Source organism: Nocardia sp. NPDC019219, assembly GCF_040632645.1.
In the GTDB taxonomy this organism is placed as follows: Bacteria; Actinomycetota; Actinomycetes; order Mycobacteriales; family Mycobacteriaceae; genus Nocardia; species Nocardia sputorum.
Genome location: NZ_JBEYCG010000010.1, coordinates 115,068 through 172,738 on the forward strand (window position 1 = coordinate 115,068; position 57,671 = coordinate 172,738).

The following is a 57,671-nucleotide window of genomic DNA, read 5'->3' on the forward strand; positions in this document are numbered from 1 at the left end:
TGCCGGTGCCCGCGCCGGTGATCACGACCACGCGGTCACGGACGTCCAGGTGGCTCTCGGCAGGCGGGGACAGCAACTGCCGCAGCAGGTCGGCGACCACGGCGCTCACCCGGCCCGCAGCCGGTAGGACTCCGGGTCGAAACGGCTTGTCCGACGGCGGTATTCGAAACTCCAGTTCGGGTACAGACCCGCGTTGCCGCCGTCGGCGGTCTGGTAATAGCTGCGGCACCCGCCGGTCAGCCAGGCGGTGTCGCGGCTGCGTTCGGTCACCTCGTCGAGGAAGGCTCGCTGCGCCTCCTCGCGCACATCGATCCGCTGGATGTTCTGCGCACGCATGGTGGTCACGGCATCGACGATATAGCGCACCTGCGCCTCGATCATATAGATGGCGGACTGATTGCCCGCCGCTCCGAACGGCCCCAGGGTGCAGAAGAAGTTCGGGAAGCCCGCCATGGCCGCGCCGAGGTAACTGCTCGGCCGCTGCCGGTACACGTCGCCGATCGACCGGCCGCCGATCCCGTACACGCGGTCGAAAACGGCGGGCGGAACGCCGAATCCGGTGCCCCAGATGATCGTGTCCACGGGATGCTCCGCACCGTCGGCCGTGACGATCGAGCGGGCGCGGATTTCCCGGATGCCGGCGGTCACCACCTCGACGTTCGGTCGGGTCAGCGCCGGATAGTAGGCGTCGGAGAAGATCGCCCGCTTGCAGCCGATCACGTAATCCGGGGTGAGTTTGCGGCGCAGCTCCGGATCACGGACCTGGCGCAGCAGCTGCAATCTGCCCAGCGCCTCGTACGGATGCCGGAATCGCTTGTCCACGAAGCCGACCAGGCCGAACCCTTCGATGCCGGTGTAGTACAGGCCACGGATGGCCTTGCCGAGCGCGGGCACCCGGCGCAGCAGCGCGCGCTCCGCGGGCAGCGTGGGCCGATCCAGCCGCGACACGATCCACGGCGCCGAACGCTGAAATACGGTCAGCGCGCCCACGATCGGCTGGATCTCGGGGATGAACTGCACGGCGGAGGCGCCCGTGCCGATCACCGCGACGCGCTCGCCGGTGAGATCGTGCTCGTGCTCCCAGTGCAGCGAATGGAATTGCGTCCCCTCGAAGGTCTCCGCACCCGGCAGCCGCGGAATCCGAGCCTCGCTGAACGGGCCCACGGCGGAGACCAGCACATCCGCGGTCAGGTCACCGCGGCCGGTGCGCAGCCGCCACAGCGTGGCCGCGTCGTCCCAGCGCGCCTCGTGCAGTTCGACGCCGAATCGCATGTGCCGCACCACGTCGTGGCGCGTCGCGACCGACCGGAGGTAGGCGAGGATCTCCGGCTGCGTGCCGTAGGTGCGCGACCAGTTCGGGTTGGGCGCGAAGGAGTACGAATACAGGTGCGAGGGCACGTCGCAGGCGCACCCCGGATAAGTGTTCGCCCGCCAGGTGCCGCCGAGATCGTCCGCCCGCTCGAGAAGCACGAAATCCTCGATGCCCGCTTCGCGCAGCGCGACCGCCAGGCCGATCCCGGCAATCCCGGCCCCGATCACCGCGATCGGGACATGTTCCGGGTTCGCAGCCACTGCCATGTCTTCCTCCCACCCGCGGGCGCCGTTGCCCGCCGAGTTCACAGATCCAGTTCGAGCTCGCCGTCGCGCGCCCGGGAGACGCAGGTCAACATCGCCTCCGCGCGCTCGGACTCGAGCAGCGACCGGTCGCGGTGTTCCACCGCCCCCGCGAGCACCCGCGTCTTACAGGTGCCGCAGAAGCCCTGCTGACAGGAGTAGGCGACGCCGGGCAGCACCCGGCGGATCGCGCTGAGCGCGGACTCGTCGGCGGCGACCTCCACGTCGAAACCGCTGCGATGCAAACGGATCCGGAACGGTTCCCCGTCTCGCACCGGCAGCGGCGAGAAGCGCTCGGTGTGCAGCGAGGCCGTCGGATCGTGCAGGGCGAGCACCGCACGCGCGGCCTCGGCCAGCGGCGGCGGCCCGCAAACGTATACCGCGGCGCCGGGCGGGGTCTGCTCGAAGATCATCCGCGCGTCGGGTACGCCGAACTCGTCGTCGGGGCGAACCACGACGTCGCCACCGGTGTAGCGGGCCAGGTCGTACAGGAACGGCATGCGCGATCTGGCCCGGCCCAGGTACATCAACCGCCAGGGCACGCCCGCGCGCTCGGCCGCGGCGACCATCGGCAGGATCGGGGTGATGCCGATGCCACCCGCGACGAACAGGTAGCACGGCGCCTCGACGAACGGGAAGGCGTTGCGCGGACCGCGCACGACCAGCCGGTCACCGACCCGCAGGTCCCGGTGGATCTCCACGGAGCCGCCCTCGCCGTCGGCGATGAGGCGCACCGCGATGCGGTAGAACCCGCGGTCGGCGGGGTCGTTGGTGAGCGAGTACTGCCGCTGCCGACCGGAGGGCAGGACGACGTCCAGGTGCGCGCCCGGCGTCCACGCGGGTAGCGGACCGCCATCCGGGTGGCGCAGCCACAAGCTCAGCACATCGTCGGCCTCGTAGCCGATCCGATCGACCGTGACCTCGAATTCGTAGCCGGTGCGACGGACCGGACTGGGCCGCGAGAGCAATGGCGCGGCGTCGCTCGCGGCGAACAGGCGTTTGTAGGCGTCGGCCGCCGAGCCGATCAGCCGCAGCGCGCCGCCGGGCTGGAACCGTTCCCCGACGGCGGTCACGCGCCCGCCGCCCGTGCCGCGGGCGACTGCGCGAGGTAACGCAGCGCGTTGTCCATCGGGCCCAGTTGCGAGGGATGGAAGCCCGGCCGCAGGTATCGCGGGATCTCGGTGAAGAACGTCGTGAAGCTGGGCACCACACCGCGCACCGACGCGCCGGCCAGTTGCAGCGGCCAGAATCGGCCTTTGTGCTTCGACGGGTCCTTGTGGAAGAGGTAACCGCCGGAGATGACGAACAGGACCAGCAGTCCCGCGCTCGCCACCAGCGCTTGGCGCGCCTTGCGCGCGTATCCGCCGTCGACGTGCATGTAGGCGTCGTAGACGACGCTGCGATGCTCGACCTCCTCGGCGCCGTGCCAGCGGATCAGGTCGAGCATCGCTGGATGCATGCCCTTGGCTTCGAGCTTGTCGTTGGTCAGCAGCCACTCGCCGATGACCGCGGTGTAGTGCTCCATGCCGGCGAACAACGCCAGCCGCTCGCACAGCCACTCGCGTTTGGCCCGGCCGGTGAGTCCGTGGTCGCCGAGGATCCGGTCGACAAGCCAGGTGACACGGTCGACCATGGGGCCGACCTCCAGGCCGAGCCGCTCCAACTGCTCGCGAGCCTTCTCGTGTGAACTGGCATGCATGGATTCCTGGCCGATGAAGCCGCGGACCTCCTCGCGTAACCGCTCGTCATCGATCAGGGGGAGCGCCTCGGCCAGGGCCTGCGCCATCGCGCGCTCACCCTCGGGCAGCACCAGGTGCATCACGTTGATGATGTGGGTGGCCATCGGCTCGCCGGGGATGTAGTGCATCGGCACCGTGGCGAAATCGAATTCCACGGCCCGCGCGTTGATGGCGTGTGTCTGGTCGGCATATACGGCAGAACCCATCTCGCACCCCTCGTGATCGATCGGCGTCTTCGCAATGTATTGGTGACATCAGATGCTGTCAACATCACATGATGTCAATTCGGGCGCTATGAGAGGATGACGCCATGGACGAAGGCGACGGGTCGATTCCCGGCATGCGCCGCTGGCGCGGGCAGTCCCCCGCCGACCGCGTCGCCGCACGCCGGGAACAGCTGATCGAGGCGTGCACGGAGCTGATGGCGACCGTCGGCGCGGCCGAGACGTCCATGCGCGGCGTCTGCAGGCAGGCCGGGCTCACCGAGCGTTATTTCTACGAGAGTTTCGCCAACCTGGACGCGCTGCTGACGACCGTGCTGGACACCGTCGTCCTCGGCGCGCGCGACCGGTTGCTCGACGAGCTGCCCATCGCGCCCATCGAACGCGACGCGATGTTCCGCCACATGGTCGGCGTCTTCACCGACTACCTGCTGGCGGACCGCCGCCGCGGCCGCATCATGTTCATCGAATCCCAGGCCACCCCGGTGCTGATGCCGCGCGCCAACGAACTCATCGGCTTGTTCACCGCGCCCATCGCCCTGACCATCAGCGCGGGCGACTACACCGAGCCGGTGCCCGACGAGCACGACTACGCGCTCAACGCCAGCGCCATCTTCGGCGCGCTCGCCTATCTCTACCGCCCGTGGCTCGACGGCGAAATCCCGGTCTCCCGAGCGCGTTTCGACGCTCACGCCGCCGATGTCATCGAGCGGATCGCCACGGCGCGCTCGTCGCTGATCACCGAAGCCTGACGCCGTACCCGGCCGGCGGGATGCCGAAGCACGCCTTCCGATGACTCACGTTCTGTCACAACATCGTTCAGCCTCCGTCCGACCAGCCGACGGCGCGGCGCTCGGCACCGGTACGACTCCCCGTACACAGTGAACTCACTCACACCCGGCGAGAGAGTCATCCCGCCGGGCACTCAGAAAGAACCACCATTCGGCAATAACCGATCGATTGCCCCGATCGGAGCAACGCCTTCCCACACCCGCGGCGCCGCACCGGGCCGCGAAGACGAAATGCCCCGACAGGCCGAAACGGCAGATCACATCGCAATACTGCGAACGCCATAGCCAGCCGGTCACCAGTTAGTGATACCTCACGAAACAGGTACCTCCGTCAGTGATTTCCGTCTCAGACGGAGCCTTCGGAGGGGATATAGCCATTTGTTGTTACTGTCGGGTAGTGTTCATTGCACCGACGATCAGAGTCGATCCGGAACCGTATATCTCCACGATTTCAGGAGCGCTCGTGTCTCCCCATTCTCGCTTCGAATCCATCGGCGCCTATCTTCCTTCGAAAGTTGTCACCACCGCGGAATTGCTTTCCGGGCTGAAAGAGCCGCCTTCGTTCGATCTGGAGAAAATCACCGGCGTCCGTGAGCGCCGGGTACGCGACACCAGGCCGGAAAGTCACGAGGATTCCTTCATCCTCGCCACCAAGGCGGTCGAGGACTGTCTCTCCAGGTCACGGTATGCGCCAGAGGATATCGACGTGGTCATATCCGCCTCCATCACGCGCAGCAAGCATGCGACCAGGATGTACCTGGAGCCGTCGTTCGCCGGATCGATAAGCCGTCTTATCGGTGCCAAGAACGCCATTACGTTCGATATCGCCAATGCCTGCGCCGGAATGCTCACCGGAACCTACATCCTAGATCGTATGATCCGGTCCGGCGCCGTTCGAAACGGCCTCGTGGTCAGCGGCGAGGCCATTACTCCGATCGCCGAGACAGCGGTCGCCGAGATTTCCCAAAAATACGATCCGCAATTCGCCTCGCTGACTGTCGGCGATTCCGGATGCGCGATCGTGCTGGATCAGGCGGTCGATGAAAACGACGTGATCCACTACATCGAGATGATGACCGCCGCGGAATACGCGCAGCTGTGCCTGGGCATGCCCAGCAGTAAGACACAGGGCATCGCGATGTACACCGACAACCGCAAGATGCACAACGAGGACCGCTTCCTGCTCGGGACCAACACCCAGCGGAAACTCCTCGAGGCGCAGGGCAAGACCTTCGCCGACGAGCAGTTCGACTACGTCATCCACCATCAGTTCGGCGCCGCCGCGATCCCGTGGATGAACGCGATCGCCGAGCGCGAGTTCGGCAGCCCGATGCCGCCGGACCTGCGGGTCATCGAGAAGTACGGAAACACTTCCACCACTTCGCATTTCATCGTGCTGCACGATCAGCTCGGCGAGCAGAACATCCCCGCGGGCTCGAAGTTGCTGCTGGTGCCCGCGGCCTCCGGCATCGTCACCGGGTTCCTGTCCACCACCATCTCGTCTCTGAAGGTCTGAGGTCGGTCATGAGCGTCCGCATCAAGTCCACCGGCATCAGCCGGGGCGGCGACACCAACAGCATCGTCGAGCACAGCGCCCGCGCGGCCAAGCGCAGCCTCGAACGTGCCGGGATCCGGCCCGAGCAGGTCGGCCTGCTGATCAACGCGGGCATCTTCCGGGATTCGAACACCGTCGAACCGGCGGTGTCCGCGCTGATCCAGAAAGCAGCGGGCATCGGCCTCGAATACGCCAAGGACGACCCGCGCACCTTCTCGTTCGACCTGTTGAACGGGGCGGTCAGCGTGCTCAACGCGGTCCAGGTGGCCACGTCGGTCCTGGCGACCGGTAGCGCCGAACACGTGCTCATCGTCTCCGGTGACACCCATCCGTCGCTGCTGCGCTCCGTCGGCGACGCCGAATTCCCGTATGCCACCTGCGGCGCGGCGCTGCTGCTGGAGCACACCGACGAGCCCACCGGCTTCGGCTCCGTGCACACCGTCGCCGGCGAGGGCACACCCGCCGTCGAGGCATACGTCGACGTCTCCACCATGGGCAAGACGGGCCGCGGCGCGATGACCGTGGAGCGGGAACCCGGCTTCCAGGACCGTCTGCTCGAGGTGGCCGTGGACGCGGCGCGCCGAGCGCTCGCCGAGTCCGACCACGGCTCGCTGGACGAGATCGCGCTGATCGCGTCGACGCCGAGCCCGCAGTTCCCGGGGCGGCTGGCCGCCGCGCTCGGCATCGACCAGGGTTCGGTCCGCGTCCCGGATCTGCGCGACGGCGACCCGCACACCGCGGCGCTCACCGCCGCCTACGATCTGGCGCTCGCCGACGATGCCTTCGCCGAGTTCCGACAAGTGCTGTTCGTCGCGGCGGGCGCCGGTCCTTCGGCGGCGGCGGTGCTCTACCGGTTGCCCGTGCTCGCCGGGGCGCCTGCGTGACAACGGGAACATCCTGGCAGGCCATCGATCGGTTCCGTGCGGTCGTCCGCACCGACCCCACCCGGGTGGCCGTGCGCTACGCGGACGGGGTCGGCCCCGATGGCCTGCCGGCCTACCGGCAGCTGACCTATCGCGAATTGGACGCGTGGTCGGACACGATCGCCCAGCGGCTCGCCGCGTCGGGAGTGGGCACCGGGACGCGCACCATCGTGCTGGTGCTGCCGAGTCCCGAACTGTACGCGATCATGTTCGGGCTGCTGAAGCTCGGCGCGGTGGCCGTGGTGATCGACCCCGGCATGGGCGTGCGAAAGATGTTGCGCTGCCTGCGCGCCGTGGACGCCGAGGCGTTCATCGGCATCCCGCAGGCGCACGCGCTGCGGGTGCTGTTCCGGCGCGGGTTCCGCACCGTGCGCACCGCGGTCACGGTCGGCAGGCGCTGGTTCTGGCGCGGCGAGTCGCTGCGGGAGTGGGGCCGCACGCCCACCGGCCCGATCCCCTCGGGCCGACCGGTCACCGAGGACGATCTGTTGTTCATCGCGTTCACCACCGGCAGCACCGGGCCGGCCAAGGCCGTGCGGCTGACGCACGGCAACTTGGCGGCGATGGTGGAGCAGGTGCACGTGGCGCGGGGTGAGGTGGCGCCGGAGGTCTCGTTGATCACTCTGCCGCTGGTCGGCGTGCTGGATCTGCTGCTCGGCTCGCGCTGCGTGCTGCCGCCGCTGATCCCGAGCAAGGTCGGGGCGACCGATCCCACGCACGTGGTCGACGCGATCCAGCGGTTCGGCGTGCGGACCATGTTCGCCTCCCCCGCCGTGCTGATTCCGCTGCTCGAGCATCTGCGCGTCCGCCCGGCCGCGTTGGACTCGCTCGACAGCGTCTATTCCGGTGGTGCTCCGGTGCCGGACTGGTGCATCGCCGGACTGCGTGAAGTGCTCGGTGCGGACGCGAAGGTCGTCGCGGGCTACGGATCCACCGAGGCGCTGCCGATGTCCACCATCGAGTCCAGGGAACTGCTGGACGGATTGGTCGAACGGGCGCATCGCGGCGCGGGAACCTGTCTCGGCAGGCCCTCCCACCGAGTGCAGGCCCGTATCGTCGCCATCACCGACGACGCCATCCCGACGTGGGCGCGGGCCGAAGAACTCGCGGGCGGGCTGGAGGATACGCGCGGCATCGGCGAACTGGTGGTCGCGGGGCCGAACGTCAGCCCCGGGTACTACTGGCCGCCGCACGCGAACGCGCTGGGCAAGATCGTCGACGGCGACCGGATCTGGCACCGCACCGGCGATCTCGCGTGGATCGACGAGCACGGGCGGATCTGGTTCTGCGGACGCAAGAGCCAGCGGGTGGTCACGGCGCACGGACCGATGTTCACCGTCCAGGTCGAGCAGATCTGCAACACCGTCGCGGGCGTGGCGCGCACGGCGCTGGTGGGCATCGGGACGCGGGGATCGCAACGGCCGGTGCTGTGCGTCGAACTGAAGCCCGGCGCGGACGCCGAGGTCGTCGAGGTGACGTTGCGCGCCCACGCGGCGCGATTCGACCTCACCCGGACGATCACCGACTTCCTGGTCCACCCGGCGTTCCCGGTGGACATCCGGCACAACGCCAAGATCGGCCGCGAACAGCTCACGGTGTGGGCGGCCGAACGGCTTCGAACGGACAACCGACGATGAAAACGACTGTACTGCGGGCGGTTCCCGTCCTGGGCTGGCTGTATCTGGCCTGCGGCGCGCTCGCCGCGGCGACCGGCCGTATCCCGCACAGCCGGATCCTGCGCACCGTCTGGTGGATCGACGCGTTCCTCAGCGTCGTCGTGCACGCGGCCCAGATCCCAGCGGCCCTGCGCGCCGCCGAAGGATCCGGCCGTGGCCGGCTGGAGACGGCGGTCCTGACGCAGATTTTCGGCCTGACCTGGTGGCGGACCCGGCCCGGCAAGGAGGAAGGACAATGAGCAAAGTTCTGGTGACCGGCGCGTCCGGATTTCTCGGCGGCGCGCTGGTGCGCAGGCTGGTACGCGACGGCGAGCACGATGTGTCGATTCTGGTGCGCCGCAGCAGCAATCTGGCCGATCTCGGCTCGGACCTCGACAAGATCCAGCTGGTCTACGGCGATCTGACCGATCCCGCCTCGCTCGAGCGAGCCACCCGCGGGGTCGACATCATCTTCCACAGCGCGGCCCGCGTGGACGAGCGCGGCACCCGCGAACAATTCTGGAACGAGAACGTCCGCGCCACCGAACGGCTGCTCGAAGCCGCCCGGCGCGGCGGGGCCTCGCGGTTCGTGTTCATCTCCAGCCCGAGCGCGCTGATGGACTACTACGGCGGCGACCAGCTCGACGTCGACGAATCGGTGCCGTATCCCCGGCGCTACCTCAACCTGTACTCGGAGACCAAAGCCGCGGCCGAGCGGGCGGTCCTGGCCGCCGACACCGACGGCTTCCGCACCTGCGCGCTGCGCCCCCGCGCGATCTGGGGCGCGGGCGACCGCTCCGGTCCCATCGTGCGGATGCTCGGCCGGGCCGGCGCGGGAACGCTGCCGGACCTGTCGTTCGGCCGCACCGTGTACGCCTCGCTGTGCCACGTCGACAACATCGTCGAGGCCTGTGTGCTGGCGGCCGCGTCGGACGCGGTGGGCGGTAAGGCGTATTTCATCGCGGACGCCGAGAAGACCGACGTCTGGGGATTTCTCGGCCAGGTGGCGGTCCGGCTGGGATACCGGCCGCCGACCAGGAAACCCAACCCCAAGGTGATCGACGCGGCGGTGCGCGTCATCGAGACGATCTGGCGGGTCCCGGCCGTCGCGACGCGCTGGTCGCCGCCGCTGTCGCGCTACGCCGTCGCTCTGCTGACCCGCAGCGCCACCTACGACACCAGCGCCGCCGCACGCGATTTCGGCTATCGGCCGGTCGTCGATCGCGACAGCGGACTGACCGCCTTCCTCGCCTGGCTGGACAGCCAGGGCGGCGCTGTCGAACTCACCCGCGATCTGCGCTGAGCACCTCATCGGTACCGGAGACCAGCATGAGCAACGCCCCTGTCTTCCGCCGGAAGATCACGCCCACCGAACGCCTCTATTTCGCCACGCGGCGGGTGACCCCCCCGTTCGTGATGCACCTCGCCGTCCACGGCGACGGCAGCCTGGACCCGGCGGCGCTGCAAGCCGCCGTCGACGCCGCCTCGGCGGCCTGCCCAGGGTCCCGCCTGGTGCGCGACGGGCGCGACTGGGTGGACAGCGGTCTGGCCGCCACGGTGCGCGTCGTGCCGGGCTGGACGCTGAACTACGCCGCACTGGAGCAGGACGCGGTGCTCAACAGCCCGATCGGTCCCACGCCGGATCGCACCACCGAGGTCCTGCTGCTGACCGGTGCGCAGACCACCGTGCTGTTCCGCGCCTTCCACGGCGTGATGGACGGCATGGGCCTGCGAATGTGGGTGGACGATGTGTTCCGCGCCCTGCGCGGACGAACGCCACTCGGTGCGCCCGACCCGGTCGCCGACGCCGAACTGGTCGCGCGCGTCGGCGCCGCAGGGAAACCGACCCTGGTCCTGCCGACGTTCGCGGCGCCGACCGGCCGCGGCCGCCAGGATCCGGCGGCCCCGCGCTGGCTGCTGCGCCACCGCACGATCGAGGCGACCGGCAAGGGCATCGTCGCGCGGGTGGCCGCGGTGCTGGCCGCGGAGTCGGATACGCGCTCCCGCTTCATGATTCCGGTCGACCTGCGCAGGCACGGTCCCGGCCTGCGCTCTACCGCGAACCTGGCGCTGCCCCTGTTTCTCGACGTGGCGCCCGGCGAAGACTGGGAGACGGTCCGGGAGCGGGTGCGCACCGGCCTACGGGAGAAGCGGGAACTGAACGAGCTCGACAACGGCAAGCTGTCGCAGTTCCCGGACGCCGTCGTCCGCGCCGTGCTGCACGGCGCCAACTGGCTCGGGGCCCGGCTGAACCGCAACATGGTCTCGGCCACCGTCTCTCATCTGGGCGCCTTCGATCTCGCCGAGATGGCCGTGCCCGGCTGGACGCCGACGACCATGCGGGTGCTGCCGCAGCACAGCGGCGCGATGCCGCTGCTGTTCGCCATGGTCGAGTCACGCGGGAAGCTGGAGCTGACCGTCTCCTGCCGTAACGGCGCGGGCATCGAGCCCCGGCTGGAGGCGCTGCTGGACAAGATCACCGCGCGGCTCGAAGCCGAACTCGCGCCGCACCGGGCGGCCGTCGGATGACCGGCCTCGCCCGGGTCGTCCTCGCCCGGCCGCGGATGGTGCTGGCGCTGGTGACCGGGGTGATGCTGCTGTCCGGTCTACTGGGCATCGGAGCGTCGGACAAGGTCACGGCTGCCGGGTTCATCGATCCCGGCAGCGAGTCCGCGCGCGTGGATCAGCTCGTGAGCGACCATTTCGGCCCGCAGAATCCCGACGTGGTCGTGCGGTACACCGCGCCGGAGGGGCAGGCGCTCGACGACCTCGGCCCCCGCGTACAGGAAGCGCTGGCGCGGATCGATCCGGCGATGCTGCAACGGCCGATCGAGACCTACTGGAACGCCGGGTTCGCGCGCAAGCAATTCCTGCGCTCGGCCGACAACCGGCACGCCCTGGCCGTGGTCTATATCGCCGGTGACGCCAACCGGCGCGTCGCCGCGTATCCGGACATCGAACCGCTGCTTCGTGTTCCGGGTGTGCCCACGGACCTGTCCGGCTACAGCGCGGTCTCCACGGAGATCAACGCGCAGTCCCAGCACGATCTGGTGCGGGCGGAAGGGCTCTCGCTGCCGCTGACGCTGCTCATCCTGGTGCTGGTGTTCGGCGGTCTGATCGCCGCGTCGTTCCCGGTCGTGGTCGGCGGCCTCACCGTGCTCGGCGCGCTGGGCGCCATCCGTGTGCTCGCCGAGCTGACCGAGGTGAGCACGTTCGCGATGAACATCGCGTCCCTGCTCGGCCTCGGGATGGCCATCGACTACGGGTTGTTCCTGGTCACCCGATTCCGCGAGGAGGTCGCCGGCGGGCACGACGTACGCTCCGCGATCAGCCGCACCTACGCGACCGCCGGGCGCACCATCGCGTTCTCCGCACTGCTGCTGGTCTGCGCGTTCGCGGGGACGTTCGTCTTCCCGCAGGCGGTGCTGCGCTCGCTCGGCATCGGCGCGATCACGGCGGTCGCGCTGGCCGCAGGCCTCTCGCTCACCGTGCTGCCCGCACTGCTCGCGTTGTTCGGCGCGCGCATCGGGACCGCGCGCGCGATCGATCGCACCGACCGGTTCTGGGGCGGCCTGGTCGATCGCGTGCTGCGGCGGCCGGGGTTGGTGACCGTGGTCGTCGGCGCCGTCCTGCTGGTCTTCGCGGCGCCGCTGGCCGGGCTGCGGCTGGGCGACATCGACCACCACGCCTTGCCCCCGGACAACCCCATGCGCGTCACCATCGAAGAGCTCACCGCGCAGTTCCCCGCGGCAGGCAGCGGCGTCACCGCCGTGCTGCACGGCTCGGACGGGCCGCCGCAGTCGGCCGCGGTGGACGCGGCCGGGACGGCGCTGGGCACGGTCGACGGCGTCCGGCAGGTCGTCCAGGTGGGTCGCGCCGAGGACTTCGTCGTCTTCCACGCGTTCCTGCGCGACACCGACCGCACCGAAGCGGCGAGCGCCTCGGTACGCGGCATGCGCGAGCTGACTCCGCCGGACGGCACCGTGCTGTGGATCGGCGGCGACACCGCGGCCACCGTGGACAGCGTGCGCTCGATCGTCGCCGGGATGCCGTGGATGATCCTCGTCATGGTCGGCGCGACGATGGTGCTGCTGACCGTGGCGTTCCGCTCGATCGTGCTGCCGCTCAAGGCCGTCGGCCTGGCATTCCTCAGCTTGGCCGCCACGTTCGGCGTGCTCACCTGGATCTTCTGCGGCGGGCATCTGTCCGGCCTGCTCGGTGTGAGCACCGGACCCATCACCGCGGGCATGCTGGTGCTGATCATCGCGGTGGTCTTCGGCCTGTCCACCGACTACGAGGTGTTCCTGCTGTCGCGCATGGTCGAAGCGCACGACGCGGGCGCCGACACCGCCGCGTCGGTGCGCGCGGGCACGGTCAAGACCGCCCGGGTGATCACCGCCGCCGCCACTCTTCTGGTGATCGTCACCGGCGCGTTCACCTTGTCGCCGCTGACCCCCATGCGCTTCCTCGGCCTGGGCATGATCATCGCGCTCGTGGTGGACGCCACCCTCGTCCGCATGCTTCTGGTCCCCGCGCTGGTGCAGCTGATGGGCCCGGCCAACTGGTGGTCACCACGCCACCGACGCGTCGTCCCGGCCACCGTCGACCGGATCCGGGAGCGCACGGCGACCACACGCTGACGCGATGGACAGCGACCTTCGGACTCACCGGGCCGCACAGCCGCGCATCGCCCGGCATCGTCACCAACGGTGGCGCCGGAGGCGGCCGGGGTGCCCGGTATTGCACCTCGAAGGCCACAGCATCAGCTTCGGTTGGCCTGGCACCCAGATCAGCTGTCCGAGCCGCCCGGCCGACGTGGACGCGAGCTGTGCGGCTCCCTACCCGCTTCGGCCGACCGTGCGTTCCGTTCGACGCGACAACCTAAGCGACCAGTTCCATCACCCCACGCGGATCCCATGGCATCGGCCCGGTCGGGAAGCTGAGCCGGACCAGCCGATGCGGCGCAGCCGTGTCGAAGTGCGCCACCGCGGGTGGTAGGAATCCGCCGATCACCTTCTCCACCATGATGTTCAGTCCGGACAACCGCGGCCGCAGCCGGACCTGCCAGCTGCTGATGCGCCCGGCCGGAACGTCGACGACGGTGCGCTGCTCCACCTTGGCCCCGAGCGGGAAGTGCACCGAGAAGGCCAGCCACAGGTCGACGCACTCCTCGGCGCCCTCGGCGAAGTCCAGGCCGCGCAGCAGCGTCAGGCCACCGGCCAGCGGCATCACGTTGGCCGGGAAAGGCGCTATCCCACCGCCGAATTGGAGGTGGACGGTGCCGAGGAAGTCGGCCTCCTCGCGAGAGACCACCGTGGTGCCCGAGCGTGTCTCGGCGCGGTAGCGCTCGGCCCGCAGCCGGTCCCCGCAGCGCTGGAACCGCTGCTCGATGGTCATGGCGAAAGTCCCGTGCCCCAGGCTTGCCTCGAGCGTCGAGCGGTAACCGTCGCCGTCGTGGGCGACCACGCTGACCAGGTCGATCTTCGGTGGCCGATCGGCGATGGTGACGGTGTAGACGGACTTCTCTCCGTCCGGGATCCCCGGGTCACGAAAAGCGGTGTCCACCAATCCTCCTCTACTGTGTGGCCTCGGCCGCCGCCGCGAACACCGCTGCCAGCGTGGCCACGTAGCGTTCGACGGAGTCGTGCGCCACCGGCGTGTCCGGGTAGATGACGCTCAGCGTGGTCTCCGACGCGAGCCGGTTGATCCAGATCAGCACCTGCTCGGACGCGGCCCGATTGGCGTACAGCCCGCACGACGCCAGGTCGAAGACCTCGTTGCCGAGCAGCTCCCTTGCGTCCACGTACGAGATCATCGGGGTGGACCAGCCCGGCTCCAGGTCGAGATCGGAGTCGGCGGGCAGCAGTTCCACCACGCGCTGGAACGAGGTCGGGGCCAGGCGCAGCCCGTTCTCGTAGGCGCGCTGCGCCAGCGACGCCGCTCGGGCGAAGGTGGTCGTGGGGCCGATCGGGAAGGCCACCGGCAGCAGCGTGACATACCAGCCGACCGACGCGCGTTCCGCGGCGGTGCTGCGGGTGCTGACGGGCGTCATGCCGAAGTAGTAGTCGCTGTCGATGAGCTCGCGCTCGGTCAGCGCCGCCGCGGCGAAGATGCCACCCACGAACTCCGCTCCGCCGGCACGGCAGGCCCGCTCGAAACGCAGCGCGGTGTGCTCGTCGAACAGGGTGACGGTGCGGTGCGCGCTGCGGTTGTACACGTCGGTGCGTCTGCCCAGATTCAATGGGAAGGACGGCAGTTCCCCGTCGTTCCCGCGGATGAGCTCGAGCCACTTCCGCACGCCCGGCGAGGCGAGCGTCATGCGGCCGGTGTACTCCCGTTCGGCGGTGCAGTAGTCGAGGTAGCTGGCGGCGGGGGCGAGCATGCCGACGTCTTCCCACACCTCCCGCAGATACAGCAGCGCGAGGTCGAATCCGGACAGATACTGGCCGAATCCGTCGGTGTGCAGGTGATCGACCGCGAGGTAGACCGTGGTCGAATCCTCGCGTTCGATCGCCCCGAAAGTGAAGCAGTCCCAGTCGAACGGCCCCGGCGTCGTCTTCTGGACATGGTCGCGGATGGCCCTGGCCTCGTCGACGCGGCCGTAGTCGACCGGCACGAAATCGACGTCCTCCGCGGGCACGAGGTGACGCTCGATCGCGCCCGTGGCGTCGACCCGGAACCAGGTCCGGAAGGTGTCGTGACGCAGGAGGAACGCGTTGACCGCCCGCGTCATCGCGTCCAGATCGAGGTTGCCGGTCGGGATCTCCGCGGTCACCAGGCACAGACCCGAGTACCGGAAGTCCGCCGCGGCGTGCCGATCGGCGAGCCGGAGATACTGTTCCTGCTGATGTGAGGGCGGGGCCGGGTGCACCGGCGCCCGCCGGGCGCGCGCCACCGACTCCGGTGACGCCACCCAGCTGATCAGGCGTCCCGGCCCCGGCTCCCATTCATCGATCAGCCCGAAACGGACCACGGTGATACCTCGTTTCGATGACGGCGGTCGCTCACGGCCTGGCCTCGGCCGCCGCCAGCGCCAGAGCCGGTTCGGCCGCGGCGCCGTTCGCGGGCGCAGGCTCGGCCGTCGGCAAGGTCGGCTCGGGAACCGCCTGCGACTGACCGGAATCCGCCGCCAGGATCAGCTCGGCCACCTTCGGGCCGGCCTGCTCCAGACTGAACGAGCGGCCCATCTGCAGCGACATCAGGTCGATGCCGAGGGTCTTGGTGACCCGCGCACCGAGTTCCACCGCCATCAACGAGTCCAAGCCGAGTTCGGGCACCGGAACGGTCATGTCGATGGAGTCGACCGGCACACCCATCACGACGGCGAGCTCCTCGGCCATCTTGCGGGCGACGAAGGCCCCGCGCTTGCTCTCCTCGATCGCGGCCACCTCGGCTCGCAGGCGGGCCAGTTCGGAGGTGTCCTTGGCGGAGGCCTGCGCGAGCGCGATCGTGCGGCCGGTGCGGGTCAGCTGCGGGAAGGTGCCGGTCAGTTTGGCCCAGTCGGTCGGGATGATCGCCGCGCGCGCCACACCCAAGCGCAGCGTCTGCTCGAGATAGGCGGTGGCGTCGGCCATGTCGATCGGGTCGAAGCCCACCAGATCGAGGTACTTCAGCGCCGTCTCGTCGGCGGCCATGCCGCCGGTCGCGCCCGACAGGTGACCCCAGCCGACGCACAGCGCCCGCTCGCCCGCCCGGGACCATTCCTCGGCCAGCGACTCCACCGCCACGTTGGCCGCGCAGTAGTTGTACTGGCCGTAGATGCCGTACATCGAACCGCCGGAGGAGCACAGCACGAACATGTCCAACCGGATCCCGGCGTCGGCCACGGCTCGATGCAGAACTCGCGCGCCGTGCACCTTCGGGCGGTACACCTTCGCCAGCTCCTCGAACCGCATCGCGGCCAGTCGATTGTCGGCCACCGCACCCGCCGCGTGGAACACGCCGCGCAGCGGGTGCTCGGCGCTGTGCGACCGCGCGACGATCGCGGCGACCGCATCCGGATCGGTGACGTCGGCCAGCTCCTCGACCACCTCGACGCCGAGAGTGCGCCACGCCTCGAGCTGACGGCGCGCCTCCTCCGTGCTCGCGCCGCCGCGGCCGAGCAGGACCAGCCGCCGCGCCCCGCGCAATACCAGCCAGCGTCCGATGGCCATCCCGAACCCACCGAACCCACCGGTGACCAGATAGGTAGCGGTGCCGTCGATCTCGATCCCGGCCAGGTACGGCCGCACCGCCGGGGTGGGCGAATCCATGCGCAGCGCGATCCGGGCGAGCCCGGTCGACCGGATGGTTTCCTCGAAGGCCCTGGGCACCTCGTCGGTCTCGAACAGTTTGTAGGGCAGCGGCTGGTAGGTGCCCGCGAGCACCTTCTCGTAGACCCGCTGCAACAGGCGGGCCAGCCGCTGTGCGTCGACGGCGACCAAGCGGTCGAGATCCATCGAGAAGTACGCCAGGTTCTTGTCGAAGTTGGCCATCTCGAGCAGGCCGCCGGTGTAGATGTCGGCCTTGCCGACCTCGACGATCCGCCCGAATTCCGCGACCGCGTTGAAATTCTGGCGCAGGATCTCTCCGGGCGCGCTGCTGAGCACGACCTCGACGCCCTTGCCGCCGGTCAGCTCCAGCACGTCGTCGACGAAGTTCAGCGAACGCGAGTCGATCGCGTGGTCGGCGCCGAGGGCGAGCACGTGGGCACGGCGCTCGTCGGTGCTCGCGGTGCCGATGATGCGGGCCCCGCGATCCTTCGCGACCTGGATCGCGGCCGTGCCGACACCCCCCGCCGCGCCGTGGATCAGCACCGTCTCGCCCGGTTCCAGCCGCGCCAGGTCCAGCAGCGCGTACTCGGCCGTGCCGAAGGCGATGGTGCTGGTGCAATATCCGGGATCCGCGTCGGCGGGCAGCGGAATCGCCAGCTGGCGGTCGACCACGACGTAGCGCTGCATCATGCCCTTGGCGGCGACGGCGACCAACTCGCCCACCGCGACATCGGTGATGTCCGCGCCCACGCGCACCACCTCGCCGACGCCCTCCATCCCGGGCACGGTGCCGAAATAGGTCGGCGCGAGTTCCCGCTCACCGAGCAGGCCGATGACCTTGAGCGGATCCTTGTAGTTGAGGCCGATGATCTTCATCCGCACCTCGATCTGCCCCGGTCCCGGTTCGGGCCGCGGGCACTGCCGCCACGCCAACGCCGACAGCAGCCGGGTCCGGGGCATTTCGAGCGTGAAGTTGGCCTCCGGATCGGCCAGCGGTTCGGCGGTGTCCAGGGCGTCGAGACGCTCCTGCAGCGGCTTGGTCACCAGTGGGACCCAGCGCTTGCCGCCGCGCAGCACGACCTCGTCGAGGTTGTCGGTCCAGAACGCGCCGGGAACCGCCAATTCGCGGATCAGATCGGCCATCTCGGTATCGGGTTCCACGTCGATCAGCCGCCAGCGCAATGCCGATTGCTCGTTGAGCAGCACCCGGCGGGCACCGGCCAGCGCGGCGTGGTTGGAGTTCGGCGGGATCGGGCTGTCCGGCAGCGCGAACGCCCGCTCGGTCACCAGGGTGGCATGACACCAGCCTTCGCCGAAGACGCTCTTGGGCCCCTCGTCGGTGGCCTCCGGATGGACGAACTCGTCGAGTGCGACCGCGATCCGCTCCAGCATCCACAGATCGGCGACATCGTCCTCGACAGCCCCCGCGACCACGCAGACGTGCAGCCGGTCGGCGCCCTCGGCCTTGGCGGCCGCCAATGTGGCGGCCAGATCGGAGGCGAGTTCGCGACCCGCCACTCCGGCGACGTAGAGCCGGGAACCCGGGATGGCGGCGGCCAGCTGGCCCGCACGGCGGCAGTCGCCGCCGAGCGCGACGATCACGGTGCTCACCGAATCCTGCGGCAGCGCGGCGGGATCGAGCGGATCGCGCTGTTCCAGCGTCTCGGCGTAGTAGAAGTCGACCATCCGGTGCAGCGGATCCTGGCCCGGCGCCAGCGCACCGATCTGCAAGCCGCTCAATCGCATGACCAGGTTCTGTTCGTCGTCGAGCAGATCCACGTCGGCGCGCAGCCGGGCCCGGGGATCGCGGCGCGCGACGACGGTGATCCGCTCGGGCAGCGGTGCGACCAGCCGCACCGCCGCGACACCGACCGGCACCAGCGTGCCCTCATCGATCCGGGCGTCGGCGAACAGCAGCGCCGCCGACTGCATCGCGGCGTCGACGACCGCGGGATGGGCGAGGTGCCCGGAGTCCGCGGCGATGGCGCCGTCGACGGTGGCCACCACCGCCTCCGCGCCGACGCGCACGGAGGTCACGCGGCGGAAGGCCGGGCCGTACTGCAGCCCTGCCGCGGCCAGGCCGCTGTAGAACATCTGCGGGTCGACGTCCAGACCGACGTCCAATGCCGGGACCGTGACCTTCGTGGGCTTGTGGCTGCCGGTCAGCGTGCGGCCGAACGCGTGCACCGTCCAGGCCGTGCCCGTCGCCGAGCGCGATCGGATCAGGAAGCGGCCGCTGGCCTCTTCGACGGTCAGCGCCACCAGCGGCACGTCCGGCGCGGCCATGATCAGCGGGGCCACGAACCGAACCTGTTCCAGCGCAACGCGTTCGACACCCAGTCGGGCGGCCGTGGCGCTCAGCGCGGCATCCAGGTACGCCGCGCCCGGCATGATCTTGACGCCGTTGACGACGTGATCGGCCAGCCACGGCAGCAGTTCGGTGCCGACCTGCAGCAACCAGTCCGGCCTGCCCTCGACGTCCGGGTCGCCCAGCATGGCGTAGGTACCGGGGGTGCCGAGCCGTGCCTGCTCGAACAGCGGCAGCGCCGAATGCAGCCGGGTCCGCTGCCACGGATAACGCGGCAGCGGCACGTGCGGGGTGGCGGGAAGCGGCGCGGGGAACAGCTCGCCGAGGTCGAGCACGCCCGCGGCGTAGAGACCGATGAGGGTGCGGCGGACGCTCTCCGAGTCCGCCTGCTTGCGATCCAGTGTCGCCACCGTCGTGCCGTTGACGTCCGCGCCCAGCAACGCCTCGCGGATGTTGCCCGACAGCACCGGGTGCGGGCCGACCTCCAGGAAGACCCGGCTGTCCGCGCCGATCAGCTTCGTGATCGCGTCGGCGAACCGGACGGGCTCTCGCACGTTGGCGCACCAGTACCCGGCGTCCCAATCGGGGCCGTGCACCGCCTCGCCCGTGACCGAGGAGTACAGCGGCACGGTGGGCGCCTGCGGCTCCAGCCCGGCCAGCGCCACGCGCAGCTCATCGAGGATGGGGTCCATCAACCGGCTGTGGTAAGGCACCTCCACGCGCAGCCTGCGCGCGAAAACGCCGTCCTCGGTGAGCTTCTCGGCGATTTCGTCCAGGCGGTCGGCGTCACCGGACAACGTCAGCGAGCTCGCGCTGTTGATCGCGGCGACATCCACGCGCGGGTCGTCGCCGACGAGCTCGCGAGCCTGCTCCAGCGACATCCCGACCGCGAGCATGCCACCCGAGCCCGCGGTCGTCGCCTGCAACCGGGCCCGGTGGTAGGCCACCAGCACCGCGTCGCGCAACGACAGCATGCCGCTCACGTAAGCCGCCGACACCTCACCGACACTGTGCCCCACGACGGCCGCGGGCCGGACGCCGTATTCGGCCAGCTCCCGCACCAGCGCCACCTGGACGAGGAAGTTCGCCGGCTGCGCCACCTCGGTGCTGGTGACCCGGGACTCGTCCTCGGGCCGCAGCAGTTCCTCGATGATCGACCAGCCCGCGATCGCACGGAACTCGGCGTCGATCGCCTGCGCCGTGTCGGCGAAGACGCCTTCGCCGCCGAGCAGCTCGCGGGCCATGCCCCACCACTGCGGACCCATGCCCGAGAACACGAACACCGGTTCGGCCGTGCGCGACACGATCGTCCGCGCGGCGTCGCGGCCTTCTCCCGCGGCGAATTCGTGCAGATCCCGGACCAGGTCGGCGGTGTCGCCGACGAGCACGCCGGTGCGGAACTGGTGATGCGCCATCCGGGTCCAGGCGGCCTCGGCCAGCCGCCCCGGGTCGGCGCCCGCGGTGATCAGATCGGCGAACCGGCCGGCCAGCGCACGAGCCGCGCCGGTGCTGCGCGCCGAGATCGGCAGCACGCCGAAATGCCGTGCCTGCTGTGCCGGTGGGCGGGAGACCTGCCGGAACTCCTGCAGGATGGTGTGGGCGTTGGTGCCGCCGTAGCCGAAACCGTTGACCGCGATCGTCATCGGCTCGGCGTCCGCGGGCAGTGCCTCCGCCTCGAGCTGGACGTGCAGCCCCAGCTCGTCGAAGGGAATGTCGGGATTGGGTTTGTCCAGCCAGCCCTGCGGCGGGATGGTGCGATGGTGGATCGCCAGCGCCGACTTGATCACGCTGGCGATACCGGCCGCGGCCTCGGTATGGCCGAGTGTCGACTTGACCGAGCCGACACCGAGCGAACGCGTGCGCCCCGCAGGCGCGCCGAACACGCGGCCGAGCGCGCGCAACTCGACCGGATCGCCGACCAGCGTGCCGGTGCCGTGCGCCTCGACGTAGGTGATGGTGTCCGGCGCGAGCCCCGCCCGGCTGCACACCGAACGAGCCAGCGCCTCTTGGGATTCGGCGCTGGGCACGGTGATCGCGGTGGTGCGGCCGTCCTGGTTGGCGCCGGTCGCCTTGACCACCGCGTAGATCCGGTCACCGTCGCGGACCGCGTCGTCGAGCTTCTTCAACGCCACCATGCCCGCGCCCTCGCCGCGCCCGTAGCCGTCGGCCGAGGCGTCGAAGGACTTGCAGCGGCCGTCCGCCGCCAGGAAACCGCCCTTGCACATCAGGACGAAGGTCTCCGGTTGCAGCATCACGTTCACCCCACCCGCGAGCGCCACCTCGCAGTCGCCGTTCTCCAGCGCCTGGCAGGCGAGATGGAAGGCGACCAGCGACGACGAGCAGGCGGTGTCGACCGTGAGCGCGGGCCCGACCAGGTTCAGCGCGTACGCGATCCGGTTGGACAGCATCGTGTAGGACGCGCTGGCCGGGGTGTGCATGTCGGTGTGGAACAGGGCCGGGCCGACCACGCCGATCACCGACTGGTCCACCACGAACCCGCCGACGTAGACGCCGATCGACGAGCCCGCCGCGTGCCGCGCGATCCCGGCGTCGTCGAGCGCCTCCCAGGTCACCTCCAGCATCAGGCGCTGCTGCGGATCCAGCACGGTCGCCTCGCGAGCGGAGATGCCGAAGAAGTCCGGGTCGAACTCCCACGGGTCGATCGTCATGAAGGCGGCGCGCTTGGTGTAGCTGCGCCCCGGCGTTCGCGGTTCCGGATCGTAGTAGCGGCGGTAGTCCCAGCGATCGGCGGGCATATCGATCACACCGTCGCGTTTGTCCAGGACGAATTCCCAAAAAGTGTCGGGCGAGTCGATTCCGCCTGCGAATCTGCAGCCGATGCCGACAATTGCAATATCCGACATGCACATCCTCCGGGTCGGATCTGGTTGATCGCCATTCTTGTCCGGCGATTCACGAATTGACGCGTGCGCAGCTGGCGACCGCCCCAGCGTAACGGCGGCCACACCACCCGTCGCCGACTCAGGGAGACTTCACAATCCGGCCGTCGAGCGCTTTGTAACATTTCGAGATTCTCGATTCTCCATCGTCGAAAACTACTGAGATTGCTAGGTTTTCAGCTCGTACGTGACCCTCGCCGGCATGCGATGTCATCGATCAGGAGGCGGCATTGTTCACGCACTGGGCCGATACGCTCGTCCGGCGGCGATTCCTCGTCATCGGGCTCGTCGTGGCCGGGCTGCTCGCCCTCGGTGGGTACGGCCTCGGCCTGGGTGATCACCTCAGCGTCAGCGGATGGGACGATCCGACGTCGGAATCGGCGCGGGCGGCTCGGCTGAAGGACGAGGCGTTCGGGCGCGACCACATCGCCGACGTGCTGTTGTTGTTCCACGCCCCGGCCGGGAAGACGATCGACGATCCCGCCTTCGCCGCCACCGTCGTCGACCACTTGAACAGCCTGCCGCAACGCTTTCCGGATCGAATCGGCAAGATCAACGCCACCTACTGGCGCACCGACACCGGGCTCGAACTGCCGGACATCTTCGGCTCCCAGGACCGCGCGCACGCCTTCGCCTCCGTCGCCATCCGCGGCACCGACGACACCGAGGTGATGCGCAACTACCGAGCCGTCGCCGACGAGTTCCGGCTACCCGGGGTCGAGATGGAGGTCGCCGGCGGACAGCCGGTCGCGGCCGCCCTCAACGACACGATGGCCCACGACCAGCGGCGCATGGAGCTGTTCGCCGTCCCCGCGGTGGCGGTGCTGTTGTTCTTCCTGTTCGGCGGCGTCGTGGCGGCCGCGCTCCCGCTCGTCGTCGGGGGGCTGACCGTGCTGGGTGCCTGGGGGATCATTCGCGCCTTGACCACCGTCACCGAAGTGAATTCCTTCGTGTCGCCAGTGGTCTCGATGGTCGGCCTCGGTTTGGCCATCGACTACGGCTTGTTCCTCGTGAGCCGGTTCCGTGAGGAGCTGGCCGACGGTCACGAGGTGCCCGAGGCGGTACGGCGCGCGGTCGCGACCGCTGGGCGGACCGTCGTGTTCTCCGCGACCATCGTGGTTGTCGCCGCGGGCGCGATTCTGCTGTTCCCACAGGGGTTCCTGCGTTCGTTCGCCGTCGGCGCGATGGTGACGGTGACGCTGGCGGCGCTGATCTCGATCACAGTGCTGCCCGCCCTGCTGGCTGTGCTCGGCCGGCGCGTGGACCGGCTGGGATTCAACCGCTTCCACGCGCGCCGGGCGAGCGACCGCGAGCGGGACAATGCGTGGGGCCGCGTCGCCGGATGGGTCATGAAGAGGCCGCTGGCCGTCGCGATTCCGCTGGTGGCCGTTCTGGTGGTGCTCATCGCGCCGGTACGAGAGGTGGCCTTCGGCGGGATAACCGAACGCTTCCTGCCGCCGCAGCATCCGGCGCGCACGGCGCAACAGCACTTCGATCAGATCTTCCCGCTACGTCAGATCAACCCGATCGACCTGGTGCTGATCACCCATGACAGCGCCGCGATCGACGCGGTGGTCGCCCAGGCCGGCCGGGCCCCCGGACTCGTCGCGCCGTTTCCCCGCGCGGTGCAGGGACCGGCGCATCCGAACGTCTTCACCACCTCGACCGTGCTGCGTGACGCGCACGACGCCGACGCGACCATCGACTATCTGCGCTCCATGCCCGTGCCGAAGAGCACGACCGTGCTGATCGGCGGTCAACCCGCGAAGCAACGCGACAGCGTCGACGCGCTGCTGCGCCGCATGCCGCTGATGATCGCGCTCGTCTTCCTCGTCACCACCGTGCTGATGGTGCTGGCCTTCGGCTCGGTGGTGCTGCCGCTCAAGGCCGCTCTGCTGAACCTGCTCGGGCTCGGCTCCACCCTCGGCATCCTCACCTGGATCTTCGTCGAGGGCCACGGCGCGGGACTGCTGGAATTCACCCCGCAACCGATCATGGCGCTGGTGCTGGTGCTGATCGTCGCCGTGATCTACGGCTTGTCCACCGACTACGAGGTATTCCTGCTCGCCCGCATCGTGGAGGCGCGCCGGGCGGGCGCGACGACCACCGAGGCGGTCCGTGTCGGCATAGCCCGCACCGGATGGATCATCACCGCCGCCGCCCTCATTCTGTTGGTGGTGACCGGAGCGTTCGCCCTGTCGGATCTGGTCATGATGCAATACATCGCCTACGGCATGGTCGCGGCGCTGTTCATCGACGCGACGATCTTGCGCATGCTGCTGGTGCCCGCGACCATGCGGCTGCTCGGCGACGCCTGCTGGTGGGCGCCGTCCTGGCTGCGGCGCGGCGCGCGTCGTCGCACCGAGGCCGAGGATTCCCACCCCGAAGTCGTCTCCGGACGCTCCCAGGTCCGGTAGGCAGGGGCCACGAACTCACGCATCTCCCCGCACAGCAGCCAGGAGCCGTCGCCCGACGACCGACTGCAACGGCGTCGAACCCCCGCCAGTCCCTCTTTCGGCGACTCATGGCCGTGCGGCTGAATCCTTCTCTGGTGAGCGTGCGCGATCACTGCGGGGCAGTCTTCGGGATGCCTCGGTGCCATCCGGACCACGGTTGCCGTTGGACTGCGGTGCCCGAGCCCCCGGTTGCCGCGGAATCCGGCCTCGTATGCGAGGACCGTCGGCGCTGGAACGCGTCGTCGAAGGGGGCCGGAGCGGTCAGCTCGCGGTCGACCGACTCCACGGGCTCGTCGCGGTCCGCGCGCGGTCCGGCAGCGCCAGCGTCAGGGCGGCGAGGCCGAGGGCGGCGGCGGCGATGGCCGAGAGCATGATCATGCTGCCCGACAACGTGTGCGCGCGGAAGAACAGCGCGCTGAGCACCGCCAGCCCGACCGAATTGCCGATCTGTTCGATCGTGGGCAGCACCCCCGACGCCTCCCCCATGGCGCGATCGTCCAGGTCCGCCAGCATCAGCGGCTGCAGCGGCACCCCGAACACCCCGACCCCGAAACCCGCGAGGAACACCGGTCCGGCCACCAGCGGCAGGTTCACCGCGCCGGAGCCCACGTACAGGTAGCCCACGCCGACCACGACGCAGCCCGCGAAGACGGCGATACCGGCGGCCGGTGCGCGAATTCCCCACCGGCTGACGAGCACCGGTGACAGCACCGCCCCCGCCCCGGCGCCCAAGGCGAACGGCGTCATCGCGACACCGGTACGCAGCGCGGAGAACCGCAGCACGTCCTGCAGCAGGATCGAAACGGTGAAAACGAACGCGGTGAACAGGCCGAAGAAGACCGTCACCAGCACCGATCCGACCGCGAATCCGCGATCGGAGAACAGGTCCAGCCGCACCAGCGCCCGGCCGCCGCGGCGGCGCGTGGCGCGTTCGCGGGCCACGAACACCGCGCCCAGCACCATCGCGGCCGCGATGTATGCCCCGTGCAGCGGCCGCCAGCCCGCCTGTTGACTGTCCGACAGCGCGAACAGCAGCAGGAACAGCGCCGCGGTGGCCACCACGGCTCCGCGCATATCCAGCGGGTCCCGATCCGTCGCCGGGCCCAGCCGCAGGTAACCGGCGGCCAGTGCGATGGCCACCATGCCCAGCGGCAGGTTCATCAGGAAGATCGCGTGCCAGCCGAGCCCGAACGGATCCAGGGTGATCAGCCCGCCGCCCAGGATCGGCCCGAGCATCCCGGCGAAACCGGCTGTCGCGCCGTACACGGCGAAGGCGTATTGATGGTGCTCGCGCCGGAAACTCGCGGTGATGATGGCGATGGTCTGCGCGGCCATCCCCGCGCCCGCCACACCCTGGACGATCCTGGCGATCACCAATTCCATTGCGGTGGACGACACTCCACACCACACCGAGGCCGCCGTGAAGGCCGCCGCCGACCACAGGAACATCCGGCGGCGGCCGGCGATCGCGCCGACGCGAGCCGCGGTGAGCAGCACGCAGGCGAACGCCAGCGAGTAACCGGCCACCACCCACAGTTGCTCCGAACGCGACGCCCCCAGTTCCGCGGTGACCACCGGAAGCGCGGTATTGACGATCGTCACATCGATCATCTGCATGAAGACCGAAATCAGGCATGCCCCGAACGATCCCAGGGCGACCGCTGCCTCTTTGCGGGTCATCGAACCACTCTTTCGATCATCGGCTGTGAATCGTTCCGCTCCTTGTGCGCACAGGCCCGAAAGCAGGTGCCGTTCTGCCTGCGATCAACGGTCGACGCTCGCATATCCGCCTCGACGTGACGCGGCGGACGAAATCGCTCGGAGTTGTTCATCGCGGCCGAATTCACCTCGCGTTTCGATTACCGGCCGGATCCGGCCGAATTCCACTATCGGAGGCGTCTGCCACCGCGACGGCCTGTTCGCGGGAAATATTCGGCCAGCTCGCCTCCCAGCCCCGGACAGGAGGGCTCGAATTCGCAGTAGATAACATCGCATATCCGATGCGCCAGCTTTTCGAGCCGTCTTGTGCCCGATGACAATTCGGTTCGCCAACCATTGCCGGGATTCCCAAACCGGGCGTGCGAGCGTCGCCGTCCGAGGCAGCGCTAGGCGCGTCGAGCGCGAGGCGCCCTTGCGCAAGGCCGTCTATGCCGCGATCGAGTGTGCCAGGCTGCCAGCCGGCCCCTTCCCTCAGACCGGTCGTGTCCGGGCCTGGTCAACCTGGCGGCCCCGCCGACAACAGCGGGCCCGCCTCTCGCCCTACCGGCGCCGCGGCCATCCGCTGCGCCCGTCGTGCACGGTCCGCGCGAACTGTCGTCGCCGCAGGCCGGACGTGCGAGAAAGGCGGGTCCGAACAATTTTCGCCGCGACCGATGAATCCTCGCGAAGGCCGCCGTCCTATCAGGTGAACGCGCTACCGAACAGCGCAACCGACCCTGGAGGAACCAACAATGACCACCATCGCCGCCGCGCCCACCACCACCGTCCGCCCCGGCAAAGTCCGCAACCGCGTCCTGTGGGGACTGCAGATCTTCCTGGCCCTCTTCTTCATCATCGCCTCGGGCATGCCGAAGGTACTCGACATGGTCCCAGAGGAGAACATGGCGGCGATGCGCGAGGCCGGTATCGGCTCACCCTGGTTCATGTACTTCGTCGGCATCTGCGAGATCGCCGGCGGCATCGGCCTGCTCGTGCGCCGCCTGAGCGGCCCGGCCGCGATCGGCCTGTCCATCCTCACCCTGCTGGCCGCCGCTACCAACCTCTTCCTGACCGATATGCCCGCCTACGCACCCTTCCCACTGGTGCTGTCGGGGATCTTCGCCTGGATCGCCTACGAGCGCCGCGACTCCCTCTTCGCCCTGCGCTCCTTGCTCACCCGGTGACAACACACCAGACACCGAAAACGATCGGCGGGCTCCGGCCCGCCGATCGTTTCGGCGTTGCGCGGCAAGGGCGTTCAGGGTCGGTTCGCCCTCGCCGGCAACACCTTCGCTCGCCCACCGGGGCGCGCCACCAGCGTGCCGCCCGGACACATTCCTCCAAAACAGGCGACGCCCCGATCCCCCGAAGCCATCGTGGCTATTACAGGATTGCCTGTTAAGTTCTGGCCATGGCGATCGTGGCGGTACTGGCTCCCGACAACGCGCTCGGTTTCGAAGTGATGCTCCCGGGCTGGGTGTTCGGCGCGGCGAATACGGTGAGCGGCGGCAAGCATTACGACATCCGGGTCGTGACGATGGGCGGCACCGCCGCTATCGCCCCGGTTCACGGTGCGGTGCGACTGCAGACGGATTGGGACTTGGACGCGGTGGCCGACGCCGACACCGTCGTGGTGCCCGGCCAGGCCGGATTCTTCCGCGAACCCGCCGACGGCGTCCGTGACGCGCTGCTGGCCGCGGCCGCGCGCGGCGCACGACTGGCTTCCGTCTGCGTCGGTGCGTTCACGCTCGCCGCGACCGGGCTGCTCGACGGGCAACGGGCGACTACCCATTGGGAACACGCCGCCGAGTTGGCGCGCCGGTATCCGCTCGTCGACGTCGATGCCTCGGTGCTCTTCATCGACAACGGCGCGGTGCTCACTTCAGCCGGGGCCACGGCGGGGCTCGATCTGTGCCTGCACATGGTTCGCCGGGATCTCGGCTCCCAGGTGGCCGCCGACACCGCTCGCCGGATCGTGATGCCGCCGCAGCGGGATGGCGGGCAAGCGCAATTCATCGCTCACACCGACCCGGACAATCCGGACACGTCGCTGCAACCGGTCCTGGACTGGATGCAGGCCAACCTGCACCGCCCGCTCACTCTCGACGACATCGCGGCGCACGGGGCCATCAGTGTGCGCAGCCTGAACCGCCGATTCCGTGCGGAAATCGGGACAACACCGTTGCAGTGGTTGCTCCGCGTCCGGGTGCACCGCGCGCAGCAACTGCTCGAGACCACCGACCTGTCCATCGAACGCATCGCCGAGGAGGCCGGTTTCGGCGCCGCCACCACCCTGCGCTACCACTTCGCCCGCCTGACACGGACCTCTCCGCAAGCCTACCGCAACAGTTTTCATCATTCCGGCGGTGCCGTGCGGTCCATCGACGGCCGCCGGGAAGCCGCCTCGGGCGGCGGCCGGATGGCCGGCTCGACGAGCTGAGTGACGAACCTGGACTCTGGCCAGATCTGGGCAATAGTTGGCTATCTGGCCACTGGGCGGCCGTTACTTCCGAGCACACACTGAATGCGCACTTTCGGAAGGGAAAACGATGACCGTTCAAGAAGCCGATCCGACGCAATTCGGCTTGCCCACCTCGGAACTCGCCGTCGCCGCTGACGCGCTGGTAGCCGAGGTGTCGCCACCGCTGGTCTACAACCACTGCGTGCGCGCCTACCTGTACGCGCGGGAGTTGGCCACGGTCGACGGGTTGCGGGCCGGTGCGGACTACGACGACGAACTGCTCTATCTCAGCTGCCTACTGCACGATCTAGGCGCGACGGATTACGCGAACGGCGACCAGCGTTTCGAACTCGACGGAGCCGACGCCGCGGCGGAGTTCCTCAGGAGCAAGGGTGTCGACGAGCAGCGGGTGCAGACCGTGTGGAACGCCGTCGCGCTGCACACCAGCGACGGTATCGCGCGTCGTTTCGGAACGGTCGAGGCCTTGATGCAGATGGGCACCGGAGCCGATATCGCGGGACTGCGCCGCGCACAGCTGCCGGATGGCTTCGGTGATCGAGTGCATGCGGTGTGGCCGCGATACGACGTCGGATACGCCTTCGGCGAGATGCTGGCCCGGCAGGTGCGCGACAACCCGGCCAAGGGCAGCTGGTTCACCTTCCCGGGACAGCTCTGCCAGCTCTACTACCCGACGCAGGCGCCGACCACGTGGTTCGACGCCGTCGAGGACGCCGGCTGGAACGACCAGCCGGTACGAATCGGCGACCGTGGCCTGGGAGCTCCTCGGCCCGCCGATCTGGCTCCACTGTTCGCTCGCTACTTCAACAGCGGTGACCTCGACGCTTTGATGTCGCTCTACGAGCCGGCGGCACTGCTGTTCCCGAGCCCCGGTGACCGGCGATCCGGCGCCGGAGCCATCCGGAGTTCCCTCGCCGCGATGATCGACGCCGGAGCGAAGATCCAGTTGCAGACCCGCCGCGTGCACGTGGTCGGGGAGCTGGCTTTGATCTCCAACGATGCCACCGTGTCGGGCGCGACGCCGGACGGTGCCCCGGTGATCTCCACCTCGACCGAGATCGCACGACGCAGCAGCGACGGCTCGTGGCGATATGTGCTCGACGACCCCTACTTCTCACTGTGAGCCGGTCGGATACGCACCGCGACCGCGATCGCTCCGAATTTCCGGACGCCGCCTCGGTGCACCGTGATCGCGAGCGCAGATGAACCGGCGGGCAGTGATGCGGGCGGGACTCGGCGCTGTCTCCGGAGCGGGGGCGGCGAGTCCGCTCCCGCTGGTTCCGCGCTCTCGGGGCGGCCACGGGGCCGGACAGTGGCGGGTACAGATCCTGGTGTTCGACGGCGGGGCAGACCGCGCACGACCCACCACCGGCTGATCGAGCAACTGGAACGAGAAGGCGGCGTGATCATCAGGGCGCGAGTCGTGGACGACGGCGATCTGGTCACCACCGGCGGCGTCACATCCGGGCTGGATCTCGCCCTGTGGCTGGTGCAGCGGGAACTGGGCTCGGACATCGCCGTTCGGATCGAGGAAATCCTGGAATACGAGCGACGAGGCACGGTATGGCGGAGAGACGGGACATGAGCACAACCACTGCGGACCTGGATGATGCCGATCCACCGCGTGTCACACGGCGCGGGCTGTTCGGCGCGGGCATCGTGACTGCGGGAGCCGCGGCCCTCGGTGTCGCCGCGGGCCGCTCCACTACACCCGACACCACCGCGGGATCGCGCCTGGAACCGTTCCACGGGCAGCACCAAGCGGGGATCGCGACGCCTACGCAATCGCACGCGCTGTTCTTGTCGGTCGATGTCGTGCGACCCGACCGTGGGACGCTACGCGAACTTCTCGCCGGATGGACAGCGACCGCCGCCGCGCTGGCGGCCGGCGCACCGCTCCCGGAGCAACCGGGGACGCCGCCAGGGTTCAGCACGCACACCGACTTCGCGACTGGGCTGGATCCGGCTCGCCTGACCGTCACCTTCGGCCTGGGGCCGTCGGTGTTCGACGAACGATTCGGGCTCATCGCGCAGCGTCCGAGACATCTGCGCCCGCTCCCCGCATTCGCCCGCGACATCCTGAATCCGGCGTGGTGCGACGGCGATGTACTGGTGCAGATATGCGCCGACGACGCCCAGATCGTCAGCCACACATTCCGCGCATTGCGGGCACGCATGCCGGGACTGGCGCGTATGCGCTGGACCCAGCACGGCTTCCTGAGCCGGCCCACCGACGGCGGCACACCGCGAAACATGTTCGGGCACAAAGACGGCACCGCCAACCCCCGCCCGGAGACGACCGGGTTCGATCGAACGGTCTGGGTTCGCTCCGCCGACGAACCCGCGTGGTTCCAGAACGGCAGCTACCTCGTGTTCCGCAAGATCCGGATGAAGACCGCCGAGTGGGATCAACTGCCTCGGGACGAGCAGGACCGCATCGTCGGTCGCCGCCGCAGCGACGGAGCGCCCCTGGGCGGCGCGGCCGAATCCGATCCGGTGGACCTCGCCCACCACGGCCGAGACGGCGACCTCACCATCCCGGCCGGCGCACATGTGCGCCTCGTCCACGGCATACCGATGCTGCGCCGCGGTTACAACTACGACTACGGCACCCTGATCGCGAACGCCGGCGGACCGGGTTCCGACACGCAGACCCCGCACACACACCTGCCCGGCACCCCCGAACATACCCACGGGGGCCACAACCAGCTCGATGCCGGATTGCTGTTCGCCGCGTACATGAACAACCCGCCCGAGCAGTTCATCAGAGCGCAACACGCACTCGCCGCCGGAGACCGGATGAACCCGCTCATCGAACACACCGGCAGCGCGATCTTCGCCGTGCCGCCCGGTGCCATCCCGAACGAGCCCATCGCGGCAGCGTTGCTCCGATGAGCGCAGCCCCCTCCGGAACCGCCCGAGAGGCAACCCATGACCCACGTACATGGCGGTGAACACAACCGGTTGTCCGGAGGGGTGAGGGTTCACCCGCCTGATCGCTGCGAGCGCGCGGCTTTCCACGCGGCGTATCGGTCGGGCAAGCAGACGCCGCACGGGCGATAGCCCGCGGCCAGCGCGTCGAATTCGGTGGCGAAGAAGACGCGATGTGCGCGGTAGGCGCCGCGCGCCAGCGCGCGCAGGGCGGAAGGGCAGTCGAGGCGACCGTAGATCCGGCTGCGGCGATGACCGCCGTAGCCGCCCGGCACGGTGCTGCGATAAGTCCGGCCGCCACCATCGAGCAACGTGTACACCGGCGGGCTACCGCGCGTCGTGCAGCACGAGCCCCAGCGTGTGCCGGAGACCGCCGCGCACACGGCTGACGCCGTGGCGGATCGGGGCCCGGGACCAGCCCCGGCTCGAGCGGGCCGGCCGGTCGCGGGTGGTGAAGATCAGCGCGTGGCCTCGCTCGAGCACGGAGACGGTCGCTTTCGACTGGGCACGCGGACGCTGCTCGACGAGCACGAATTCGCCTCCGGTGTAGTCGACTCCGGGCCGGTCCAATCCGATGACGACCTGCATCGGGAAGACCAGTTCGCCGTACAGGTCACGATGCAAGGCGTTCCAGTCACCCGCGTTGTAGCGCAACAGGAGTGGAGTCGGCTCGGTCTGGCCCGCGGCGTGACAGGCGGCGAGCCAGTCCGCGAACTCGTCGGGCCACGGAGCCGGATCGCCGAGCCGCTCGGCCCAGGAACGCGCCAGTGGTAACAGTTTTCGGTAGAAGCACGCGCGCAGGGTCGTGATCGACTCGGGCACGGGGTCCGCGAAGTACCGGTAGGTGCCTTCGCCGAAACGGTAGCGCGCCATGTCGACGGTGGAACGGAACCGCGTGCGATCGTCCCAGAGAGCGGTGAACTCGGCGCACTCCCCCGGAGTGAGGATCGGCCCGGTCGCCGCGCAGCCGTGGGCGTCGACTTCCTCGAGCAGCGCCTGCCACGGCTGGTCGTCGACTCGATCTGCCAGGGAGGCGGCGGTTCTCGTCCCCCCTGGGATCGGCGCCGCCGGGTGCGCGTCCCGGACGGCGCCGATGCCTTCCTCACTCATGCCGCCGCCTCCAGATCCAGCAGCGTGTGCTTGGCGGTGACGCCGCCGACGTACTGGCCGATCGACCCGTCACCGCGCACCACCCGGTGACACGGAAGCACCACCGGCAGGGGATTGCGCGCGCAGGCCGAGCCGACCGCGCGCACGGCACGCGGGTTCCCGACGGCGGCGGCCACCGCGCCGTAACTCGCGCGCTGACCGTAGCCGATGGCGGGCAGGTGCTCGATCACCTGGCGGCGGAATCCCGCGGCCAGCCGCAGATCCAGGGGCAGATCGAACCGCGTCCGGCGGCCCGCGAAGTATTCCGCGATCTGCCGCGCCGCCGCGTCCAGCCGGGCGGGCGCCGCGAGGATCCGCGGGCTGATCCGGGCGGCCAGCGTGGCGAGCACCGCGTCGTGGTCCTCGGTGGGATAGGCGACGCGGACCAGCCCGGCGGGCGTGGCGGCCAGCAGCAGCGTCCCCACCGGGGTGTCCAGCAGGCGGTAGGCGACATCGAGCAGGCCCGCGGCTTCGGCCTCGACGGTCAGACGCGCGTGCAAGGTGGCGAGCAGATCGGCGTCGGGGGTCAGCGCGCGCGACAACCCGTCGCCGTGATCGAGAGTGGCCATCATGCTTCATCCTTCGGGTAGAGCTTGCGCAGGGTCTTCAGGCCGTCCGCGGCGGCGCGGCGGGCGGCGTCGGGAGAATTGCCGAGCAACGCGGCGATCTCCGCGTGGGGAAGCCCGGCCAGATAGTGGTAGGCGACCGCCTGGCGCTGCTTGGTCGGCAGCGCCCGCAGGGCGGCCCACAGGTCGGGGTCGTAGTCGGCGGGTCCGGGAGCGGTGGCGGGGCGTTCCGGCAGTGTCTCGGCCGGGACCGGCGCGCGCGTGAGCGCCCGGCCGACGTCGATCGCGCGGCGATGCGCGATGGTGACCAGCCAGGCCTCGACATTCGTGTCCGAGGGCAGGCCGGGAAACGCGCGCAGCGCCGAGAGAAACGTTTCCGACCAGGCGTCGGCGGCGTCGGACGGACCGAGCACCGCCCGGCAGACGCGCAACACCATCGGGCCGTATTCGGCCACTATTTCCTCGAACGGGGGCAGGCTCACACCGGGTAGACGCGGCAGGCGCCGCGAATGTGAGATGTCGTCACCGGACCTCTTCTCGTCGCGACAGCCCGCTGGCGCGCAACACCCGCCGTGCGATACCGGCGCGGATGGACTCGTCGGTGCCGATGATCCGGACGTGGCGGCGCGCTCTGGTGATCGCGGTGTACAGCAATTCCCGCGTCAGCAGCGTCGATTCCGGCTCGGGCAGGACGACGGAGACCGTGTCGTACTGGCTGCCCTGGCTGCGATGGATGGTCATGGCGAAGACGGTGACCACGGCGGGGAACTGCGTGGGATGCACCAGATACGGTTCGCTGCCGCGCTGTAGCGCCGCGCGCAGCGAGCCGTCGGGCATGCGAACAACCACGCCGGTGTCACCGTTGTAGATCCGCGCCTCGTGATCATTCGCCGTGACCAGCAGCGGCTGGCCGGGGTACCACGGCGCCTGGTGCGAATCGGGGCCCGCTCCGCCGGCGGCGGCCCACTCCGCGGCCATCCGGTCCCAGCGTTCGACGCCGAACGGCCCCTGCCGGTGCGCGCACAGCAGACGATGTGATTCCAGCGCCGTGAGCGCGCCGGCCGCGTCGCCGTCGAGCGCGGCGGCGGTGACCGCGGTGGCGGCCCGCACCACGTCGGCACGCACCGCGGCCAGTTCCTCCGGCGCGCTGAGCGACAATTCCGCACCGCCCCCGCGCAACAGCTCGAGTGCGGCGTCCGCGTCCCCGGCCCGCACCGCGACGGCCAGGTCGGCGATCCGGCCGCCGAACCTGCGGCCCCGGGTCAGCCGCACGATGCCGCCGCGCAGGCGGGTGCGCTCCAACGCGGTCAAGGACTCCGCGTGCTCGGAAACCGACTCCGGGCCCAGGATTTCGTCCAGGACGGGATTCGCCGTGGCGGCGACCGGTCCGGCGACCAGGTCGGCGAGCACAGCGCCCGCGTCGACCGAGGCCAGCTGGTCGGGGTCGCCGACCAGGACCAGGCGGGTGTCCGGGCGCAGCGCGGCCAGCAACCTGCTCATCATCGTCAACGAGACCATCGAGGTCTCATCCACCACGATCACGTCGTAGGGCAACCGATTGAACTCGTGGTATTTGAACCGGGTACTGCGCCCGCGCTGCCAGCCGAGCAGCCGGTGCAGCGTAGCGGCGGTGAGTTCGGGCAGTCCGAGCGACGCCGCTTGCTCGCGCACGGCTTCCTGCAGGCGCGCCGCCGCTTTGCCGGTCGGGGCGGCCAGCGCGATGCGCAGCGCGGGCAACTTCGGCTCGGCTTCGCGGTGCGCGGACAACAAGGCGATGATCCGGGCGATGGTGTGGGTCTTGCCGGTGCCCGGCCCACCGGCGACCACGGTGGTCCAGTGGGTCGCGGCCAGCGCGGCGGCCAGACGCTGGCGATCCGGCGCGGTGCCCGCGGTCGCGTCGAACAACCGGTCCAGTTCGCGACGCACGATCCGGGGATCCACCGCCGGATGGTGCGCGGATCGCTCGGTCAGCACCCGACGGATCGTCTGCTCCTGCCGGTAGTAGCGATCGAGGTAGAGCAACGGGCCGGAGTCGCCCGGCCCGTGCGATTCGACCAGTCGCAACGGTCGCAACGGACCGGCCGGTCCACCGCGCACCAGCGGGCTCGCGCGCAGCGCGGCGACCACCGCCGGGATGTCCGGCCACGGCAGCGCCGCCGGATCGACGCCCGCGTCCCAGGTTTCGTCGGCGTCGACGCCGATCTCCCGCATCCGGTGCAGTTCCAGGCACACCGAGCCGGAGCGCACCGCGCGCACGGCCAGCGCCGCGGCGAACAGCACCGGCTCCGATGATTCCCGGCCCAGCCGGCCCAAGCGCAGGGCCACGTGCACGTCCGCCGCCGACAGCACTCCCGCCTCGTTGAACGTGCGCAGCAGTCCTGTCCCCCGCTGCGCCACTTGGATCGAGGTCATCGCGCCTCCCCGGCCAGCAGCGCCGACAGGGCGACGACCAAGCCGGCGGGCGGACGCCAGTCGAACACGCCACATCCCGACGGTGTCTCGGGTCCGATCATGCCGCGCACGAACAAGTACCGGACCCCGCCGAGATGCCGCGCCGGGTCGTAGCCGGGCAACCGCCAGCGCAGATACCGGTGCAACGCCACCGAATACAGCAGCGCTTGCAGCGGATAGTGCGAGCGCAGCATCTCGGCGGCCATACGGTCGCGGGTGTAATGCGCGACGGTGAGATCGCCGGTGCCCAGCCGATTGGTCTTGTAGTCGACCACGACGAATCGCGGGTCCGGGCCGTCCGCGACGCGCAGCACGGCGTCGATGCTGCCGGTCAGGTAGCCGCGCAGCGGGAGGTCGTCCAGCGCCGCCAACTGATCGGCGTACGCGATCAGGTCGTCGTCCGCCGGAAGATGTTCGCGCAGCAATCCGGCGACGCACCGCAGGGTCGCCGCGGTCGCGCCGACACGGTCCCCGCCCGCCAGCGGCAATTCGAATTCGAGTTCGCTGAGCCGGTCGCGCGGGGCGACATCGGCCAGGCAGCCGGTGTCGAACGGGGTGCGCAGCACCGCCAGCAGCGCGGTGGCCAGCACTTCCGCGTCCACCTCGGCCATCAGCTCGCGCACCGCTTCGCGGCACCGGTCGCGCACCTCGGCCGCCAGGTCCGGGTGGCCGGTGTCGATCCGTTCGAGGACGCCGTGCACCAGCGTGCCGAACTCCGCCCCGTAGGGCAGCGCGTTCATCAGCGACGCCGCGCCCGCCGGCTCCGGCTCCGGCGCGCCGACCAGGGAGGTGCCCGCGGGCTCGTCACCGGGCCCCCGCGCGTCCTCCGGTTCACTGTCGGGTTCCGCGGCCGCGGGCCCGTGCGCCGACGCGGTCAACGCCGAGTACGACGTGCGCCGCCACTGCTGGTCCAGCACCCGGTCGAATCGGGCGGCGGCCAGCGCGCCATGCGCGGGCTCGGTGCGCACCCGCCGGATCGCGACGTCGTCGCTCCCGGCCACCGCCGTCACCGAGATCGCCGCGCCCGCGTCCTGCGCCCACGCCGACAGCATCTGCGCCGCAACGGAATCCGTCGGCACGGCGGCGCGGGTGGCGACGACGGCGCCGCGATCGCCGCGCCCGAACACCATCCGGTGCAGCGGCGACGCCGCGGTGGTGATCGCGGGCGCCCACCAGGCGACGACCTGGCACATGGCCCGGGTCAGCGCGACGTACAGCAGCCGCAGCTCCTCCCCCGCTTCCTCGGCCTCGCTGCGCGCCTTGCGATCGGCGTACCCCGCGGCGTCCGGGCCGCCCACGTCCAGCACACGCGCACCGTCGTCGGCGTGGAACAGCAACGTCGCCGGATAGGGATTCTTCGCGCTGTCCCACGCGAACGGCAGATAGACGACCGGGAATTCGAGTCCCTTGCTCGCATGCACGGTGGCGATCTGAACGGCGGCGGCGTCCCGATCGAGCCTGCGGCTGCGATCGGCGACAGCGCCGGAGGCCGGATCGCGCACCCGGTCGGCCAGCCACCGGGTCAGCGCGGTCAGCCCGAGGCCCTCGGTCAGCGCGACCTGGTCGAGCAGCTGCGCGAGGTGCCGCAAGTCGGTGAGCTGCCGTTCCCCGTTCTCCACGGCAAGCAGCCGCGGCGCCAGGCGCGTCTCGGCGGCGATCTTCTCGTAGACGGCGGCGAAGCCCGCACGGGCGAACAGCCGCGCCGCCTCGCGCAGTTGGGCGCTGACCCGGCCGACCAGATCGGCTCCGCCGCTGTCGAGCTCGGCCGCCGTCACGCCGAGCAGCGGTGTGCACGCGGCCAGCCGCACCCGGTCGCCGCGGTGCGGCTGTTCCAGCGCCCGCAGCACCCACAGCCAGTCGGTGGCGCTGCTGGTCGCGAAGACGCTGATGCCCCCGGCGAGCACGGAGGCGACGCCGACGCGGTCCAGCGCGGCGCGCACCACGTCGATCTGCGAGCGGGTGCGCACCAGCACCGCGATGTCGCCGGGACCGATCGGCCTGCGCGCGGCGTCTCCGGACGCAGTCGGCGAATCACTCGCGTTCTCCGCTTTCACGTCCAGCAGTACTCCGGATTCGAGCAAGCGCACGATATCGGCGGTGAGATCGTCGGCGACCTCGGCCCGCATCCGCCCGACGGCCGGGAAGCCGGATTTGTTGAGCGGTCCCGCCCCGGTGCGCGGCAGGCAGCGAACGCGCATCGGCGTGGTGAGCTCGCCGGGACCGGACAACCGCGACCAGGGCCGGGTCGGCGCGACCGGATAGACGCGGATCTCCTCGTGCCCCAGCGCCGCTCCGCCGTGCAGGTGGTCCAGCGCGGCGAGCAGTCCCGCGTCGCTGCGCCAGTTCGTGGTGAGCTCGCGGCGGGTGCCTGCGTGCGCGACGGCGTCCAGGTAGCTGAGCACCTCCGCGCCACGGAAGGCGTAGATCGCCTGCTTGGGATCGCCGACCAGCACCAGGGTGGTGTGCCCGTGGAACGACCTGCGCAGGATGTCCCATTGCAAGGGGTCGGTGTCCTGGAATTCGTCGACCAGGGCGACCCGGTACCGCGCGCGAATGCGGCGGCACGCGCGCGGGCCGTGTTCCGGATCGGCGAGCACCTCGTGCAGCAGCACCAGCAGGTCGTCGAAGTCGCGCAGTCCGGCCGATCGCTTGCGCCGCCCGGTCTCCGCACGCACGGCGTGCGCGAACGCCACCCGCTCGCCCGCGCCGGTCTCGCCGTCGGGCACGAGCGCCGCGTGCCGGTCCCGCACCGCGGCCAGCGCGAGCGTGCGGGCCTCCTTCAGCGAGAACGGCGGTTCGGCGCGCGCGTAGCGGTTGAGGTACAGATCGTCGACGACCGTGCCGACGAGGTCGTCGACGGTCTCCACCAGCCGGGTGCCCGGGTCGTGTTCGCCCGCGAGGCCGAGTTCGTCGAGCATGCGCTGGCAGAAGCTGTGCGTGGTGGCGATGGTGCCCGCGTCGAAATTCGACAGGGCGGCCAGCAGCCGTCGCCGCCGCAGTCGCACCTCCGCTTCCTCGGCCTGCGCGAGATACCGGACCAGGCCGTCGGCGTGCGCCCCGGCCGCGTCCGGATCGGCCAATCCCGCGGCGACGGCCACAAATCGGTCGCGCGTGCGTTCCCGCAGCTCCTGGGTGGCCGCGCGACTGAACGTCACCAGCAGCAGCTGGGACACGTCGACCCCGGCCTCGGCGACGTAGCGCACGGCGAGGCCCACGATGGCGTGCGTCTTGCCGGTGCCCGCGCTGGCCTCCAGCACGGTGGTGCCGGTGGGCAGCGGCCCGTACGGCTGGAACGCGTCGGCGTCGAAATCCGCTGCGGCGAAGGAGGTTTCCTGCACGGTCATGCGCGCCTCCCTCCTGTGCGGGCGGTGGTCCCGCGATCCGCGGACATCGCGATCGCCCGGCTGACCGGCCACGCCGCGCGGACCTGCTCCCGAAGCGACTGTCCGACCCGACATTCTGCCCCGCGCCCGGCCGCCCACCGACGACCGACACGCGCCGTGCCGGTGTATCCGGGTGTTCCGCGCCGAATCGCGCCGAACCATCGCACCGGGGCGGCCGCGCGGTGATCGCTCACGGCTGACCCTGACTTTCCGCGGCCAGCAACGGAAACCACATCCGCCGGGCCAGCGCGCCGAACCGGCTGCTCTCCCCGGGCTCGCCCGCCGCGGCGGGCGCGGCCATGAGGTCCTCGAGCCGGGGCGCCGGACCCCAGACGTAGCGCAGATGGCGGTCGGTGTGGTCGCCGAACGGCCCGGGACCGTTGGGCCCGCCGTTGAATTCGCGCTCCGCCGCGGCGATCGCGTCGTCGGCGCCCGCGCCGCGGAACCGGCGCTCGGCGTATAACGCGGAGGCGGCCGGCGCGACCGGCAGCGGTTCGGTCAGGCCCGCGTCGCGCAGTGCGACGAGCTGACGCAGGGCTTCCCTGGCCGCGGGCACATCGGGCGCGGCGAGTTCGCTGCGCCAGGTAGGACGGCCGAACTGTCCGCGGCCGGTGCTCACCGCCCGCCACGACCGGTCCTCGGTGACGGTCAGCGCGAGCAGCGAAACCCACGCCGCGATCCGGTGTTTGGGAGCCAGCCGGGAGAAGGTGGTGCGGACCAGCACGTCCCCGCGCACCTCGGGCACGGTGCCGGTGAGCCGTCGTCCGTTGCCCAGGTCGACCGCGATGTCCACCGCGCGCGCCGAGCCCGCGTAGTCCGCCTGCGCGGCGCGCACCAACCGGTCCACGGTGTGCTCGACCTCGTCGAGCACGGCGGCGCCGAATCCGAAGGGCGGCAGCGTGCCGCGCCGCCATTCCGCCGCCCGCAGCCCGGCCGGGTCCGCGCCGGTGAGGCGGGCCGCGAGCAGGCGTTCGCCCAGCTCCCACTTGGCCAGGCCGTCGAGCTCGATGGGCAGCCGGTCGGCGATGTCCTCCTCGTGCTCGGGCACCCGCAGGCCGAGGCGCTGCCACAGGAACGCGCGCACCGGGTGCTCGGCGAAGGAGATGAGGTCGGCCAGCGCGACGTCCGCCGCCTCCGCCGCGGGCAGCGGGCCGGCCAGGAATCCCGGCCGCGGGCGCACGGGTCCGTCCGCCGCGTTGGCGCCGGCCAAGGCCACGGTGTCGAAGCTGAACGGCTGCTCGGCCCGGAAGTTCCGCCGATCGAAGGATTGCAGCGGATGCCGGGTCACCACCGCGCGCATCGCCGCCGCGCCGACGTGGGCCCGCAGCGCGTCCAGCAACTCGGCGACCGGGATGGCGGGCGGCCGGTGCGCCCCGGTGACCGGATCGGCGCCGGTGTGGAACACCAGCAGCGTGTCCCGGGCCGCGAGGATCGCGTCCAGCAGCAGTTGCCGGTCCTCGCTGCGCGGATCCCGTTCGCCGATCAGCGGTTCCCGGGCCAGCACGTCGTCACCGTCCGCGGCGCTCGCGCGCGGGAACATCTCGTCGTCCAGCCCGAGCAGCACCACGACCCGGTGCGGCACCGACCGCATCGGCACCATGGTGCAGACGGTCAGCTCGCCGGTGCGGAAGTTGGCCCGGGTGGGGCGCGCCGCCAGCCGCGACCGCAGCAGCACGCCGACATCGGTCAGCCGCAACGACACCTCGCCCGCGTGGTCGGTGGCGGCGGCGAGTTCCTGCCTGGCCTCGGTGCGCACCCACGCCTGCGCGTCCGGCACGTCGGTCAGCAGATCCAGCGCGCGGCCGAGCACCGCCGCCCACTCGTGCGCGGGCCGGGGGCCGCGCAGGTCGCGCAGGCACACCGCGAGCCGGTCGACGAACTCCGCGAAGCGTCCGGCCAGGTCCACGTCGTTGCTGTCCACGTCGTCCAGGGGCAGCGCGAGATCCAGCCAGTCGTCGGAGGTCTCACCCGCGGTGACGCCCAGCAGGATCCGGTCCACCGCGCTGTTGAGCGTGTTCTGCGCGAAATCGGCGAGCCCGAACGCTTGGCGCTGCCGTTGCCCGATGCCCCATCTGGCCCCGGACTCGGCCACCCATTCGCGCAGCCGCTCGATGTCGTCGTCGTCGAATCCGCAACGGCGACGGACCGCTTCGGCGGCCGCGAGATCGAGTACCTGGGTCGCCGTCACCCGGCCGTCGGCCAGCTCGAGCAGGACTCCGATCACCGCGAGCAGCGGATTGGTCACCCCGCGCCCCCGGTCGGCCAGCCGCACCCGCAGCCGGTGCGCCGGATGCTCCGAATCGGCCTGCGGCTCGGGCGTTCCCGTCGAGCGCTGCCCGAACGCCGCCCGTATCAGCGGTGCGTACGCCTCCACCTCCGGGCACATGATCAGCACGTCGCGCGGCTCCAGCGTCTCGTCGGCCGCGAACCGCCCGAGCAGGCATTCCCGTAGCACCTCGACCTGTCGCGCGGGGCCGTGACACGCGTGCACCTGCACGGTGCCGTCGGCGGCCGCCTCCCCTGGCGCAGGCGGCCACCGGTCGTCCCGGATGCCCCGCTGCAGTGCGCGCAACAATGTCGCGTGCGAATCGTCTTCCGCCGCAAGGTTATCCGAGCTCGCCGAGCCGAGCGGGTGATATGTGTCGGAGCCGATGGCGGCGGTCAACCGCTGCTGCAACTCCCGCACGTCGCGCGCCAGCCCCGCCAGCAGTGGATGGGCGACCGCCCTGGCGCTGTGATCCTCGGCTCGAGTCCGGGCGGCGGGCACTCCGCTCAGCGCCGACCACAGGACCGGGCTCGGATGCACGAGCCACAAGTGGACGTCGCGGGCGGCGGCCAGCGCCGACAGCACGGCGAGCTGGTCGCTGGGCAACCGGGTCACGCCGAACAGCGACAGCCGCGGTGGCAACGCGACCAGATCCGGCCGCGCGCGCAGCCGCGCGCAGGCGGCCTCGAGCCGCTCGGCCGGGCTCGGCGCCCCGATCTCCGCGCGCAGCCCGCGCCACAGCATCGGCTGCCAGAGCAGGTCGTCGGGTATCGCGCCGCCCGCGCCGTCGGTGTCCAGGCCGGCCGCCCATTCGGTGATCAGCGCGGGCCGCTGGGCGGCATAGCTGTCGAACAGCGCGGTGATCCGCGCCGCCGTCGCGTAGCGCCGGCCGACGCGGTGCTCGTCGCCCGCGGCGGCCCGCGCGCCGAGGTGCCTGGCCAGTACGGCGCACCACGGCTCGGACAACGACCCGTCGATCACCCGCAGCAGCGTCCACACCGCGCGGTCCGGCGCCCAGGGATCCTCGGCGGGCGCCACTCCGCTCGCCGCCGCCAGCGCCTCGGCGACCAGCGCGGCGGGCGAGGGGAAGGCGATGTTCGCGCACACGCCGTCGGCCGAGCCGTCCGCGCCGAGCACCTCCGAGAGCGTCTGCGTCAGCCAGCGCTCGACCCCCTTCGCGGGCACCGCGACCACCTCGGCCGCGAGCGGGTCGTCCAGCGGCGAGGCCAGCACACCGGCGAGCGCCCGGGCCAGGACGTCGGCGCGCTCGGCACGGTGGATGTGCAGCGGCATCTGCGCCCTCTCGATCGATGGTGTCCGGCTGCGCTGGCCACGGACTTTGCACGTTTATACGCCCAGCGACCGACGCGCAATCGCACCGCCCCGTCCGGACGTCAGTGAAATAGACCACACGCGAACGGATTACTTCGCCGTGTCACGGCGGGACCGCCGCGGCGATGTGCGACAGTGCTGCACCGGGGAGGTAAGAGTTTGCACCGGGGCGGAACGAGAGAGCTGCACCGAAAGGCTGGTTCGCGTTCATGGATGCGATGGTGATTCCCCTGGTTCCGAAAGGCGGATTCACGGTCCGCCGGATCGGTGACCGCTGGGAGCTGATCAACTCGCGCCACTACGGTCGCACCGTCGTCCTGCATTCCTGGCCCCGGGATCGCCACAGCGAGGCGTTCGAGCACTGCTACCGGCTCAACGGACGCACCGTCGAGGAACTGCGCGCCGCCTTCCGTTGACGCCCTGGCCTGCGGTGACGAGCGAAAATCGCTGGGGCGCAACCGCCAGGACCGGCGTTAGCACACCGCGGACCCGAGCTCAAGACGTGCGTCCGGACCCGGGATGTGCGATCGTGGTCCCTCGTGCGTTATCCGTCCCCCGCCACCCGAACCGTTCCCCGCGTGGCCGCCTCCGCCTGTGTCCTTGCCGCCGCGGCGATCATCGCCCCGAGCCTGCCCGCCGCGCTCCCGATCGCGGGCGCGGCGCCGCTCGCGCACACTCAGGGCTGCCTGCCCGGCTTCGACTGCGATCTGAGCAGCCGCATCGCGAAGGCCGACGCCTACCTCAACAGCCGTCCCGGTGTCACCGGCTACGTCCTGCGTGACCGGGTATCGGGTGGCGTCTACGCCAACGCCAATGCCGAGAACGCGGTCTGGACCGCGTCCACGATCAAGCTCGCGATCGCCGCGGACCTGCTCAATCGGGCGCGGGTCGGCGCGATCAACCTGTCGCCGGAGGATCGCGGACTGATGGAGGGCATGCTCGCGACCTCGAACGACGGCGCCGCCGACCTGCTCTGGACCAAGTACGCGGGGATCGACCGGATGGCCTACAACAACGCTTTCCGCGCCAACGGGATGACCTCGCTGGTTCCGCAGCCGACCAACACCGCGCTGTTCCCGGACTGGTCGTTCCAGAAGTGCACCGCCGCCGACCTCGACCGGCTGATGGACCATATCCTCAACCGCATGCATCCCGACGACCGCAACTACCTGGTCGACCGGATGCGCGCGGTGGACTCCAACCAGCACTGGGGCGTGTGGGGCGCGGGCGCGAGCATGCGTCCCGGCCTGAAGAACGGCTGGTCGGCCGAGCAGGGCGGCTGGGTGGTCAACTCGGTCGGCTTCGCGGGCCCGGGCGAGCGCTACACCCTGGCCATCATGAGTTCGCTGGGTGACGCGGGCGGCTACACCGAGGGCGCCGAGACCGACACCAAACTCGCGGAGATCCTGCTCGCGGGCCGCTGAGCGCGGGGCCGCTCAGGCGGCCGCGCGTCGGCGCAACGTCATCGGCGCACCGTCCCTGGGGAACGGGATCGTGGTGAATCCCCAGGGTATGCGGTATTTCTCGGGGATCCGCCACTCGTACTCGCGCACCAGGGCGGCGATCACCGTCTTCACCTCGAACGTGCCGAAGTGCATCCCGATGCACTTGTGCGCGCCCGCTCCGAACGGCATCCAGGCCAGACGGTGCGACTTGTCCTCGCGCCGCCGCTCGTCGAACCGCTCCGGATCGAAGCGCTCGGGGTGGGTCCACAGTTCGGGCAACAGGTGGTTCACCTGGTAGGCGAGGTCGACGGGAGCGCCCGCCGGAATGTAGTGACCCGCGATCTCGGTGTCGCGCACGGCGCGGCGCGCCAGTCCGGGCACCGGCGGCATCAGCCGCAGGCTCTCCCGCACCACCAGATCCAGGTCGCGCAGCGCCTCGAGGTCCGCGATGGCCGGTGGGGCGTCGCCGAGGCGCGCGTCCATGTCGAGCACCTCGGCGCGCACCCGCTGCTGCCAGTCGGGGTGTTTGCCCAGGTAGTAGGCGACGGCGGTGGCGGTCGTCGTGGTGGTGTCGTGCGCGGCCATGATCAGGAAGATCATGTGGTTCACCACGTCCGCGTCACCGAAGACGCCGCCGTCCTCGCTGCGGGCGTGGCACAACCCCGAGAAGAAGTCCGCCGACTCGGCGCGGCGTTTCTCCGGCAGCAGCGCGGTGAAGTAGTCCTCGAGCACTCTCCGGCCGCGTAACCCGGCCCGCCAGTGGCCGCCGGGCACCGGGTGCCGGATGATCGACAGACCCGCGTGGGTGCAGTCGACGAACGCGTCGATCAATTGCCTGCGCCGCGGACCGACGTCCGCGGCCATGAAAGTCCCGCCCGCGACGTCGAGGGTCAGCTCTTTGATCGTCGGATACAGCCGCACCGTGCGTTCGGCTTCCCGCTCGCGCGGCACCCAGCGTGCGATGCTCGCCCGCACCACCGGCGTCAGCGCGGCCAGGTGCGCTTCCAGCCGGTCCCTGGTGAACGCCTGCTGCATGATCCTGCGATGGAATTTGTGCTCGTCGAACTCCAGCAGCAGCAGGCCGCGCCGGAAGAACGGACCGATGAAATAGTCCCAGCCCTGACCGAAATCGCGGCGGCGGTGACCGAGCACTTCGTCGAGCGCGTCCGGTCCCGCGACCAGCACGCGGTCGACACCGAGCGAGGTGTTCAGCGAAACGGGTCCGTACCGGCGGTAGCGCTCCATCATCTCGGCCGGACCCCAGCGCATGTAGTGCAGCGCCCGGCCCAGATAGGGCAATCCGGCATCGCCGAGCACCGGGACGGTGTCGCTGCCCCGCGGCGGGGTGGCCAGCACCTGGCGCCGTTCCGGCAGCAACCCGAGCGCCCGGTCGATCAGATGGCCGTGCGGTACCTCTATCAGCGCGATATTCTCCGATTCGGCCTGCATGCTCGGCTTTCGGCCGACCGCACGGTCACCGGCGACCATGGCAATCCTCCCTGAGCGACAGGTACCATCGTAGGCTCTCCACCTCCCCCGCTCGGCCGGTTCGGCCGCGACGAACCTCCCCGCGCCGGCCCGGCGACGGTGAGACGTCGCACCGCAACACGCCAGGAACGGGGATCTCGTCGTGACGCTGCCCGGCGCGGCGGCTACGGTTTAGCTGTCAGGAACCGCCGCCGGGGACGACCCCCAAGGTCCATCGAGGAGCAGCACGATGAGCACTCAGACTGTCGAGAACGGCCGGCACCGGGTGGTGGTGATCGGCTCGGGCTTCGGCGGCCTGTTCGGCACCAAGCACCTCAAGCGCGCCGACGTCGACGTCACGCTGATCTCGAAGACCTCGACCCACCTGTTCCAGCCGCTGCTCTACCAGGTCGCCACCGGCATCCTCTCGGTCGGCGAGATCGCGCCCGCCACCCGTCTGGTGCTACGCAAGCAGAAGAACGCACAGGTGCTACTAGGCGAGGTCACCGACATCGACCTGACCAACAACACGGTGACCTCGCGCCTGCTCGACCAGGACACGGTCACCCCGTTCGACAGCCTGATCGTCGCGACCGGCGCCCAGCAGTCCTACTTCGGCAACGACCGGTTCGCCACCTACGCGCCCGGCATGAAGACCATCGATGACGCGCTCGAGCTGCGCGGCCGGATCCTCGGCGCCTTCGAGCAGGCCGAACTCGCCACCACCCAAGAGGAACGCGACCGGCTGCTGACCTTCGTCATCGTCGGCGCCGGACCGACCGGCGTGGAGCTGGCCGGGCAGATCGCCGAGCTGTCCGACCGCACGCTGGAGGGCACCTTCCACAACATCGATCCGCGCGACGCGCGGGTCGTGCTCATCGAGGGCGCGGGCGCGGTGCTCGGGCCGATGGGGCCGAAGCTGGGCGGCAAGGCCGAACGCCGGCTGGAGAAGATGGGCGTGGAGATCCAGCTCAACGCCATGGTGATCGATGTCGACGCGTTCGGCGTCACGGTGAAGGATTCCGACGGAACGATCCGCCGGATCGAGTCGGCGTGCAAGGTCTGGTCGGCGGGCGTGCAGGCCAGCCCGCTGGGCAAGCTGATCGCCGATCAGTCCGACGGCACGGAGGTCGACCGCGCGGGCCGGGTCGTGGTGGAACCGGATCTGACCGTCAAGGGCCACCCGAACGTCTTCGTGGTCGGCGATCTGATGTCGGTGCCGAACGTGCCCGGTCAGGCGCAGGGCGCCATCCAGGGCGCGACCTACGCAGCCAAGCAGATCAAGGCGGGACTGAAGGGCCAGGCGCCGCAGGAGCGCAAGCCGTTCAAGTACTTCAACAAGGGCAGCATGGCCACCATCTCGCGGTTCAGCGCCGTGTGCCAGGTGGGCAAGCTGGAGTTCGGCGGGTTCATCGCGTGGCTGGCCTGGCTGGCGCTGCACCTGTACTACCTGGTGGGCTACCGCAGCCGGATCGTCACCGTGATCCAGTGGTTCGTCACCTTCCTCGGCCGCAGCCGCGGGCAGATGGCAGCCACCGAACAGTGGGTGTTCGCCCGGCTGGCCTTGGAGGCGATCAGCAACGGCGACGACGAGGACGCCGAACAACTGGCCGCCGCGCTCGGTGCCTCCACCAACAGCCGCGTCGCCGTGGACAAGGCGCATACCGACGCCAAAGCCGGCTGATCGGCCGTCATAGCGCGTTCGACCAATCCAGGTCGCCCAGCGGATCCGAATGTGAGGCGTCGACGTCTCCTTCGGATGAAAGGTGATCTATGGGCACGGGCAAGCACCGAGCACCCAAACCGCACCGGCCGAAATTGGGCTCCCTGGTCGCCGTGGGGGCGGTTCCTCTCGTTCTCGCGCTGGTGGGAACCGGGACGGCGAACGCCGAGCCCGATCATCCCGTTCCGGTGACCAGGACGGATTCCGCCGATCAGACCGAAGGGGCCCAGTGGCCCGCCGCGGAGGCGCCGAACGTGCGTCCGTACGAGGGTCTGCGGATTCCGGACGACATCCTGAGTTCGTTGCAATGGGCACGTCCACTGCCCGATCACCAGTACCTGGCTCCGCTGGTCGGGCTGCATGCGCCGGTTCCGGTGCCCCCGGTACCGCCGATCGCGCCGCCGTCCGGCAAGTTGCGCTTCGGCGACGTGCAGGTCGACGCACCGGAATGGCTCTATCGGGAGCAGGCGATCCAGATCAACGACACCGCCGCCATGGCCGAGGCGAATATGGCGACGTTCTTCGATTCGATCGGGATGGAGCGCACGCGGTCCGACCGCGTCGCCGGCCAGACCATGGGCGCCGCCGCGATCGGCGCGGCGGCGGGCTTCGTGTTCGCCAGCCCGTTCGCGCTGTTCGGGGCGGCCGTCGGCGGCGGTCTCGCCCTGGCCATCGGTTTGCCGTTCGCGCCGATCGGCCTCGCGGCGGGCCCGATCGGGGCAGCCTACGGTGCGGCTCTGATGGCCGCCCCGTTGTCCGCCATCGGTGCGGGCATCGGCGCGGGACTGGGGGTCGTGCACGCGCTCAGCGCGCCGCCGCGGGCGCTCAGCGCACCACAGCCGGCCGCCCCGGCCCCGGAGGCAGGCGAGACGGCTCCTGAGACCGCCGATACGGCCAACGGCTGACCGGATGACGTTTCCGAGAAGCGAGCCGGAAGGGTGGGAACCCGACGACGCTGTCGAGCTCCCACCCTTTCTTTCTCCAGGTCTCGGTCGAATTACACCTCTGGGGAACAAATCCCACATACGGCACGGGACCGTTCGTGATCGTTCCCGACAGGGCCGCCCGGGAGGTGGACACACACCGCGGACCGGAGTCGCACGGCCGATCCGCCACTGATCAGCTCTTCATCTCGGCGTGCTCCACGCCGGACACGCGCAGCACCGGCCCGGTGCGGGTGAACAAACTGCCGCCCGCCGCCAGCGGCAACCGGCTCTGCGTCAAACCGGTAGTCGCCGCCGCGCATTCGTCCGGATAGACGAGTTCGCTCTCCAGGGCACGCGGCGCCGCCAGCACGTCATCGACCGGTGTGCCCGCGCCCAGCGCCAGCCGGTGGCGCAGCAACGGGACGTCGTCCACGTCGGCGATGAGGTCTCCTTGCCACTGGCCGCCGTCCTCGCCCACGCGGCCGACCTGGACACGTTCGCGCATGCGCAGCCGGGCGGCGGAGGCCAACCGGATCGTGGTGACCGTGTGGTGCCGCGCGCCACCCGCGACGATCATCGGCTCCGGATCGAAATCGAGCATTCCCCCGCTGCCGACCTCCAGGTGCCAGCGTCCGGACGACAGCGGCGTCGCCGGGCCCGGTAGCGCGAGAGTCGCCGCGACCGAGCGCACCACCAATTCGGCGCCGGGTGCGACCACGATCACGACGTCGAGTTCGTCGCCGCCCAGCGGCGTGGCGGCGGTGCCGATTAGATGAACCGTTCGCGGGCCGGTGCGGCGGGCCGACAACCCGCCGCGGGCATGGATCTCCGGTAGGGCCGCCGGGTGAGCGAATATTCGTAACTCGGTGCGCACCAGCGGCATTCAGTGGGCGGCGGCGGATTCGTCCGCGCGGTCCCGCTCGGCGACCGTGCGCAGTTGCTCGCGCACCCAGGCCAGTACCGGCGTCGCCGCGGGGTCCTCGGTGAGCGAGACCAGCACCGTCGGCCGCTCCCCACGCACCCGCGCCGCGTCCCGCTCCATCACACCGAGGTCGGCGCCGACCAGCGGCGCCAGATCGGTCTTGTTGACCACCAGCAGGTCCGAGAAGGTCACGCCCGGACCGCCTTTGCGGGGCACCTTGTCACCGCCCGCCACGTCCACCACGAAGATCTGCACGTCGATCAGCCCGGAGGAGAAGGTCGCGGTGAGATTGTCGCCGCCGGATTCGACCAGGATCAGATCCAGCGGCGGGTTGGCGGCGACCAGATCATCGATGGCGTCGAGGTTGGCGGTGATGTCGTCGCGGATGGCGGTGTGCGGGCAGCCGCCGGTCTGCACGGCGGTAATCCGCTCGTCCGGCAGGACCGCGTGCCTGCGCAGGAAGTCGGCGTCCTCGGTGGTGTAGATGTCGTTGGTCAGCACCGCCAGCGACAGTTCGTCGCGCAACTGCCTGCACAACGCCGCCACCAGCGCGGTCTTCCCGGAGCCGACCGGGCCACCGATGCCGATGCGCAGCGCCTCCCCGGGCGTGCGGTCGCGTTTCGGCCGATCGTGACCGTGGTCGTGCGGCTCACCGTCGATCAGGTGCGGGGGCATGGCGCGGTCTCCTTCTTCCGGGGCTTCAACTCGCGAACAGGGGCATGTCCCGCTGCCGATGGCGCTCGGCGAGCACGTCCTGCAGCGGATCGGACATCGCGGCCAGACCGGTCGCGGCCTCGGCGGCGACGCGGTCGCACAGGCCGGCCAGGCGGATGGTGCACGCGGCGATCGCGGCGGGATCCAGGGCCAGCAAGCGCTGTGCCGCGGTGGCGGCCCCGGTGAGCGTCGTGTAGACGACCACGCCCGCGATCTCCCGGGGCGGCACCGCGGCGGCCGCGCCGACCATCCCGAAGACCGTGGACAGATGCGGTGTCGTCCCCAGTGACGACCAATCGTGCCGGGGCCACAGCTGTTTCGCCAGCCGCGCCAGGCCGCGGCCTTGGGCCCGGGACGCGGTTCGTGCCGCGGGGGCGGGCGTGCGCGCGTCGGCTTCTGTCTCCGCCCGCGCCGGATCCAGCTCGCCCGCGCATACCGCCGCGGCGAGCGATGCGGCCACCAGCCCCGACGTCCGGATCCGGCGGCGCAGGTACAGTTCCACCGTCGCGACGTCGCGGAGCACGCCGGAGGCGACGGCTTCCTCCACACCGCCGGAGTGCACGTGCCCGCCGATGGGCAGCCGCGAGTCGGCGAGCGCGAGCAGCGTCGTCAAGCCGGACGCAGCCGGATCGGTCGCAGCGGGTGCACGCATTAGTCGATCCTATGTCCCGGTGCGCCGACCGCACGCCCAGAGTTTCCTGGCATTCCAGGTCAGCGACGGAAAGCGCGCTCCATGAATCGCTGGGCGCGGCCCCGGGTCAGATCGGTCCACGCCTGCACCGGGCCCGACCACCACGGGGCGATCTCGCGCGGCTTCGCGGTCACCGCGTGGCAGACGAGGTCGGCGGCCTCGGCCACGGTGAGCCCGGGGACGCGGCTGAAGTCCGTGGGCGCGCTCATCCTCGTGTGCACGAGCGGCAGATAGATCGAGGTGGTGGTGACGCCGTCGGCGGCCACCTCCGCCGCCACGCTGCGCAACCAGACGTCGAAGGCGGATTTGGAGGCACCGTAGGCGGCCCAGCGCGGCGCGGGTGGCATGCGCACACCCCAGGTCGACACGTTGACGATGTGGCCCTGTCGCCGCGCGCGCATCGCGGGCAGCAGTGTGAGCAGCAGGCGCACCGGACCCAGGTAGTTCACCTCGATGGTGCGCGTGAAATCGTGGAAACGGTCATAGGACTCGTCGATCGGGCGGCGGATCGATTTGCCGGCGTTGTTGATCACCATGTCGAGATGGCCGTGTTCGTCGAGGAGCAGGCGGCCGAGCCGTTCGACGGCGTCCATGTCCGTGAGATCGGTGGGGTAGGTGTGCGCGATGCCGCCCGCGGCGGTGATCTCCGCGGCCACCTGCTCGAGTTCGCCGCCGGAGCGGGCCACGAGCAGCACGGTCGCGCCCGCCGCCGCCAGCTTGCGCGCGCTGGCCTTGCCTATCCCGTGCGACGAACCGGTGACCAGCACGATCTTGCCGCCAACCGCGGCGCGCAACGCCTCGTCCGGCGGACGCGACGTGGGATACAGCAGTCGCGTCGCCACCCGTTCGGCGACCGGACGACCGTTGCTCGGAGGCCGGGCTCGGTTCACGAATTCGACTGTAGGCGTTGTTCGGGGCGCCCACCCGGGCTTCGCGCGATCGGTCCGCGCGCGACATGTCCCGTACGAGCCGCGGCAGGTCCTGGCGGGTGAGGTAGGCGGCGATGCGCCGGTGCGCGGCTCGAGCATTTCTACTCACGCGCACAGCGCCACTCGTGTGATCGAATGTGGGATCGCACGGATTCTTCGCCCGGGCCTTGCCCAGGTGGTCAGCCGAGGGGGAACACGGTGTCGACGCCGGATGCACAGGTTTCGATCGCACAATGGATCGCGCGCGGCATCGCGATCGTCGTGCTGGTCCCGATCCGCCTGTTGTGGGAAGGCATTGTCCTGCTGGGCCGCGTCACCGGAGCGGCGCTCGGGTATGTCGTGCGGTACCTGGTGGTTCCGGCGGCCGAACTGGTCTGGCACTGGGTGCTGCGGCCGGCCTGGATCGTCGCGAAGGACTTCTTGTGGGGCTGGGTGATCCAGCATCTGCTGTGGGGTTTGGTGCTCACGCCGCTCCTGTCCTTCCTGCTCGAGTACCTGTTGCGACCGCTGCGGCGGGCGGTGGAAATCTTCCTGTGGCGCAGGATCATTCGCCCCGTGGGGGCTTGGCTGCTGCGCTGGGTGGTCTACCCGGTCGTCTATGCCATCGCATGGGTGTGCCATCGCACCGTCGAGTGGTTGATCGTCTGGCCGCTGACGCAACTGTGGCGCTGGGTGCTGCGCCCGCTGTGGAGCGTGCTGCGCACGACCGCACGATACGGGTGGCGTGTGGCCACCCTCGTCGTGGGCGTCCTCGTGGTGGCGCCGTGCCGGGCGGTGTACCGCTACGTACTGCGCCCGGTGTTCGCCGCCCTGGCGGTCGTCTGGCATGCGCTGGTGGTGCGCCCGGTCCGCTGGGCACACGGCGCGATCATCCGGCCGATGAACCGCTGGGCAGCCGAGGTCGTGGCGACGGTGTTCGGCCGCTGATCCCGGCTCAGCGCGGGCGTGGCGAAGCGAAACGCGCGATCAGCGCCATCGCGGTGAGCGCCGCCGCGCCGACGGCCACCGCGACGTGCATGCCGTCGACGAAGGACCCCCGGGCCGCGTCGATCAGCGCCGCGTCGCCGCCGGCGTGCTGGATGGTCTCGCCGAGGGTCTCCGCGTAGTCGCCCCCGGACCGGAAGATCAGCGCGGCGAGCGAACCGAGCAGCGCCAAGCCCAGCGCGTTGCCCAGTTCGAAGCTGGTCTCCGAGATGCCGACCGCCGACCCGGCCCGCTCCGGCGGCACCGAGGACACCGCGACCTCGGACACCAGTGTGAACGCCAGACCGTAGCCGACTCCGGCGATCGCGGATCCGGTCAGATACCACCAGAGTCCGTCGTGCGCGCCGACGCCGAGCAGCATCAGATTGCCCACCGCGGAGGCGAGCAGGGCGAACACGAAGGTGGCGCGCGCGCCGAAGCGATGCCCGACCCGGGCGCCGCCCACCGAGCAGACGAACACCGCGATCGCCATCGGAATGCCGAGCAAGGCCGCCGCCAGCGGCGTGCGCCCGGTCACCGACTGCAGATAGATGCTGGTCAGGTAGCTCAGACCGGCCAGTGACATCATGCCCGTCAGGCTGGCGCCGATGGCGACCGAGAATTGCGGGCGGGCGAACAACCGCAGGTCCAGCAGGGGTTCGTCGAGTTGCCGCTGCCTGCGCACGAAGACGGTCAGGATCACCGCGCCGATCAGCGCGACGACGATCGCCTGCGCATCGATGCCTTCGGTGGCGGCGTGCTTGATGCCGTACACCACCGGCAGGATGCCGCCGATCGACAGGGCGACGCTCGGCAGGTCCAGCGGCCCCCGCGCCCCCGCTCGGTGCTCCGGCAGCACGAGCGGACCGAACGCGAGCAGGACCAGCAGCACCGGGATATTGATGAGGAACACCGAACCCCACCAGAAGTGATGCAGCAGGATGCCCCCGATGACCGGCCCCACAGCCGAGCCACCGGCGAAGAACGCCGTCCAGACACCGATCGCGGCGGCTCGCTCCCTGGCGTCCGGGAACAGGCTGGAGATCAGCGCCAGGCTGGACGGCAGCAGCGTCGCGCCGCCGATGCCCATCAGCGCCCGCGCCGCGATCAGCACGCCTGCGCTGGGGGCGAACCCGGCGATCACCGACGCGATGCCGAAGACCGCCGCGCCCGCCAGCAAGATGTTGCGCCGCCCGATCCGGTCGCCGAGGTTGCCCATGGTGATCAGCAGGCCCGCGATCAAGAAGCCGTAGATATCCAGGATCCACAACTGCTGGTCCGCCGACGGGTCGAGATCCAGGGTCAGCGTCGGCAGCGCGAGGAACAGCACCGAGATGTCCATCGACACCAGCAGCACCGGCAGCAACAGGACCGCGAGGCCCAGCCAGGCGCGGCGCGAACCCGTGGTGGACGGCGTGGTTCGCACCGGCTGCACCTCTGTCATCACCCGACATCCTCTCACTGACGCGTACGTCGTACGCACGACTCCGGGTACAGTGTACGCATGCTGCACCGCGCCGCCATTGTCGACACCGCGATCGAGCTCGCCGACGCCGAGGGCTTGGACGCACTGTCCATGCGGCGCATCGCCGATCGGCTCGGGGTGGGCGCCATGTCGCTGTATCGCCACGTCGCGAACAAGGACGAACTGCTCGCGCTGATGACCGACGAAGTGGCCCGGCGCAATCCCTATCCCTCCCCCGAAGGACAGCGGTGGACCTGGCGCGACCGGGTACGCATCGCCGCCGAGGTCGACTGGGCCCTCTACCGGCAGCACCCGTGGGTACTGCTCACCTTCGCCACTCCGCGCTACAGCTTCGGACCGCAGAGCCTGGCCTGCCTGGCGTGGCTGGTGGACGGCTTCCTGGAACTCGGCGTGTCCACCCGCGAGGCGACCGGTATGTCCTTCACCGTGTGGAATTACATCTCCGGCGCGACCCTGCCGGAGATCAGCGCCGAGCTGATGGCGCGCAAGGGCATGGATCCCGGCGGGGACAACGCGCTGCGGACACTGCTGAACGGCACGGCCCAGGGACCGGTCCCCACCGCCCTGACGGATCTCGCGGGCAGCGGCGTGCGCGACCTGACCCAGGAGGAACTGCTCTACGACGGGCTCACCGCGCTGTGCGACGGATTCGAGGTCAGAGCCGCGCGACGCGACGAATTGACCTCGAGCTGACTTGATGTTGCAGGCTGGCCGGCGACCGCTCACGAACAGGAGTCACCGTGCACGCCATTCGCCTTCATGCCTTCGGCCCGGCCGAGAACCTGCGCTACGAAACCGTTCCCGATCCCGTGCCCGGCCCCGGGCAGGTGCGCATCGCGGTCGCGGCCGCCGGTGTGCATCTGATCGACACCGTGCTGCGCAGAGGCGAACCGGGGCCGTTTCCGTTGCCCGAGCTGCCCACCGTTCCCGGACGCGAAGTCGCGGGCACGGTGGACCGGGTGGGCGATGGCGTGTCCGCTGGTCTGCTCGGCGCGCGCGTGGTCGCCCATCTCGGCGCGGCGCCCGGCGGTTACGCCGAGCTGGCCGTGACCGACGCCGCCCGGCTGCACGAGATACCCGCCGACCTGGACGCCGCGGAGGCGGTGGCGATGATCGGCACCGGGCGCACGACCATGGGCATCCTTCAGTTCGCCGATCTGGAGCCCGGCAGCGTTGTCCTGGTGACGGCCGCGGCGGGCGGTATCGGAACCTTGCTCGTGCAGTACGCGAAGAACGCCGGAGCCACGGTGATCGGCGCCGCCGGTGGCCCCGCGAAACTGGATCCCGTGCGCCGCAACGGCGCCGACCTCGCGGTGGACTACCTGTTGCCGGACTGGCCCGACCGGGTGCGTGCACTCGTCGGCGATCGCGGGGTGCACGTGCTGTTCGACTCGGTGGGCGGCGCCGTCGCCCGCACCGGTATCGATCTGCTCGCCCCCGGTGGGCGGCATCTGGTCTACGGCTGGTCCGGCAAGTCGGCGGACGACGGTCCGGTGCGGCTTTCCGCCGACGATCTGGCCGCACGCGGGATCACATCGGAGATGGTGATCGGCCCGCCGATGCTGGCGCGAGCCGGCGGCGATCTGCGCGTCCTGGAGGAGCGCGCGATGGCCGAGGCGGCCGCGGGCCGGTTGCGTCCGGCCGTGCATCGCTTCGCGCTCGCCGACGCGGCCGCCGCCCACCGCGCGCTGGAGACGCGCGGAACGACCGGAAAAGTGGTGCTGGAACCCTAGCGTCCGTTCACTCGACGCCGTCGCCGTTCACCACGGCATAAGCGAAACCGTCCCAGCCCTTGCCGCCGACGGTCTGGACCACGGTCGCATCCAGGCTCGGTTCGGCGGCGAGCAACTCGACCAGCTCGCGGCTTGCCTGTGCGTTGGGGTCCTCGGAATGCTCCTCGGCGATCCTGCCGCCGCGGACCACATTGTCGACGATGATCACCGAGCCGGGCCGGGTCAGCCGCAGCGCCCACAGCACGTAGTTCGAGTTGTTCACCTTGTCCGCGTCGATGAACACCAAGTCGAACGGGTCCGGGTCCTCCTCCGCCAGCACGGGCAAGCTGTCCAGCGCGGCGCCGACCCGGATCTCCACCCGGTCGCCGACACCGGCTCGCTCCAGGTTCGCCCGCGCCACGTCGGCGTGCTGGGCGGAGAACTCCAGCGTGATCACCCGCCCCTTGGGGCCGACTGCCCGGGCGAGCCAGATCGTGCTGTACCCGCCGAGCGTGCCGATCTCCAGCACGCGCCGCGCCGCGACCGTCCTGGCCAGCAGGTGCAGGAACTTCCCCTGCGGCGGTGACACGTCGATCGGAGGTAGGCCGGCCGCCTTGTTCGCGTCCAGCGCCGCGTCGGAATCGGGGTCCGCCACCAGTGTCTCCACCAGATAGCGGTCCACGTCGGCCCATCCAGATGTCGTCATAGCTGGAAGTCTGCCACCCGATCGCGCCCACGGGCTCGGCTCGCCGAGTAGCGTTCGGCACAGCGAGACGTAGGTGTCCAGTGAGCGCGCCGACCATGCGACGGACAAAGGACCCGACATGACGAACCCTGCGCGGGCCGCGGCGGTCATCGCCTGCCTGATCGCCTTGGGCGCCACCGCCCCCGCCGAGGCCGCCCCCGGAGCCGGGGCCGAATACGTCGCGCTGGGTGATTCCGGGGCGGCCACCACCGGCGTGCGGAACTACGACGTCACCTCCCCACCTCGATGTCTCCGCTCGACCGCGAACACCCCGAAACTGATCGCCGCGGACCTGGGTCTGCGGATCGACGACCGCACCTGCAACTCCGCGCGCATCCCGGATCTCACCGCCGCGCAGGGGCCGGGCATCCCACCCCAGTTCGACGCCCTCGGCCCGGCCACCAGGTTGGTCACAGTACACATCGGCGCCAACGACGCCTTGATGGCCGAGCACATCGTCGCCTGTCATGTCTACGGCCTCTCCGGTATCGGCGGGTGCGCCGGACCGGGCTGGGACGCCGACATCGAGGCGATCGCGACGTCCTATGCGACCGCCCTGCAACAGATCTCGTCCCTGGCGCCGCGGGCGACGATCGTGGTCGACGGCTGGCCGACCTATGTGCGCGACGGCGGCTGCCCGGAGCTGGTCGGTCTGCGCCCGTCCGACGCCGCGCCCATCCAAGCCGCCTTCGACCGTCTCAACACCGTGGTGGCCCGGGTAGCCACCGCGCACGGCGCCACCTACGTCGACACCCGCGCCGCCTCGACGGGCCGCGATGCGTGCGCGCCGGTCGGCGTCCGTTGGATCGACCCCGTGGTCGCCACCGAGACACTCATTCCCTACCACCTCACCCCGCAGGGCATGCGTGGCGTCGCCGATGTCATGCTCCCGGCGATCCGCGCCGCCGGACTGCCCGGCTGAGCGATTCAGCGGCGCCGACACGACCGCCCCGGACTCGGGCGAGTCCGGGGCGGCTGGGATGTGTGCCTATTTCGAGAAATTCTCCGGCGGCTGCCAAGGACGGCCGTGCGGGTCGTCCGGGCGCTGGGCCGGAGGTTGCTGCGGCGGCTCCTGTGGCGGCGGCTGCTGGGCCGGGAAAGCCTCGTGCGGAGGAATGACCGGCTGGTGCGGCGACGGTTCGAAGTTCTGCGGAGGCGGTGTCGGAGTCAGCCCCTCGACCGGAGTCCGCGCCGTCGCCTCGGCGGCCCGCACGGCGCGCTCGATGGTCGGGTCGGGCGCGGTATCGAACCAGTCCGCGACGTCGGAGTCGTCCTCCGG

General features: G+C 70.3%; 45 protein-coding genes (2 of these 45 cut by a window edge). 22 read left to right on the top strand and 23 right to left on the bottom strand.

Features of this window, described 5'->3' with window-relative positions:
* The 4 genes in view from ABZ552_RS19785 to ABZ552_RS19800 are tightly spaced (at most 41 nt apart) and all read right to left on the bottom strand, a layout consistent with a single transcriptional unit that may run on beyond the window.
* A protein-coding gene (locus tag ABZ552_RS19785; protein WP_350356377.1) for a short-chain dehydrogenase/reductase crosses the window boundary here: on the bottom strand, nt 1–109 show its 5' end (the start). Its footprint begins 812 nt before the window's first position; 109 of the gene's 921 nt are visible here — the first part of the coding sequence; the start codon lies at nt 107–109; the stop codon falls past the left edge of the window.
* On the bottom strand, nt 106–1,578 hold the full coding sequence (locus ABZ552_RS19790; RefSeq protein ID WP_281879255.1) for an NAD(P)/FAD-dependent oxidoreductase: 1,473 nt from the start codon (nt 1,576–1,578) through the stop codon (nt 106–108). The genes ABZ552_RS19785 and ABZ552_RS19790 overlap by 4 nt, the downstream gene beginning before the upstream one ends.
* Nucleotides 1,579–1,616: 38 nt before the next feature.
* Nucleotides 1,617–2,642, bottom strand: coding sequence for a PDR/VanB family oxidoreductase (locus tag ABZ552_RS19795; RefSeq protein WP_281880905.1), 1,026 nt, complete (start codon nt 2,640–2,642; stop codon nt 1,617–1,619).
* Nucleotides 2,643–2,683: 41 nt separating this feature from the next.
* On the bottom strand, nt 2,684–3,559 hold the full coding sequence (locus ABZ552_RS19800; protein ID WP_281879253.1) for a metal-dependent hydrolase: 876 nt from the start codon (nt 3,557–3,559) through the stop codon (nt 2,684–2,686).
* 104 nt (nt 3,560–3,663) lie between these two features.
* Here ABZ552_RS19800 and ABZ552_RS19805 point away from each other — a divergent pair, with 104 nt between their 5' ends.
* The 8 genes from ABZ552_RS19805 (at nt 3,664) to ABZ552_RS19840 (ending at nt 13,138) form a co-directional block, all read left to right on the top strand.
* Nucleotides 3,664–4,326: a TetR/AcrR family transcriptional regulator gene (locus tag ABZ552_RS19805; protein WP_357438882.1), complete on the top strand. Its 663-nt coding sequence runs from the start codon at nt 3,664–3,666 to the stop codon at nt 4,324–4,326.
* Between the two features lie 502 nt (nt 4,327–4,828).
* Nucleotides 4,829–5,881 carry a 3-oxoacyl-[acyl-carrier-protein] synthase III C-terminal domain-containing protein gene (locus ABZ552_RS19810; RefSeq protein WP_281880903.1) on the top strand — a complete coding sequence of 351 codons (1,053 nt, stop codon included), beginning with the start codon at nt 4,829–4,831 and terminating at the stop codon, nt 5,879–5,881.
* An 8-nt stretch (nt 5,882–5,889) separates the two neighbouring features.
* Nucleotides 5,890–6,804, top strand: a complete 915-nt coding sequence (locus tag ABZ552_RS19815; RefSeq protein WP_281879251.1) for a hypothetical protein — start codon at nt 5,890–5,892, stop codon at nt 6,802–6,804.
* Nucleotides 6,801–8,480: a fatty acid CoA ligase family protein gene (locus ABZ552_RS19820; RefSeq protein WP_357438885.1), complete on the top strand. Its 1,680-nt coding sequence runs from the start codon at nt 6,801–6,803 to the stop codon at nt 8,478–8,480. The genes ABZ552_RS19815 and ABZ552_RS19820 overlap by 4 nt, the downstream gene beginning before the upstream one ends.
* On the top strand, nt 8,477–8,758 hold the full coding sequence (locus tag ABZ552_RS19825; RefSeq protein WP_281879247.1) for a hypothetical protein: 282 nt from the start codon (nt 8,477–8,479) through the stop codon (nt 8,756–8,758). Before ABZ552_RS19820 ends, ABZ552_RS19825 begins: the two co-directional genes overlap by 4 nt.
* Nucleotides 8,755–9,801 (top strand): NAD-dependent epimerase/dehydratase family protein, encoded by a 1,047-nt coding sequence (locus ABZ552_RS19830; protein ID WP_281879246.1) that lies wholly within the window; start codon nt 8,755–8,757, stop codon nt 9,799–9,801. The genes ABZ552_RS19825 and ABZ552_RS19830 overlap by 4 nt, the downstream gene beginning before the upstream one ends.
* 26 nt (nt 9,802–9,827) lie before the next feature.
* A complete protein-coding gene (locus ABZ552_RS19835) occupies nt 9,828–11,027 on the top strand; it encodes a peptide synthetase (RefSeq protein WP_357438889.1) in 1,200 nt (399 codons plus the stop codon).
* Entirely contained in the window at nt 11,024–13,138 is a 2,115-nt protein-coding gene (locus tag ABZ552_RS19840) for an MMPL family transporter (RefSeq protein WP_357438891.1), read from the top strand. The genes ABZ552_RS19835 and ABZ552_RS19840 overlap by 4 nt, the downstream gene beginning before the upstream one ends.
* A gap of 241 nt (nt 13,139–13,379) precedes the next feature.
* Here the strand turns inward: ABZ552_RS19840 and ABZ552_RS19845 are convergent, their stop codons facing one another.
* From ABZ552_RS19845 to ABZ552_RS19855, 3 genes are read right to left on the bottom strand one after another with little or no spacing between them, the layout of a single operon-like run.
* Nucleotides 13,380–14,063, bottom strand: a complete 684-nt coding sequence (locus ABZ552_RS19845) for a hypothetical protein (RefSeq protein WP_281879239.1) — start codon at nt 14,061–14,063, stop codon at nt 13,380–13,382.
* Between the two features lie 10 nt (nt 14,064–14,073).
* Nucleotides 14,074–15,471, bottom strand: a complete 1,398-nt coding sequence (locus ABZ552_RS19850) for a condensation domain-containing protein (protein ID WP_357438893.1) — start codon at nt 15,469–15,471, stop codon at nt 14,074–14,076.
* Nucleotides 15,472–15,502: 31 nt separating this feature from the next.
* Nucleotides 15,503–21,922 carry an SDR family NAD(P)-dependent oxidoreductase gene (locus ABZ552_RS19855; protein ID WP_357438895.1) on the bottom strand — a complete coding sequence of 2,140 codons (6,420 nt, stop codon included), beginning with the start codon at nt 21,920–21,922 and terminating at the stop codon, nt 15,503–15,505.
* Nucleotides 21,923–22,188: 266 nt separating this feature from the next.
* On the opposite strand from ABZ552_RS19855, the gene ABZ552_RS19860 reads away from it, so the two are divergent.
* Complete coding sequence (locus ABZ552_RS19860; RefSeq protein WP_281879235.1) at nt 22,189–24,375, top strand: MMPL family transporter; 2,187 nt, start codon at nt 22,189–22,191, stop codon at nt 24,373–24,375.
* Between the two features lie 300 nt (nt 24,376–24,675).
* On the opposite strand, the gene ABZ552_RS19865 is transcribed toward ABZ552_RS19860, so the two are convergent.
* Nucleotides 24,676–26,094, bottom strand: a complete 1,419-nt coding sequence (locus tag ABZ552_RS19865) for an MFS transporter (protein WP_281879234.1) — start codon at nt 26,092–26,094, stop codon at nt 24,676–24,678.
* A 770-nt stretch (nt 26,095–26,864) separates the two neighbouring features.
* Here ABZ552_RS19865 and ABZ552_RS19870 point away from each other — a divergent pair.
* From ABZ552_RS19870 to ABZ552_RS19890, 5 genes are all read left to right on the top strand, one after another.
* Nucleotides 26,865–27,296, top strand: a complete 432-nt coding sequence (locus ABZ552_RS19870; protein ID WP_281879233.1) for a DoxX family protein — start codon at nt 26,865–26,867, stop codon at nt 27,294–27,296.
* A gap of 227 nt (nt 27,297–27,523) precedes the next feature.
* Nucleotides 27,524–28,552: a helix-turn-helix domain-containing protein gene (locus tag ABZ552_RS19875; protein ID WP_357438898.1), complete on the top strand. Its 1,029-nt coding sequence runs from the start codon at nt 27,524–27,526 to the stop codon at nt 28,550–28,552.
* Between the two features lie 109 nt (nt 28,553–28,661).
* Complete coding sequence (locus ABZ552_RS19880; protein WP_357438901.1) at nt 28,662–29,714, top strand: HD domain-containing protein; 1,053 nt, start codon at nt 28,662–28,664, stop codon at nt 29,712–29,714.
* Between the two features lie 279 nt (nt 29,715–29,993).
* Nucleotides 29,994–30,176 (top strand): hypothetical protein, encoded by a 183-nt coding sequence (locus ABZ552_RS19885; protein WP_350356376.1) that lies wholly within the window; start codon nt 29,994–29,996, stop codon nt 30,174–30,176.
* Nucleotides 30,173–31,486: a Dyp-type peroxidase gene (locus tag ABZ552_RS19890; protein ID WP_357438904.1), complete on the top strand. Its 1,314-nt coding sequence runs from the start codon at nt 30,173–30,175 to the stop codon at nt 31,484–31,486. The genes ABZ552_RS19885 and ABZ552_RS19890 overlap by 4 nt, the downstream gene beginning before the upstream one ends.
* An 89-nt stretch (nt 31,487–31,575) precedes the next feature.
* Here the strand turns inward: ABZ552_RS19890 and ABZ552_RS19895 are convergent, their stop codons facing one another.
* The 7 genes from ABZ552_RS19895 to recC all read right to left on the bottom strand — a co-directional run bounded on the left by ABZ552_RS19895 (nt 31,576) and on the right by recC (nt 42,630).
* Complete coding sequence (locus tag ABZ552_RS19895) at nt 31,576–31,842, bottom strand: Ada metal-binding domain-containing protein (RefSeq protein ID WP_281879228.1); 267 nt, start codon at nt 31,840–31,842, stop codon at nt 31,576–31,578.
* Nucleotides 31,843–31,849: 7 nt separating this feature from the next.
* On the bottom strand, nt 31,850–32,632 hold the full coding sequence (locus ABZ552_RS19900; protein ID WP_357438907.1) for a 2OG-Fe(II) oxygenase: 783 nt from the start codon (nt 32,630–32,632) through the stop codon (nt 31,850–31,852).
* Nucleotides 32,629–33,240 carry a methylated-DNA--[protein]-cysteine S-methyltransferase gene (locus ABZ552_RS19905; protein ID WP_281880902.1) on the bottom strand — a complete coding sequence of 204 codons (612 nt, stop codon included), beginning with the start codon at nt 33,238–33,240 and terminating at the stop codon, nt 32,629–32,631. The genes ABZ552_RS19900 and ABZ552_RS19905 overlap by 4 nt, the downstream gene beginning before the upstream one ends.
* Entirely contained in the window at nt 33,240–33,713 is a 474-nt protein-coding gene (locus ABZ552_RS19910) for a sigma-70 family RNA polymerase sigma factor (protein WP_063018698.1), read from the bottom strand. Before ABZ552_RS19910 ends, ABZ552_RS19905 begins: the two co-directional genes overlap by 1 nt.
* 46 nt (nt 33,714–33,759) lie before the next feature.
* The gene (gene recD / locus ABZ552_RS19915; protein WP_281879225.1) at nt 33,760–35,649 is read right to left on the bottom strand and encodes an exodeoxyribonuclease V subunit alpha; all 1,890 of its coding nucleotides are present in this window, start codon (nt 35,647–35,649) and stop codon (nt 33,760–33,762) included.
* Nucleotides 35,646–39,032 carry a UvrD-helicase domain-containing protein gene (locus ABZ552_RS19920; protein ID WP_357438910.1) on the bottom strand — a complete coding sequence of 1,129 codons (3,387 nt, stop codon included), beginning with the start codon at nt 39,030–39,032 and terminating at the stop codon, nt 35,646–35,648. The genes recD and ABZ552_RS19920 overlap by 4 nt, the downstream gene beginning before the upstream one ends.
* A gap of 229 nt (nt 39,033–39,261) precedes the next feature.
* Nucleotides 39,262–42,630: an exodeoxyribonuclease V subunit gamma gene (recC, locus tag ABZ552_RS19925; RefSeq protein ID WP_357438913.1), complete on the bottom strand. Its 3,369-nt coding sequence runs from the start codon at nt 42,628–42,630 to the stop codon at nt 39,262–39,264.
* A gap of 257 nt (nt 42,631–42,887) precedes the next feature.
* On the opposite strand from recC, the gene ABZ552_RS19930 reads away from it, so the two are divergent.
* Together ABZ552_RS19930 and ABZ552_RS19935 are read left to right on the top strand one after the other, a co-directional pair.
* Nucleotides 42,888–43,085 (top strand): hypothetical protein, encoded by a 198-nt coding sequence (locus ABZ552_RS19930; RefSeq protein WP_281879220.1) that lies wholly within the window; start codon nt 42,888–42,890, stop codon nt 43,083–43,085.
* A gap of 162 nt (nt 43,086–43,247) precedes the next feature.
* On the top strand, nt 43,248–44,093 hold the full coding sequence (locus ABZ552_RS19935; protein ID WP_281917975.1) for a tat pathway signal sequence: 846 nt from the start codon (nt 43,248–43,250) through the stop codon (nt 44,091–44,093).
* A 12-nt stretch (nt 44,094–44,105) separates the two neighbouring features.
* On the opposite strand, the gene ABZ552_RS19940 is transcribed toward ABZ552_RS19935, so the two are convergent.
* Nucleotides 44,106–45,602, bottom strand: coding sequence for a cytochrome P450 (locus ABZ552_RS19940; protein WP_281879217.1), 1,497 nt, complete (start codon nt 45,600–45,602; stop codon nt 44,106–44,108).
* Nucleotides 45,603–45,831: 229 nt separating this feature from the next.
* On the opposite strand from ABZ552_RS19940, the gene ABZ552_RS19945 reads away from it, so the two are divergent.
* Both ABZ552_RS19945 and ABZ552_RS19950 read left to right on the top strand, forming a co-directional pair.
* Nucleotides 45,832–47,265, top strand: a complete 1,434-nt coding sequence (locus tag ABZ552_RS19945; protein WP_281879216.1) for an NAD(P)/FAD-dependent oxidoreductase — start codon at nt 45,832–45,834, stop codon at nt 47,263–47,265.
* 89 nt (nt 47,266–47,354) lie between these two features.
* On the top strand, nt 47,355–48,209 hold the full coding sequence (locus ABZ552_RS19950) for a hypothetical protein (protein ID WP_281879215.1): 855 nt from the start codon (nt 47,355–47,357) through the stop codon (nt 48,207–48,209).
* Nucleotides 48,210–48,423: 214 nt separating this feature from the next.
* On the opposite strand, the gene ABZ552_RS19955 is transcribed toward ABZ552_RS19950, so the two are convergent.
* The 4 genes from ABZ552_RS19955 to ABZ552_RS19970 are packed head-to-tail and all read right to left on the bottom strand — an operon-like array spanning nt 48,424 to nt 51,447.
* Nucleotides 48,424–49,104 carry an urease accessory protein UreD gene (locus tag ABZ552_RS19955; protein WP_357438918.1) on the bottom strand — a complete coding sequence of 227 codons (681 nt, stop codon included), beginning with the start codon at nt 49,102–49,104 and terminating at the stop codon, nt 48,424–48,426.
* A gap of 9 nt (nt 49,105–49,113) precedes the next feature.
* The gene (gene ureG, locus ABZ552_RS19960; RefSeq protein WP_357438921.1) at nt 49,114–49,827 is read right to left on the bottom strand and encodes an urease accessory protein UreG; all 714 of its coding nucleotides are present in this window, start codon (nt 49,825–49,827) and stop codon (nt 49,114–49,116) included.
* 25 nt (nt 49,828–49,852) lie between these two features.
* On the bottom strand, nt 49,853–50,518 hold the full coding sequence (locus tag ABZ552_RS19965; protein ID WP_281879211.1) for an urease accessory UreF family protein: 666 nt from the start codon (nt 50,516–50,518) through the stop codon (nt 49,853–49,855).
* A 59-nt stretch (nt 50,519–50,577) separates the two neighbouring features.
* Nucleotides 50,578–51,447: an SDR family NAD(P)-dependent oxidoreductase gene (locus ABZ552_RS19970; RefSeq protein ID WP_357438924.1), complete on the bottom strand. Its 870-nt coding sequence runs from the start codon at nt 51,445–51,447 to the stop codon at nt 50,578–50,580.
* A 237-nt stretch (nt 51,448–51,684) separates the two neighbouring features.
* On the opposite strand from ABZ552_RS19970, the gene ABZ552_RS19975 reads away from it, so the two are divergent.
* Entirely contained in the window at nt 51,685–52,413 is a 729-nt protein-coding gene (locus ABZ552_RS19975; RefSeq protein ID WP_357438927.1) for a hypothetical protein, read from the top strand.
* Nucleotides 52,414–52,420: 7 nt separating this feature from the next.
* Here the strand turns inward: ABZ552_RS19975 and ABZ552_RS19980 are convergent, their stop codons facing one another.
* Nucleotides 52,421–53,893 (bottom strand): MFS transporter, encoded by a 1,473-nt coding sequence (locus tag ABZ552_RS19980; protein WP_281879208.1) that lies wholly within the window; start codon nt 53,891–53,893, stop codon nt 52,421–52,423.
* A gap of 60 nt (nt 53,894–53,953) precedes the next feature.
* On the opposite strand from ABZ552_RS19980, the gene ABZ552_RS19985 reads away from it, so the two are divergent.
* Nucleotides 53,954–54,628: a helix-turn-helix domain-containing protein gene (locus ABZ552_RS19985; RefSeq protein WP_281879206.1), complete on the top strand. Its 675-nt coding sequence runs from the start codon at nt 53,954–53,956 to the stop codon at nt 54,626–54,628.
* A 47-nt stretch (nt 54,629–54,675) separates the two neighbouring features.
* On the top strand, nt 54,676–55,668 hold the full coding sequence (locus tag ABZ552_RS19990) for a zinc-binding dehydrogenase (RefSeq protein WP_357438930.1): 993 nt from the start codon (nt 54,676–54,678) through the stop codon (nt 55,666–55,668).
* 7 nt (nt 55,669–55,675) lie between these two features.
* On the opposite strand, the gene ABZ552_RS19995 is transcribed toward ABZ552_RS19990, so the two are convergent.
* Entirely contained in the window at nt 55,676–56,353 is a 678-nt protein-coding gene (locus tag ABZ552_RS19995) for an O-methyltransferase (protein WP_281879203.1), read from the bottom strand.
* A 118-nt stretch (nt 56,354–56,471) separates the two neighbouring features.
* Here ABZ552_RS19995 and ABZ552_RS20000 point away from each other — a divergent pair, with 118 nt between their 5' ends.
* Nucleotides 56,472–57,314 (top strand): SGNH/GDSL hydrolase family protein, encoded by an 843-nt coding sequence (locus ABZ552_RS20000; RefSeq protein WP_357438933.1) that lies wholly within the window; start codon nt 56,472–56,474, stop codon nt 57,312–57,314.
* A gap of 66 nt (nt 57,315–57,380) precedes the next feature.
* Here the strand turns inward: ABZ552_RS20000 and ABZ552_RS20005 are convergent, their stop codons facing one another.
* Nucleotides 57,381–57,671, bottom strand: the 3' portion of a protein-coding gene (locus tag ABZ552_RS20005; RefSeq protein WP_281879199.1) for an SPFH domain-containing protein. It continues 987 nt past the right edge of the window; 291 of the gene's 1,278 nt are visible here — the last part of the coding sequence; the start codon falls outside the window, past its right edge — the gene reads right to left on this strand; it ends in the stop codon at nt 57,381–57,383.

Coding starts and splice junctions, on each gene's coding strand:
- ABZ552_RS19790 (WP_281879255.1), bottom strand. CDS start 1,578: ATGGCAGTGGCTGCGAACCCGGAACATGTCCCGATCGCGGTGATCGGG.
- ABZ552_RS19800 (WP_281879253.1), bottom strand. CDS start 3,559: ATGGGTTCTGCCGTATATGCCGACCAGACACACGCCATCAACGCGCGG.
- ABZ552_RS19805 (WP_357438882.1), top strand. CDS start 3,664: ATGGACGAAGGCGACGGGTCGATTCCCGGCATGCGCCGCTGGCGCGGG.
- ABZ552_RS19815 (WP_281879251.1), top strand. CDS start 5,890: ATGAGCGTCCGCATCAAGTCCACCGGCATCAGCCGGGGCGGCGACACC.
- ABZ552_RS19825 (WP_281879247.1), top strand. CDS start 8,477: ATGAAAACGACTGTACTGCGGGCGGTTCCCGTCCTGGGCTGGCTGTAT.
- ABZ552_RS19830 (WP_281879246.1), top strand. CDS start 8,755: ATGAGCAAAGTTCTGGTGACCGGCGCGTCCGGATTTCTCGGCGGCGCG.
- ABZ552_RS19835 (WP_357438889.1), top strand. CDS start 9,828: ATGAGCAACGCCCCTGTCTTCCGCCGGAAGATCACGCCCACCGAACGC.
- ABZ552_RS19840 (WP_357438891.1), top strand. CDS start 11,024: ATGACCGGCCTCGCCCGGGTCGTCCTCGCCCGGCCGCGGATGGTGCTG.
- ABZ552_RS19855 (WP_357438895.1), bottom strand. CDS start 21,922: ATGTCGGATATTGCAATTGTCGGCATCGGCTGCAGATTCGCAGGCGGA.
- ABZ552_RS19865 (WP_281879234.1), bottom strand. CDS start 26,094: ATGACCCGCAAAGAGGCAGCGGTCGCCCTGGGATCGTTCGGGGCATGC.
- ABZ552_RS19870 (WP_281879233.1), top strand. CDS start 26,865: ATGACCACCATCGCCGCCGCGCCCACCACCACCGTCCGCCCCGGCAAA.
- ABZ552_RS19875 (WP_357438898.1), top strand. CDS start 27,524: ATGGCGATCGTGGCGGTACTGGCTCCCGACAACGCGCTCGGTTTCGAA.
- ABZ552_RS19880 (WP_357438901.1), top strand. CDS start 28,662: ATGACCGTTCAAGAAGCCGATCCGACGCAATTCGGCTTGCCCACCTCG.
- ABZ552_RS19890 (WP_357438904.1), top strand. CDS start 30,173: ATGAGCACAACCACTGCGGACCTGGATGATGCCGATCCACCGCGTGTC.
- ABZ552_RS19900 (WP_357438907.1), bottom strand. CDS start 32,632: ATGAGTGAGGAAGGCATCGGCGCCGTCCGGGACGCGCACCCGGCGGCG.
- ABZ552_RS19905 (WP_281880902.1), bottom strand. CDS start 33,240: ATGGCCACTCTCGATCACGGCGACGGGTTGTCGCGCGCGCTGACCCCC.
- recD (WP_281879225.1), bottom strand. CDS start 35,649: ATGACCTCGATCCAAGTGGCGCAGCGGGGGACAGGACTGCTGCGCACG.
- ABZ552_RS19920 (WP_357438910.1), bottom strand. CDS start 39,032: ATGACCGTGCAGGAAACCTCCTTCGCCGCAGCGGATTTCGACGCCGAC.
- recC (WP_357438913.1), bottom strand. CDS start 42,630: ATGCCGCTGCACATCCACCGTGCCGAGCGCGCCGACGTCCTGGCCCGG.
- ABZ552_RS19930 (WP_281879220.1), top strand. CDS start 42,888: ATGGTGATTCCCCTGGTTCCGAAAGGCGGATTCACGGTCCGCCGGATC.
- ABZ552_RS19940 (WP_281879217.1), bottom strand. CDS start 45,602: ATGGTCGCCGGTGACCGTGCGGTCGGCCGAAAGCCGAGCATGCAGGCC.
- ABZ552_RS19945 (WP_281879216.1), top strand. CDS start 45,832: ATGAGCACTCAGACTGTCGAGAACGGCCGGCACCGGGTGGTGGTGATC.
- ABZ552_RS19950 (WP_281879215.1), top strand. CDS start 47,355: ATGGGCACGGGCAAGCACCGAGCACCCAAACCGCACCGGCCGAAATTG.
- ureG (WP_357438921.1), bottom strand. CDS start 49,827: ATGCCCCCGCACCTGATCGACGGTGAGCCGCACGACCACGGTCACGAT.
- ABZ552_RS19965 (WP_281879211.1), bottom strand. CDS start 50,518: ATGCGTGCACCCGCTGCGACCGATCCGGCTGCGTCCGGCTTGACGACG.
- ABZ552_RS19980 (WP_281879208.1), bottom strand. CDS start 53,893: ATGACAGAGGTGCAGCCGGTGCGAACCACGCCGTCCACCACGGGTTCG.
- ABZ552_RS19985 (WP_281879206.1), top strand. CDS start 53,954: ATGCTGCACCGCGCCGCCATTGTCGACACCGCGATCGAGCTCGCCGAC.
- ABZ552_RS19995 (WP_281879203.1), bottom strand. CDS start 56,353: ATGACGACATCTGGATGGGCCGACGTGGACCGCTATCTGGTGGAGACA.
- ABZ552_RS20000 (WP_357438933.1), top strand. CDS start 56,472: ATGACGAACCCTGCGCGGGCCGCGGCGGTCATCGCCTGCCTGATCGCC.